Source organism: Actinopolymorpha alba DSM 45243, assembly GCF_000373925.1.
GTDB lineage: Bacteria > Actinomycetota > Actinomycetes > Propionibacteriales > Actinopolymorphaceae > Actinopolymorpha > Actinopolymorpha alba.
Genome location: NZ_KB892757.1, coordinates 173,015 through 228,206, shown reverse-complemented (window position 1 = coordinate 228,206; position 55,192 = coordinate 173,015). Strand labels below are relative to the sequence as shown.

64 protein-coding genes and 2 pseudogenes (2 of these 66 cut by a window edge) are annotated in these 55,192 nt (G+C 67.1%); 32 read left to right on the top strand and 34 right to left on the bottom strand.

Annotation, left to right across the window (positions count from 1 at the left end):
* Together B141_RS0118690 and B141_RS0118685 are read left to right on the top strand one after the other, a co-directional pair.
* A protein-coding gene (locus B141_RS0118690) for an ABC transporter permease (protein ID WP_020576713.1) crosses the window boundary here: on the top strand, positions 1–694 show its 3' portion. The gene continues 89 nt to the left of window position 1, outside the view; only the last 694 of its 783 coding nucleotides appear in the window; its start codon lies beyond the left edge, outside the window; it ends in the stop codon at positions 692–694.
* Positions 694–1,464 carry an ABC transporter permease gene (locus B141_RS0118685; protein ID WP_020576712.1) on the top strand — a complete coding sequence of 257 codons (771 nt, stop codon included), beginning with the start codon at positions 694–696 and terminating at the stop codon, positions 1,462–1,464. The genes B141_RS0118690 and B141_RS0118685 overlap by 1 nt, the downstream gene beginning before the upstream one ends.
* Before the next feature lie 22 nt (positions 1,465–1,486).
* On the opposite strand, the gene uppS is transcribed toward B141_RS0118685, so the two are convergent.
* From uppS to B141_RS0118670, 4 genes and pseudogenes are all read right to left on the bottom strand, one after another.
* Positions 1,487–2,263, bottom strand: coding sequence for a polyprenyl diphosphate synthase (uppS, locus tag B141_RS0118680; protein WP_020576711.1), 777 nt, complete (start codon positions 2,261–2,263; stop codon positions 1,487–1,489).
* A gap of 17 nt (positions 2,264–2,280) precedes the next feature.
* Complete coding sequence (locus B141_RS52580) at positions 2,281–2,613, bottom strand: aromatic-ring hydroxylase C-terminal domain-containing protein (RefSeq protein ID WP_337587608.1); 333 nt, start codon at positions 2,611–2,613, stop codon at positions 2,281–2,283.
* A 150-nt stretch (positions 2,614–2,763) separates the two neighbouring features.
* Positions 2,764–3,825: pseudogene (locus tag B141_RS41430) on the bottom strand (FAD-dependent monooxygenase); the annotation flags it as partial.
* Between the two features lie 116 nt (positions 3,826–3,941).
* Entirely contained in the window at positions 3,942–4,565 is a 624-nt protein-coding gene (locus tag B141_RS0118670) for a TetR/AcrR family transcriptional regulator (RefSeq protein WP_020576708.1), read from the bottom strand.
* A gap of 184 nt (positions 4,566–4,749) precedes the next feature.
* Between B141_RS0118670 and B141_RS0118665 the strand changes: the two genes are divergently transcribed.
* Positions 4,750–5,679, top strand: coding sequence for an LLM class F420-dependent oxidoreductase (locus B141_RS0118665; RefSeq protein ID WP_020576707.1), 930 nt, complete (start codon positions 4,750–4,752; stop codon positions 5,677–5,679).
* Positions 5,680–5,989: 310 nt separating this feature from the next.
* On the opposite strand, the gene B141_RS0118660 is transcribed toward B141_RS0118665, so the two are convergent.
* On the bottom strand, positions 5,990–6,940 hold the full coding sequence (locus B141_RS0118660; RefSeq protein ID WP_157181105.1) for a hypothetical protein: 951 nt from the start codon (positions 6,938–6,940) through the stop codon (positions 5,990–5,992).
* Between the two features lie 660 nt (positions 6,941–7,600).
* Between B141_RS0118660 and B141_RS52860 the strand changes: the two genes are divergently transcribed.
* The gene (locus tag B141_RS52860; RefSeq protein WP_084678371.1) at positions 7,601–7,849 is read left to right on the top strand and encodes an ArsR/SmtB family transcription factor; all 249 of its coding nucleotides are present in this window, start codon (positions 7,601–7,603) and stop codon (positions 7,847–7,849) included.
* A complete protein-coding gene (locus tag B141_RS0118650; protein WP_020576704.1) occupies positions 7,815–8,756 on the top strand; it encodes an aminoglycoside phosphotransferase family protein in 942 nt (313 codons plus the stop codon). Before B141_RS52860 ends, B141_RS0118650 begins: the two co-directional genes overlap by 35 nt.
* Positions 8,757–8,851: 95 nt before the next feature.
* On the opposite strand, the gene B141_RS49415 is transcribed toward B141_RS0118650, so the two are convergent.
* Complete coding sequence (locus B141_RS49415) at positions 8,852–8,989, bottom strand: hypothetical protein (RefSeq protein WP_020576703.1); 138 nt, start codon at positions 8,987–8,989, stop codon at positions 8,852–8,854.
* A gap of 380 nt (positions 8,990–9,369) precedes the next feature.
* Here B141_RS49415 and B141_RS0118640 point away from each other — a divergent pair, with 380 nt between their 5' ends.
* On the top strand, positions 9,370–9,972 hold the full coding sequence (locus tag B141_RS0118640; RefSeq protein ID WP_020576702.1) for a VanZ family protein: 603 nt from the start codon (positions 9,370–9,372) through the stop codon (positions 9,970–9,972).
* A gap of 178 nt (positions 9,973–10,150) precedes the next feature.
* On the opposite strand, the gene B141_RS41425 is transcribed toward B141_RS0118640, so the two are convergent.
* Together B141_RS41425 and B141_RS51500 are read right to left on the bottom strand one after the other, a co-directional pair.
* Positions 10,151–11,029, bottom strand: a complete 879-nt coding sequence (locus B141_RS41425; protein WP_157181104.1) for a saccharopine dehydrogenase family protein — start codon at positions 11,027–11,029, stop codon at positions 10,151–10,153.
* A 5-nt stretch (positions 11,030–11,034) separates the two neighbouring features.
* Positions 11,035–11,211, bottom strand: a complete 177-nt coding sequence (locus B141_RS51500; protein WP_237742729.1) for an SDR family oxidoreductase — start codon at positions 11,209–11,211, stop codon at positions 11,035–11,037.
* A 17-nt stretch (positions 11,212–11,228) separates the two neighbouring features.
* Here B141_RS51500 and B141_RS51495 point away from each other — a divergent pair, with 17 nt between their 5' ends.
* Positions 11,229–11,408, top strand: a complete 180-nt coding sequence (locus B141_RS51495) for a helix-turn-helix domain-containing protein (RefSeq protein WP_272944088.1) — start codon at positions 11,229–11,231, stop codon at positions 11,406–11,408.
* Between the two features lie 77 nt (positions 11,409–11,485).
* Positions 11,486–11,761: an acyl-CoA-like ligand-binding transcription factor gene (locus B141_RS50770; RefSeq protein WP_202805828.1), complete on the top strand. Its 276-nt coding sequence runs from the start codon at positions 11,486–11,488 to the stop codon at positions 11,759–11,761.
* A 29-nt stretch (positions 11,762–11,790) separates the two neighbouring features.
* Here the strand turns inward: B141_RS50770 and B141_RS0118625 are convergent, their stop codons facing one another.
* Entirely contained in the window at positions 11,791–12,705 is a 915-nt protein-coding gene (locus tag B141_RS0118625) for an NAD(P)-dependent oxidoreductase (RefSeq protein WP_026257351.1), read from the bottom strand.
* A 59-nt stretch (positions 12,706–12,764) separates the two neighbouring features.
* Here B141_RS0118625 and B141_RS0118620 point away from each other — a divergent pair, with 59 nt between their 5' ends.
* From B141_RS0118620 to B141_RS0118590, 7 genes are all read left to right on the top strand, one after another.
* Positions 12,765–13,187, top strand: coding sequence for a MerR family transcriptional regulator (locus B141_RS0118620; RefSeq protein ID WP_020576699.1), 423 nt, complete (start codon positions 12,765–12,767; stop codon positions 13,185–13,187).
* A gap of 325 nt (positions 13,188–13,512) precedes the next feature.
* Positions 13,513–13,953: a VOC family protein gene (locus tag B141_RS0118615; RefSeq protein ID WP_020576698.1), complete on the top strand. Its 441-nt coding sequence runs from the start codon at positions 13,513–13,515 to the stop codon at positions 13,951–13,953.
* A 75-nt stretch (positions 13,954–14,028) separates the two neighbouring features.
* On the top strand, positions 14,029–14,529 hold the full coding sequence (locus tag B141_RS0118610; protein ID WP_020576697.1) for a pyridoxamine 5'-phosphate oxidase family protein: 501 nt from the start codon (positions 14,029–14,031) through the stop codon (positions 14,527–14,529).
* A gap of 170 nt (positions 14,530–14,699) precedes the next feature.
* The gene (locus tag B141_RS0118605) at positions 14,700–15,113 is read left to right on the top strand and encodes a YciI family protein (RefSeq protein WP_237742727.1); all 414 of its coding nucleotides are present in this window, start codon (positions 14,700–14,702) and stop codon (positions 15,111–15,113) included.
* Positions 15,110–15,694, top strand: coding sequence for a sigma factor (locus tag B141_RS41415; protein ID WP_020576695.1), 585 nt, complete (start codon positions 15,110–15,112; stop codon positions 15,692–15,694). The genes B141_RS0118605 and B141_RS41415 overlap by 4 nt, the downstream gene beginning before the upstream one ends.
* Before the next feature lie 238 nt (positions 15,695–15,932).
* Complete coding sequence (locus tag B141_RS47575) at positions 15,933–16,574, top strand: GNAT family N-acetyltransferase (RefSeq protein WP_157181103.1); 642 nt, start codon at positions 15,933–15,935, stop codon at positions 16,572–16,574.
* A gap of 9 nt (positions 16,575–16,583) precedes the next feature.
* Positions 16,584–17,006 carry a phosphotransferase gene (locus B141_RS0118590; protein ID WP_272944087.1) on the top strand — a complete coding sequence of 141 codons (423 nt, stop codon included), beginning with the start codon at positions 16,584–16,586 and terminating at the stop codon, positions 17,004–17,006.
* Here B141_RS0118590 and B141_RS0118585 read toward each other — a convergent pair.
* Positions 16,992–17,597: a P-loop nucleotide/nucleoside kinase family protein gene (locus tag B141_RS0118585; RefSeq protein ID WP_020576693.1), complete on the bottom strand. Its 606-nt coding sequence runs from the start codon at positions 17,595–17,597 to the stop codon at positions 16,992–16,994. The genes B141_RS0118590 and B141_RS0118585 overlap by 15 nt on opposite strands.
* 149 nt (positions 17,598–17,746) lie before the next feature.
* Between B141_RS0118585 and B141_RS0118580 the strand changes: the two genes are divergently transcribed.
* Complete coding sequence (locus tag B141_RS0118580; RefSeq protein WP_020576692.1) at positions 17,747–18,307, top strand: GrpB family protein; 561 nt, start codon at positions 17,747–17,749, stop codon at positions 18,305–18,307.
* A gap of 29 nt (positions 18,308–18,336) precedes the next feature.
* On the opposite strand, the gene B141_RS0118575 is transcribed toward B141_RS0118580, so the two are convergent.
* Positions 18,337–18,711 carry a hypothetical protein gene (locus B141_RS0118575; protein WP_157181102.1) on the bottom strand — a complete coding sequence of 125 codons (375 nt, stop codon included), beginning with the start codon at positions 18,709–18,711 and terminating at the stop codon, positions 18,337–18,339.
* 412 nt (positions 18,712–19,123) lie between these two features.
* Here B141_RS0118575 and B141_RS0118570 point away from each other — a divergent pair, with 412 nt between their 5' ends.
* Positions 19,124–19,939: a phosphotransferase enzyme family protein gene (locus B141_RS0118570; RefSeq protein ID WP_020576690.1), complete on the top strand. Its 816-nt coding sequence runs from the start codon at positions 19,124–19,126 to the stop codon at positions 19,937–19,939.
* A 292-nt stretch (positions 19,940–20,231) separates the two neighbouring features.
* On the opposite strand, the gene B141_RS0118565 is transcribed toward B141_RS0118570, so the two are convergent.
* Positions 20,232–21,293 (bottom strand): tyrosine-type recombinase/integrase, encoded by a 1,062-nt coding sequence (locus B141_RS0118565; RefSeq protein ID WP_020576689.1) that lies wholly within the window; start codon positions 21,291–21,293, stop codon positions 20,232–20,234.
* A 538-nt stretch (positions 21,294–21,831) separates the two neighbouring features.
* Between B141_RS0118565 and B141_RS49410 the strand changes: the two genes are divergently transcribed.
* From B141_RS49410 to B141_RS52855, 3 genes are read left to right on the top strand one after another with little or no spacing between them, the layout of a single operon-like run.
* Positions 21,832–21,978 (top strand): hypothetical protein, encoded by a 147-nt coding sequence (locus tag B141_RS49410; protein WP_157181101.1) that lies wholly within the window; start codon positions 21,832–21,834, stop codon positions 21,976–21,978.
* Between the two features lie 40 nt (positions 21,979–22,018).
* Complete coding sequence (locus B141_RS45815; protein WP_020576687.1) at positions 22,019–22,525, top strand: NUDIX domain-containing protein; 507 nt, start codon at positions 22,019–22,021, stop codon at positions 22,523–22,525.
* Positions 22,482–22,802, top strand: a complete 321-nt coding sequence (locus B141_RS52855; protein ID WP_157181100.1) for a phosphopantothenoylcysteine decarboxylase domain-containing protein — start codon at positions 22,482–22,484, stop codon at positions 22,800–22,802. Before B141_RS45815 ends, B141_RS52855 begins: the two co-directional genes overlap by 44 nt.
* Here B141_RS52855 and B141_RS0118550 read toward each other — a convergent pair.
* On the bottom strand, positions 22,719–23,387 hold the full coding sequence (locus B141_RS0118550) for a class I SAM-dependent methyltransferase (protein WP_020576686.1): 669 nt from the start codon (positions 23,385–23,387) through the stop codon (positions 22,719–22,721). The two genes, B141_RS52855 and B141_RS0118550, sit on opposite strands and share 84 nt — an antisense overlap.
* A 260-nt stretch (positions 23,388–23,647) precedes the next feature.
* Positions 23,648–24,412 carry an inositol monophosphatase family protein gene (locus B141_RS0118540; protein ID WP_020576684.1) on the bottom strand — a complete coding sequence of 255 codons (765 nt, stop codon included), beginning with the start codon at positions 24,410–24,412 and terminating at the stop codon, positions 23,648–23,650.
* 176 nt (positions 24,413–24,588) lie between these two features.
* Here B141_RS0118540 and B141_RS0118530 point away from each other — a divergent pair, with 176 nt between their 5' ends.
* On the top strand, positions 24,589–25,458 hold the full coding sequence (locus tag B141_RS0118530) for a metalloregulator ArsR/SmtB family transcription factor (protein ID WP_020576682.1): 870 nt from the start codon (positions 24,589–24,591) through the stop codon (positions 25,456–25,458).
* On the top strand, positions 25,455–26,057 hold the full coding sequence (locus tag B141_RS0118525; RefSeq protein ID WP_020576681.1) for a dihydrofolate reductase family protein: 603 nt from the start codon (positions 25,455–25,457) through the stop codon (positions 26,055–26,057). The genes B141_RS0118530 and B141_RS0118525 overlap by 4 nt, the downstream gene beginning before the upstream one ends.
* 43 nt (positions 26,058–26,100) lie before the next feature.
* On the opposite strand, the gene B141_RS0118520 is transcribed toward B141_RS0118525, so the two are convergent.
* The 8 genes and pseudogenes from B141_RS0118520 to B141_RS0118485 all read right to left on the bottom strand — a co-directional run bounded on the left by B141_RS0118520 (position 26,101) and on the right by B141_RS0118485 (position 33,378).
* Positions 26,101–28,497, bottom strand: a complete 2,397-nt coding sequence (locus B141_RS0118520; protein WP_020576680.1) for an ATP-binding cassette domain-containing protein — start codon at positions 28,495–28,497, stop codon at positions 26,101–26,103.
* Between the two features lie 179 nt (positions 28,498–28,676).
* Positions 28,677–29,144: a pyridoxamine 5'-phosphate oxidase family protein gene (locus B141_RS0118515; protein WP_020576679.1), complete on the bottom strand. Its 468-nt coding sequence runs from the start codon at positions 29,142–29,144 to the stop codon at positions 28,677–28,679.
* Entirely contained in the window at positions 29,141–29,497 is a 357-nt protein-coding gene (locus B141_RS0118510; protein WP_020576678.1) for a VOC family protein, read from the bottom strand. Before B141_RS0118510 ends, B141_RS0118515 begins: the two co-directional genes overlap by 4 nt.
* Positions 29,498–29,597: 100 nt before the next feature.
* On the bottom strand, positions 29,598–30,011 hold the full coding sequence (locus tag B141_RS0118505; RefSeq protein WP_026257347.1) for a VOC family protein: 414 nt from the start codon (positions 30,009–30,011) through the stop codon (positions 29,598–29,600).
* A 5-nt stretch (positions 30,012–30,016) separates the two neighbouring features.
* Positions 30,017–30,466 (bottom strand): helix-turn-helix transcriptional regulator, encoded by a 450-nt coding sequence (locus tag B141_RS0118500; RefSeq protein WP_020576676.1) that lies wholly within the window; start codon positions 30,464–30,466, stop codon positions 30,017–30,019.
* Between the two features lie 187 nt (positions 30,467–30,653).
* Positions 30,654–31,451 (bottom strand): annotated as a pseudogene (locus B141_RS0118495) (phosphotransferase family protein); the annotation flags it as partial.
* Positions 31,452–32,419: 968 nt separating this feature from the next.
* Positions 32,420–32,593 carry a hypothetical protein gene (locus tag B141_RS49400; protein ID WP_020576674.1) on the bottom strand — a complete coding sequence of 58 codons (174 nt, stop codon included), beginning with the start codon at positions 32,591–32,593 and terminating at the stop codon, positions 32,420–32,422.
* A 326-nt stretch (positions 32,594–32,919) separates the two neighbouring features.
* Positions 32,920–33,378, bottom strand: coding sequence for a GNAT family N-acetyltransferase (locus B141_RS0118485; protein WP_026257346.1), 459 nt, complete (start codon positions 33,376–33,378; stop codon positions 32,920–32,922).
* 119 nt (positions 33,379–33,497) lie between these two features.
* Between B141_RS0118485 and B141_RS0118480 the strand changes: the two genes are divergently transcribed.
* From B141_RS0118480 to B141_RS0118465, 4 genes are all read left to right on the top strand, one after another.
* Entirely contained in the window at positions 33,498–34,046 is a 549-nt protein-coding gene (locus B141_RS0118480; RefSeq protein ID WP_020576672.1) for a TetR/AcrR family transcriptional regulator, read from the top strand.
* Positions 34,043–34,735 carry an SGNH/GDSL hydrolase family protein gene (locus tag B141_RS0118475; protein WP_020576671.1) on the top strand — a complete coding sequence of 231 codons (693 nt, stop codon included), beginning with the start codon at positions 34,043–34,045 and terminating at the stop codon, positions 34,733–34,735. Before B141_RS0118480 ends, B141_RS0118475 begins: the two co-directional genes overlap by 4 nt.
* A gap of 106 nt (positions 34,736–34,841) precedes the next feature.
* Positions 34,842–35,477, top strand: coding sequence for an NUDIX domain-containing protein (locus B141_RS0118470; RefSeq protein ID WP_202805826.1), 636 nt, complete (start codon positions 34,842–34,844; stop codon positions 35,475–35,477).
* A gap of 27 nt (positions 35,478–35,504) precedes the next feature.
* A complete protein-coding gene (locus tag B141_RS0118465) occupies positions 35,505–35,957 on the top strand; it encodes a 2'-5' RNA ligase family protein (RefSeq protein WP_157181099.1) in 453 nt (150 codons plus the stop codon).
* A 15-nt stretch (positions 35,958–35,972) separates the two neighbouring features.
* Here B141_RS0118465 and B141_RS0118460 read toward each other — a convergent pair whose 3' ends face one another.
* The 4 genes from B141_RS0118460 to B141_RS0118445 all read right to left on the bottom strand — a co-directional run bounded on the left by B141_RS0118460 (position 35,973) and on the right by B141_RS0118445 (position 39,727).
* Positions 35,973–37,463 (bottom strand): ArnT family glycosyltransferase, encoded by a 1,491-nt coding sequence (locus B141_RS0118460; RefSeq protein ID WP_020576668.1) that lies wholly within the window; start codon positions 37,461–37,463, stop codon positions 35,973–35,975.
* A gap of 184 nt (positions 37,464–37,647) precedes the next feature.
* Positions 37,648–38,358, bottom strand: coding sequence for a sulfotransferase family protein (locus tag B141_RS0118455; RefSeq protein WP_020576667.1), 711 nt, complete (start codon positions 38,356–38,358; stop codon positions 37,648–37,650).
* Positions 38,359–38,518: 160 nt separating this feature from the next.
* A complete protein-coding gene (locus B141_RS0118450; protein WP_020576666.1) occupies positions 38,519–38,914 on the bottom strand; it encodes a VOC family protein in 396 nt (131 codons plus the stop codon).
* A gap of 213 nt (positions 38,915–39,127) precedes the next feature.
* Positions 39,128–39,727, bottom strand: a complete 600-nt coding sequence (locus B141_RS0118445) for a CGNR zinc finger domain-containing protein (RefSeq protein ID WP_020576665.1) — start codon at positions 39,725–39,727, stop codon at positions 39,128–39,130.
* A 164-nt stretch (positions 39,728–39,891) separates the two neighbouring features.
* On the opposite strand from B141_RS0118445, the gene B141_RS0118440 reads away from it, so the two are divergent.
* Positions 39,892–40,629 carry a metallophosphoesterase gene (locus B141_RS0118440; RefSeq protein ID WP_020576664.1) on the top strand — a complete coding sequence of 246 codons (738 nt, stop codon included), beginning with the start codon at positions 39,892–39,894 and terminating at the stop codon, positions 40,627–40,629.
* Between the two features lie 23 nt (positions 40,630–40,652).
* Positions 40,653–41,288, top strand: coding sequence for a LysE family translocator (locus tag B141_RS0118435; protein ID WP_020576663.1), 636 nt, complete (start codon positions 40,653–40,655; stop codon positions 41,286–41,288).
* Positions 41,289–41,331: 43 nt separating this feature from the next.
* Here the strand turns inward: B141_RS0118435 and B141_RS0118430 are convergent, their stop codons facing one another.
* The 3 genes from B141_RS0118430 to add form a co-directional block, all read right to left on the bottom strand.
* The gene (locus tag B141_RS0118430; RefSeq protein ID WP_063828630.1) at positions 41,332–42,198 is read right to left on the bottom strand and encodes a discoidin domain-containing protein; all 867 of its coding nucleotides are present in this window, start codon (positions 42,196–42,198) and stop codon (positions 41,332–41,334) included.
* 13 nt (positions 42,199–42,211) lie between these two features.
* Positions 42,212–43,849, bottom strand: coding sequence for an alkaline phosphatase D family protein (locus B141_RS0118425; protein WP_020576661.1), 1,638 nt, complete (start codon positions 43,847–43,849; stop codon positions 42,212–42,214).
* A 236-nt stretch (positions 43,850–44,085) separates the two neighbouring features.
* Positions 44,086–45,087, bottom strand: coding sequence for an adenosine deaminase (gene add / locus B141_RS0118420; RefSeq protein WP_020576660.1), 1,002 nt, complete (start codon positions 45,085–45,087; stop codon positions 44,086–44,088).
* 101 nt (positions 45,088–45,188) lie between these two features.
* Here add and B141_RS0118415 point away from each other — a divergent pair, with 101 nt between their 5' ends.
* Positions 45,189–47,225, top strand: a complete 2,037-nt coding sequence (locus B141_RS0118415; RefSeq protein WP_020576659.1) for a S9 family peptidase — start codon at positions 45,189–45,191, stop codon at positions 47,223–47,225.
* Here the strand turns inward: B141_RS0118415 and B141_RS0118410 are convergent.
* The 3 genes from B141_RS0118410 to B141_RS0118400 form a co-directional block, all read right to left on the bottom strand.
* Positions 47,210–48,421, bottom strand: a complete 1,212-nt coding sequence (locus tag B141_RS0118410) for an RNA polymerase sigma factor (protein ID WP_020576658.1) — start codon at positions 48,419–48,421, stop codon at positions 47,210–47,212. The genes B141_RS0118415 and B141_RS0118410 overlap by 16 nt on opposite strands.
* 83 nt (positions 48,422–48,504) lie before the next feature.
* Positions 48,505–48,840, bottom strand: coding sequence for a YciI family protein (locus B141_RS0118405; RefSeq protein WP_020576657.1), 336 nt, complete (start codon positions 48,838–48,840; stop codon positions 48,505–48,507).
* Positions 48,841–48,874: 34 nt separating this feature from the next.
* On the bottom strand, positions 48,875–49,489 hold the full coding sequence (locus B141_RS0118400; protein WP_020576656.1) for a dihydrofolate reductase family protein: 615 nt from the start codon (positions 49,487–49,489) through the stop codon (positions 48,875–48,877).
* A gap of 220 nt (positions 49,490–49,709) precedes the next feature.
* Between B141_RS0118400 and B141_RS0118395 the strand changes: the two genes are divergently transcribed.
* Together B141_RS0118395 and B141_RS0118390 are read left to right on the top strand one after the other, a co-directional pair.
* Positions 49,710–50,309 (top strand): putative glycolipid-binding domain-containing protein, encoded by a 600-nt coding sequence (locus tag B141_RS0118395; RefSeq protein ID WP_040421728.1) that lies wholly within the window; start codon positions 49,710–49,712, stop codon positions 50,307–50,309.
* Positions 50,310–50,316: 7 nt separating this feature from the next.
* Positions 50,317–51,555, top strand: a complete 1,239-nt coding sequence (locus B141_RS0118390) for a hypothetical protein (protein WP_020576654.1) — start codon at positions 50,317–50,319, stop codon at positions 51,553–51,555.
* Positions 51,556–51,557: 2 nt separating this feature from the next.
* On the opposite strand, the gene B141_RS0118385 is transcribed toward B141_RS0118390, so the two are convergent.
* Together B141_RS0118385 and B141_RS0118380 are read right to left on the bottom strand one after the other, a co-directional pair.
* Complete coding sequence (locus tag B141_RS0118385; RefSeq protein ID WP_020576653.1) at positions 51,558–52,571, bottom strand: aldo/keto reductase; 1,014 nt, start codon at positions 52,569–52,571, stop codon at positions 51,558–51,560.
* A 129-nt stretch (positions 52,572–52,700) separates the two neighbouring features.
* A complete protein-coding gene (locus B141_RS0118380) occupies positions 52,701–53,705 on the bottom strand; it encodes a class I SAM-dependent methyltransferase (protein ID WP_020576652.1) in 1,005 nt (334 codons plus the stop codon).
* Between the two features lie 144 nt (positions 53,706–53,849).
* Between B141_RS0118380 and B141_RS0118375 the strand changes: the two genes are divergently transcribed.
* A protein-coding gene (locus tag B141_RS0118375) for an N-acetylmuramoyl-L-alanine amidase (RefSeq protein WP_237742726.1) crosses the window boundary here: on the top strand, positions 53,850–55,192 show its 5' portion. 673 nt of this gene lie beyond the right edge of the window; only the first 1,343 of its 2,016 coding nucleotides appear in the window; the start codon lies at positions 53,850–53,852; its stop codon lies beyond the right edge, outside the window.

Genomic DNA, 55,192 nt, shown 5'->3' with positions numbered 1-55,192 from the left:
CCTTGCCTGCCTGCTCGCGTGGTACGCGGTAGTCACCTGGGACGGCCTGTCCGCGGAGCGGCGTGGGGAGTTCGGTCTTGCTCCGCTGCCAGCCATCACCGTGGAGCTCACCTCGATGTGCCTGGCGGTGCTCGGTGTCCTCGCCGTGACGTCGGAGTACTCCAGCGGCCTGATCCGGACGACGCTCACCGTGGTGCCGAAACGGCGTTCGGTGCTGTTCGCCAAGGCCTGCGTCGTCACCGTGGTCGCGTTCCTCATCGGGCTGGTGGCAGTGTGCGCCACGTCGCTGGTCGGCCGACTGATCATCGACGGGCGGCCCATCCGGGGGCAGTGGTCAACGACGTTTTCCGAGGAACTCCCGCTGCTGCTCGCGATGAGTCTGGTGGTGACGGTGTTCGCGCTGGTGGGACTCGGACTGGGCACGCTCATGCGGTCCGCCGCCGGGGCGATCGCCACCGTGGTGGCCCTGTGGTACGTCGTGCCGATGATCGCGGTCAACCTCCCCGCGCCGTGGAACGCCCGGATCGGATCGTTGATGCTCGGCTCCCTCGCGGGCCAGCTCGCGGGCACCGGCAACGACAACTCCGTCTACGGCGCCGAGCTGTCCCCGCTCGGAGCGCTAAGCGTCATGCTCGGCTACGTCGTCCTCGCCCTCGGAGCCGGCGCGATCCGGCTGAGCCGGAAGGACGTGTAATGCTCGGCGTGCTCTCGTCGGAGTGGACGAAGCTCCGCGCGGTCCGGTCGACGTACTACGTTTTCGCGCTGGTCGCGGCGGCCGTGCTCCTCGGCGCCCTGGTGACGTGGCAGGGCGTGCAGGGGTGGGACAGCCTCACGCCCGAACGCCGCGTCAGGTTCCAGGGCCCGCCCACCGAGCAGATGATCCTGCCCCTCGTCCAGCTGTGCCTCGCGGTGCTCGGAGCCCTCGCGATCACGTCGGAGTACGCCACCGGCCTGATCCGTAGCAGCCTCGTGAGCGTGCCGAGGCGAGCCGGCCTGCTGGCAGGCAAGGCGATCGTGGTCGGAGTGGCCGCACTGATCGTCGGGCTCGGCATGGTGTTCGCGACGTTCGTGATCTGCCGCGGGATCGTCGGTGACCGGCCCATCCCGCCGGGCTACACGACGCCGGCGGCGGACGAGATCCCGATGCTGCTGACCTCCGGCCTGTCGGTGATGGTGATCGCCCTTGTCGGGCTTGGTGTGGGCACCATCCTGCGGTCAACCGCTGGTGCGATCGCGGCTGTCTGCGGGTTGCTGTTCGTGGTTCCGCTCCTCGTGCGTTTCCTGCCCGCACCGTGGAACGACCGGGTGGGTTCGGTTCTCCTGCCCAACCTTGCCGGACAAATCGCGGACTACCCGTCCGCTCAGGGAGTCCTGTCGCCATCGACCGCGCTGGCGGTGACCGTGGCGTACCTCCTGGTGGGGCTGGGCGCCGGCGCGCTGCTGCTGAGCGGGAGGGACGCGTAAACCTCCTGCGGGCATTGCGTTCCTACTGTCTGGCCCGCTGCCGGTCGGCGTAGGAACGCAGCGCCCGCAGGAAGTCGAGGTATCGGAAGCCCGGCCAGTAGACGTCGCAGAAGTGGAGTTCGGAGAACGCCGCCTGCCAGAGCAGGAATCCCGACATCCGGACTTCGCCGCTGGTACGAATGACGAGGTCAGGATCGGGCTGGTCCCCGGTGTAGAGGTGCCGGCCAATCTGCTCGGGGCTGAGCGCCTCTGCCAGTTGCTCGATCGCCACGCCCGCTCGGGCTTCCTGGTCGAGTAACGAACGCACTGCCGCCACGATCTCCTCCCGCCCGTCGTACCCGATCGCGATCGTGAGCAGCTGGTCAGTGTCGTTGTCGCGGGTGGAATCCTGGGCCAGCTTGAGCGCGTGTGCGGTGGAGTCGGGAAGGAGATCGAGGCGGCCAGCGATCTGGATTCGCCAGTCTCCTGAGGGATGAGCCAGGCGTTCGGTGACCGCACGTTCGATCACCTCCATGAGGAACGCGATCTCCGGTGAGGCGCGTTTCCTGAGGTTGTCCGTGGAGGCCGCGAAGATCGTCACCTGGCGGATGCCGACAGTCGAACACCACGCGAGCACCTCCTCGATGTGCTCGGCGCCGTACCTATGCCCGATGCTGACATTGTCGAAGCCCATCTGGCGGGCCCAACGCCGGTTGCCGTCCATGACCATGGCGACGTGTCGCGGAATCGGCGCGCCGCGTAGCTGCCTGAGCAGCCTCCGCGTGTAGAGAGCGTAGATCGCATCTTTGACCAGCCTCATCGCGCCCACTTTAACCCTCAGACAGGCGGGCCGAACCACGTTGTCAACGCGTGCCGGAGCCCGTCGGTCGCGTCGGAGGTCTCCGGCCCGGCAGCCCACGCGACATAACCATCGGGGCGGATCAACACGACGTCAGCGAGCTGCTCGACGCTGTCAGCGGCCACTACGTCCACCCGGTCTGTCCAGTCGGCCACAACCTTCCTCAGGTCGGCGCGATTAGCCAGATCCAGAAGCAATGGCCGCGCCGAACGCATCAGTTCGGCGATCCTGGTGGGTCCACCCTCGCTCTCCAGCGCCAGATCGGGCATCCAGCGCCCCGTGAGCGGATGCGCCTCGCCTTCGGTGCGCATGTCGTAGTGAACGTCCGCGCCCGACAGGAGGTCTGAGAGGTGTTGAACGTTGTTCTTCTCGTGCAGGAGCTCACCTAGGAGCTGCCGTAACGCGGTGATGTACGCGCCCGGCGACAGCAGTGCGGTTTGCGCCCGGGTATGCATGATGACCCGCTCGCCCACCGGACGACGTTCGATTTCGTACGTATCGAGGAGGCCTTCTGGCGCATGTCCCGCGAGTTCGGCGGCGAGCTTCCACGCCAGGTTCATCACGTCTTGCATTCCCAGGTTCAGTCCTGGGCCACCGACGCCGGAATGAACATGCGCGGCGTCGCCCACGAGGAAGACGCGACCAGCCCGATAACGGTCAGCCTGCCTGGAGTTACTGCTGGTCGAGCGGCTCATGACCACCGGAATGCCAGCCGGGAGTTCGGCAATCGGAATATCACTCCCAAGCACCCGGCGTACCGCCTCCCGGAGTTCATCGATCGTGATCGAATCACTGTCGTCGAGTTTCGGCTGGTCCCATTCGAAGACAGCGACCCGATAGACACCGGGCTGGAACATGCCATACGCGAAGAGGCCGTTCTCTGTCCGGGTGAAGCTCGCCGGCCGCAGTCGCCCCAGGCCGGGAACGTCAAGTTCGCCGGTCTCGGGATCACTCACCGGGGGCGGAATGGCAACCTGCCCAGTCCGGCCGACGAAGCTGTCGTCCGTGATGCCGGGGAACCCGATGCCGGACAGCTTGCGGACCGCACTCGAGCCACCGTCGGCGCCGACAAGGAACCTGCTGGTCAACTGGTAGCTTCCAGCCGGCGAGGCGACGTCGACGATCACGGCATCGGCGTCCTGGCGGAGCGCAACCATCTCGTGCCCACGCCGGATATCCACTCCGAGTTCGTGGGCTCGTTGTTCGAGTATCTCCTCCATCCGGCATTGCGGAATGGGTAACGCGTACAGCGAATGCGTTTCCAGGCCCGACATGTCGAGAGTGAGAGCACCGAAGGGAAAGTGGGGGACCGGTGCGGGAGGCCTCTTCTGACCGCTGAAGCGTTCGTGGAAACCTCGATAGTCCAGTGCTTAGACCACCCGGCCGACCAGCCCATTCGCTTTCGGCCGGGTGGCGGGCTCAGGTAGCTGTTCGAGGACAACGGCGCGCGCGCCAGCCAAAGAGAGCTCGCAGGCCATCAGCAGGCCGTTGGGTCCTCCGCCGATGATGACGACGTCTTTCATCGAATTCTCCTCCACAATTCTGAACGGCAAGGAAGAAGGCATGGCAAGGCGAACCCACAAATGGGCTCAGGCCAGGTGTGTGTCAGGAATGTGAATGCGCCAGATAACGCCGGTCGTCAACCGGTGGGCGGTTGAGGCAATCCCGCCGCGATCTGGTCGAGTGCGTCACGGAGCAGTGGCGTGAGCGGAACGGGTGGATCTGACCGTAGCCAGTGCTGGATCGCGACTTGGGTGGCGGCGCCAACGGCGGCGGCGACGAGTCCCGGATACATGTCCCGCTCAGCGTCGGCGCCGATTCGCTCGGCGATGGCCACAGCCAACTCCGACTCGGCTGCCGCGCTGGCCTTCATGAACTCACCTTGGACGGAGGGTTCGCTGGTCATGAGCCGCACGCCGGCGGTCCACTCGGGATCAGGACGCTGGTCATCCGGGCCCGCGTGCGAGACAGCGACGTGGGTGATGGCCTCCCACAAGGACTCGTCAGCTGGTCGAGCCCGTAGCGCCGCGGCGATCTGCCGCCCCCTATCCAGGTGCCGCGCGCTGATCGCCTCGGCCTTGCTGGAGAAATAGTTGTTGAAGGTACGTGGTGATACGCCAACCTCGGCGGCGATGTCCTCGACCAGGACGTTGTTCAGGCCACGCTCGACTGCGAGCCGGACCGCTGCCCAACTCAGAGCCTGCCGAGTCTCCCATTTCTTCCGCTCCCGCAAGCCCATGCTGGAGGTCTCCGTCGTTTCCACACCAGAACCTTAGGCCAAACGTGCGTGACAGGCAATATTGCGTGACCAGCAATTTTCATCAGGCCGGGCGAACGGGCGGCGGCGGGCCCGCCCCGCGGGTGGAGTTGAAGCGCTACCAAAACTCCCGACAGCCGGCTAGTGTTAGGCGGACAACGTTAGCCAGCTAATTTCAATGAGAGGTCATATGCGGCTCAGCATTGCGGTGACGAACTTCTCCTGGCCCGACGGATCACGGACGCTCGGACCGCGGGTGTCCAGGATCGCCAGGATCGCCGACCAGGCGGGATTCCACACGCTCTGGACGATGGACCATCTGTTCCAGATCTCGATCAACGGTCCGGCCGAGGCGGACATGCTCGAGTGCTACACCACGCTGGCGTACGTCGCGGGGCAGACCGAACGGATCCGGCTCGGCGTGCTCGTGACGGCGACGCCGTACCGGCATCCGGGCGTCCTCGTCAAGACCGTCACCACCCTCGACGTACTCTCCGGCGGTCGCGCGTGGCTCGGGCTCGGCGCGGCGTGGAACGACTTCGAGTCGAAAGGCCTCGGCATACCATTTCCGCCGACGGCTGAGCGTTATGAGCGGCTCGAAGAGACGCTACGGATCGCACGGCAGATGTGGGCGGGCGACACCACACAGTTCCAGGGTCAGCATTACCTCCTGGAAAATCCGATCAACAATCCCAACACTCTGCAGGATCCTCGCCCGCCGATCCTGATTGGCGGACAGGGGGAACGCAAGACCCTGCGGCTGGTGGCGGAGTACGCCGATGCCTGCAACCTTTTCGATGCTCCGCCAGGGACCGCCCATATTCCTACCGGTCCGGATGTCCTCAAACACAAGCTCGACGTCCTCGCGCGTCACTGCGAGAATGTTGGCCGACCGTACGCCGAGATCGAGAAGACCGTCACAAGTCATGTTTCGCCCTCGCGTGACGGCCGAGGGGGTACGAATACACCGGCAGAAATCGTCGAGCACTTCGCCGAACTCGCCGCGTTGGGTATCGATCACGCGATCGTCGAGACGCCCTATCCGTGGGACGAGGAGTCCCTGGATCTCATCGCCGGCATCGTTCCCGAGCTGAAACGCATCGTGCCCGCGGGTCGCTGAGGGAGGCTCAGAGTTCCTTAACTCCGCGCCTACCAACTGCGCGCCGGCGAATGCCAGCGGTGACAGCACGGGCGCCCGGCGACGAGCAGCCAACTCGCTCGATCTGTTTCGTCGCCTCGTACACGACGATCCCCTGCGGCGTGGGGGTCGCGAGGATGAACAGGGTCTCCGTGTCGCTGCGACACGTTAGACCGACCAGGTGTGTCACGGCGCTCGGCTGTGGGTGCAACGCCGCCTGGCCCACGGCCGTTTCGCGCGCGTTACGTGAGGTGACTTGACCTGGCTGCCCGCGCGAAGATCATGTCACGTTTCACTTCATGAGGCCGACGGCTTCTCCGTTGTCGGAAAACCGGACACCGAAGCGATGGATGTGGACAGCGCGGCGCAGCGTCTCCAGCGACGGCGCCAGGGTGCAGTTCGGATCGTGCGCCCACAGCCATCCGCATGCCTTGAGGTGGGACCGGACCATTCCTCGAGGCTTCAACGGCATGCCCGGGGGAACGTCGGGTCGGTTGGTGACCGCCGACAGCCACAGCGCCTTCGGGTCACTGCCGTCGAGCCGTTCGACCAACTTCGTGCGCAGCTGGAGCCATGCAGTCAGTGCCGGCACACCCCAATCGGGGATCTTGGCCTCCGCCCAGTCGGCACCATCAGGCTGCGACCACGTCTCCGGGAGTGGGTCGAGCGGATCGACCCGGATGTGCCAGTGGCCGTGGCTGGAGCCCAGGTCGTCGACCGCCGTGGCGCACAGATTGGTGGTCGACCAGCCTGTTGCGTACAGCGCGACCAGCACTGATGCGGACCGGACTCGGTACAGGTCGGTGCGGTCCGCGGCGAGCTCGTCGACCGCGAGGCGGATCTGGGCCAGCTGATCACGTTCGGCCGGGCGAAGCGGCACCTCGGCCGTCAGGTTGCGCGGCAGACGGATCCCGACTTGTTTGGCCAGCCACCGGAACGAGGCGATACGGGCATTCCGTGCTGCCAGAGATTCGCCGGGTCGGCTGGGGACCGGTGCGGCGCGGGCCCGCAGCTTGCCGGCCTCTGCGGCCGCCAGAACCTGGCTGATCGCCTCGGGGGAGATGAGATCACGGATCTTGACCCGTGCCATCTGCAGCGGGTTCTTCCCGCCGGCGTGGAACTCCAACGCGCTCATCAACGCCCACTCGCGCTGCGCCACCGTTGACCTGGAGCTCTGTTGGCTGAGCTCAGCCAACAGATCCGGCAGCACGGCCAACACGCGATCGTCTGGAGAGGTGCTCACAGCACAAATGATAACAGTCGCACGCGGCCCTGATTGTCGTTGCCGGTCTTGCCGTGTTGCAGGGTCGGCGCGCGGGGCAAGGAGGAGAGGACCTGCATGCGACTGTTATCAGGGAACTTGTAAGCGTGCGACGGGCATGATGGGCCCTGCCTGACGGGCGCGCCAGCCAGCCACTGTCAAAGGCCTGAAGCCTGAGGGGACCGTGCGTAGGTTGCTGTTCCCGGTGGTCGGGGAGAAGGCGCCGCGCGACCTGGTCGCGGAGGAGGCCAACGCGTCGTGCTGCCGCTGAGTCTTCTGCTGCTGACGCGGACGAGCCCGATGAGGGCCAAGTCGCCCACCTCCCGTCGTTCGACGAACGCGCGGGCGCCTGCGCCGATCCACTCCGTGGTGCTCTTCCGCCGTCTTCCGGCCGCCACTCGGTGGCTAACCCTCCTCGTAGGCCGACCCTGGCGCCAGAGCACCACGGCTGATGCTGCCTCCAGCCTTCTGATGGTCGGTTGCTGCTGGCCGTTCGATCCTCCTTACGTGCCTTTTCGGTTGCTCGGGCGAAAATCAGTTGGTGGGCTTGCCGAACCAGTGGGAGAGGTGGTCGTCCGGGTCCTGCTGAGCTGCGTCGTGGGGGAGAGGGTGGGCAAAGGAGTGCCGTGAGCATTCCGCACACTGACGTGCTGGACGGCTCGCCGACCAAGACATGGTTGTCCATCAGCATGCCGATCTCTTGGCGTCTCCCTTGGTACGGTCAGCGCCCACCTGGCTGTGCTCCGCGACTCCGGCGTCGTCACCGGTGCCAGGACCGGCCGTAGTGTGTTCTACCGCCGCACCGAACGCGGCGACGCTCTTGCCATGCTGCTCGGCGCGGGACTGACGGAGGATCATGAGCCCTCGTACTCAAGTCGACGTCCCTACTGAGCTGGCCGCCTCGCACCGCAAGTACTTCGGTGACCGTGGCCGAGGCTGGGTCGCCGCGCTGCCGGAGCTGGCCGCCGACTGCCTGGATCGCTGGGGGTTGCGTCCTGATGGGCCACCGATGTGTGGGGCGGTCGCGCTCGTGCTTCCAGTTCTGCGTACGGATGGATCTCCGGCCGTCCTCAAACTCCAACCCGTTGATGAGGAGACCTGCGGCGAGCCGATCGCCCTGCGTACGTGGGACGGCAACGGAGCTGTACGCCTGCTGGAACACGACCCCGACTCTGGCGCGATGCTGCTGGAACGCCTGAACGCCGATCGCTCGCTCGCAGCAGTCGGCGACGACCTGGCGGCCGTTCAGATCCTGTCCGAGCTCCTGGCCCGCTTGTGCACGGTCCCCGCGCCGGCGGAGCTGCGCCACCTGGCCGACATCGCTGCAGACATGCTCGACCGCGTTCCGTCCGCGCTGACACTCTTGACTGATCCGTCCGGTCGGCGACTGGTCGAGGACTGCGCGGGCGCGGTCAGGGAACTCCTCACCGAACCCGGAGACCGGCTCCTGCACTGGGACCTCCACTTCTACAACGTGCTGGCCCCGCACCCTTCCGATCAGCGCGAGCCTTGGCTCGCCATCGATCCCAAACCGCTCGCCGGTGATCCGGGGTTCGAACTCCTGCCGGCGCTGCACAACCGGTGGGACGAGGTCGTCGCCTCCGGTGACGTGTCGAGGGCGGTACGCCGCCGCTTCGACCTGATGACCGAGGTGCTCGGCCTTGAACGGCAACGTGCACTGGGCTGGACCCTTGGCCGGGTCCTGCAAAACGTCCTTTGGGATATCGAGAACGGCGATGTCACCGTGCACAGCGGCCCGGACGGAACCATCGTGCGGGCGCTGCTCGGCAGCTCCTGACGCTCCGCGGTCCCAACGTCACGCACCAGCACTCCACGCCCCAGATCCCTTACCCACAAGGGGACTAGCCAAGAGCGCGATCTACGGCTGTAGTACTAGGCGTTCACGGGTCCAGGCAAATGTGCGGGCGTGACGGCGAGCTCGTCCTGGATGCTCGGCTGTGCGATGTTCACGGACGAGTCGTCCAGCACCTGCAGTAGCTGGGCTGTCGCGATCACCAGCGGCAGGACCATCTCACCGCCAGCTTGCGCCAGTTCCTTGATGCCGGGGACTCCGTGTATCGCGGGCGTATTGAAAATCGCATACGCCGCCGCAACAGTCTTCCGTCTTCCATGGAGGCGTGGGCATTCGGTTGCCGATAGGCGGTCGCCGGTAGACCCGCAACTGTCGGTTTGTCGATTGGGAAAGGTCCGTGAAAATGGACAGTGCCGGGCACGCGCAGGGCACCATCGGCTGGCGCTTACACCGCCCCGGCGCCGGTTGGCCTTCAGGAACTCCACCGCATCCAACACTGTGCGGGGTACAGATGGACAACCGTCACATCTGTTGGGACATCGAAGAAATCGTTCTGACCTGCGGGTAGATTTCGCGGTCGGGCGGAAGCGGAGGTAGCGTGATCATCAAGGGGTGGCACGGCTGGGTGGGTACGTTCACTGGCGTGGCACTCATCGCGGTGGCCGTTCTGCCGTTGGCCGCGCTGGCGGTGTGGGCTCTGGCACGCCGTCGGAGTGTCACCGGCACCACGCCGGTGTGGGCGTGGCGTACGTCGCTGGCCGAGGTCGGCATCGTCTACGGGACAGTGCCGTGGGTATGGATGATCATGTTGCCGGGCGGCCGGGCCGGCGCCGTCCCCGGTCGGGTGAACCTGGTACCGCTGCGGGACCTGCTCACGATCCTCGCAGGCGACCCGGTGACCGCGACGGGCCAGGTCGTCGGCAACCTGCTGGTGTTCGCGGCGCTGGGGTTCTTCGCTCCGATCCGGTTCACGGCACTGGCGTCCATGCCGCGGATCCTGGCGCTCGCGGCGGGCTGCTCGGCCCTGGTCGAAACCGCGCAGTACGTCCTGCGGCTGGACCGGGTGTCCTCTGTGGACGACGTACTGCTCAACACTGCTGGCGCCGGCCTGGCCGCGCTGGCGTCGCGCCGCTGGTGGCGCGCCACGGCCAGAGCGTCGTCAAGTGGCGCACGGGGTGCCCGTCCACGACCCGCTCGTTGACAAGGTTGGTCAGGTCCACCGTGGTGTTGTAGATCATGCGGTTGGCCCGGAGCTCGTTGAACGGTCACTGTGCCCGGGGCCGTGTCCGGTTTGCATTGGTCGGCGATATGCCGTGCTGCTTAGGCGTCAGGTATGCGCGTGCTGATCGTGAGCGGGCCGCCGCGAAGATCGGCGCTGCTCAGTCCAGTATGAAGGTGCTGCCTGCGGTTGTCGCCAGGTCCGTTCCGAGGGCGGCTGCCGGTGTCCAGGACCCGGGCCTGCCGACGCCACGGGCCAGCAGTTCGGTGACGGTGGCGGTGATGTCGGCCGTGAAGTCCATGCCGTCGCCGGCGCGGAGCCATCCCTCGTGCCGGGTGCCGTCCGCCCACTCGACGACGGCGTGCCCCAGGAGTGCTTGCGCGGACGGGGTGCGGCCTTCACCGGGACCCGGCCGAGCCGGTCGACGGCGAGGCGTCGCAGCGCCGGAACGGACAGCAGGCGGCCGAGCAGCGGGAGCAGGCCACGTATCAGCGGAGCGGTCGGCACGAGAGCGGAAGTGGCGGTGACGAACGGCGCTCCGCTCACCGCATGCGCCGCGACGAGCTCGCCGGACGCGACACCTGCCGACTTCGCCGACTCCCCGTCCGGGAAGGTGAGTTGCTGCGGGTCCGCCCCGAGGCGCGACGTCATCAGCCGCCCGTTCTCGTACCGCCGCCCGGGGCCGTGTCCGGTTTGCATTGGTCGGCGATATGCGCCGTCCGCCGGCGGTGAGCACGTCCACGATGCTGGCCGCCAAGGCGGTACCGAGCACGCCCGCCTCGACGGCCACCGAGGCCACGGCGTCGACCCGCACCCGGTGCGGCGTGGGCCGGCCTTCGCACAGCTTCGCTACCACCGCCTCCGTCGCCAGCACGCCGAATCCGGCGCCGGTGACCAGGGTGCTGCCCGCCCGCACCGCTTCGTCGTGCAGGGCGAGCAGCCCCTCCACGGCGACCACGTCGTTGGCCCGGTCGACGTAGTGGCCGCCGGGCATGCAGGCTCGGGCGATCACCGGTGCCGTGGCGGCGAAGGCGCCCATCGTGTTCACCACAACCGCGGGCGCTCCCGGACGATCTCGTCCGCGATCCGCTCAGCCGAGTCGGCGACGACGACCTTCGCGTCCCCAGGCAGACCGGCTTCGGCCCCGGCGGCGACCATCCGCTCCCGGCTGCGCCCGACCGGCACGACCTTCAGTCCCCGCGCGGCCAGTCGCGCGGTCACCGGGTGCCGAGGAGCGCCTGAAGCGGGCGGCTCTGGAGCTGTATCTGGAGCGCGGCTACGACAACGTGACGGTGACCCATATCGCCGAGCGGGCCGGACTCACCCGGCGCTCCTACTTCCGCTACTTCCCGGACAAGCGCGAGGTCCTGTTCGCCGGCTCAGAGCGCCTGCCCCGGCGCTGGCGGAGGCAGTCCTGACGGCAGACCCGAACGCGGCCCCGCTCGCCGCCGTCCTCGACGCGCTGGCGCGAGTCGGTGCCGAGCTCGTCGAGCGCGTGGACGGCGCGACGGAGCGCCGGGCGGTGATCGACGCCAGCCCCGAGTTGCAGGAGCGCGAACGGACCAAGACCGCCGCGATCACCGCCGCGATCCGCGACGCCCTGAAGCAACGTCAGGTGAACGCCGGGACGGCCGAACTGGTCGCGCAGCTCGCCACGGTGGCCTTTCAGAACGCCTTCCGGCACTGGCTCGAGGCCGAAGGGCGTGCGAGTTTCGGCAGCTGCCTGCACACGGTGACCGACGAACTGCGAGCCGCCCTCGCCGGGACGTGAGGAGGACGTCTCGTCGACACTGTGCGTGCTTACGAACTCGGCATCGAGACCGTCTCCTGAGCCGAGCCGAACATCTCAACGACCCGCGCGAAGCTGTCGTCGCCGTGGCCCGCCTCGATCGCCCGCAGTACGGCCACCCTCGCGGCCGACAGCACACCGGCGTCAAGCCCGCTCGCCTTCGTGGCGTCGATGATGTGGTCGATGCCAGCCGCCGCGGAGACGAGGTTCGAACCATCACCGGGATAGCGACGACTCTCCACCTGGTCGGCGAGCACCGGGATGAGGTCCCGCACGAGTCCCACGATTCCCTGGGCGTCGACGGTGAGGTCCTTCGCCGCGATGCCTTGCGCGTCCGCCAACGCGAGAGCGTGCAGATAGCCAGTCGCCGCGGTCCAGAAGAGATCGAGCAGCGATACGTCGTACGCCGCCGCGCGGGCGGCATCGGTGCCGAGGTGGGTGTGGGTTCCGCCGAGGCTGGCCAGGGTCGACCGGTGCGCCTCGTAGAGATCCTCGGGGCCGCTGTAGAAGAGCCTGGCGGCCGGCGTTCCGATCGCCGGCGTCACGATCGCACCATCGAGGTAGTCGACGCCCCGCTCGGCCGCCCAGGTGGCCATCGCACGGGCCTGTTCCGGCGTTCCTGTCGTGAGATTGACCAGTGTCCGACCCTTCAGGCTCTCGGCCGCCTGCTCGACGATCGTGCGTACGGCGTCCTGGTCGAGCACGCAGACGATCACCAGGTCGCTCGCTGCGACAGCCTCGGCGGCCGTCGCGGCGCGGATGGCGCTTTTCGCGACGAGGGCGTCCGCCTTGCTTGCGGTGCGGTTCCACACAGTCGTGCGGTGTCCGTTCGTAAGGAACGCGCCGGCCAAAGCTCGGCCCATCGGTCCCAGGCCCAGAACCGTCACGGGCGCCCGGTCATCACGCGTAGCTTGCTGAGGTGTCATGCTGGCTAAGCTAAAGCTTCACGTTGACGTGAGAGTCAAGCCGCGACGAGAGGAACTCAGTGCGGATCGGGGAGCTGTCCCGCCGGACGGGAGTCAGCCAGCGGGCGTTGCGTTACTACGAGGAGCAGGGGCTCCTCCGCCCATCGCGCCGTGCGAGCGGTTATCGGGAGTACGCCGACACAGACGTCGAGACGGTCCGGCGTATCCGGATCCTGCTCGCGGCTGGTCTGGGCACATCCACCATCGCCGAGATCCTTCCGTGCATACTCGACAGCGACGACGGACTGGCGCCCGGCTGCCCGGAGCTGCGCACCGGCCTCGCGCAGGAGCGCGATCGGCTCAGCGCCGCCATCGACCAGCTCCAGTCCGCACGTACGGCCCTCGAGGGCATCATCACCACACCGACGCCGCCCAGCGACACGAGCGACCCAGCATGGACGTACACGGCCCACCGGGAACAACCGAACGCTCATTGGCGATAGCGAGCCGCGGGGCGGGGAGACAACGCCAACCACGGTTCGGATGCCCCTGCCAGGGTGAGCGTTCATGAGCACACCACCGGGTACCGGCCGCTGCGCGTCCGCGACACCCTCTTCTGATCGTCCCGCCTGGCAGGGCCGGAGCGCGTCCGATAGCGGATCGGCTTGCGTGCGTGCGGGTTCTCGTTCGGCGGTGTGGCGCCCCAGGGTGACGGTCAGAAGCAGGTTCTAAAACTCAGCACTTCCGGCTGTCGAGAATGTGGCGCTGGCTCCGTCCTAGGTACATCAGTGGCCGCGACGGGCCGCGCGACGAAGAAGGAGAACCACCATGACGATTCAACGGATGGACAACGTCGGCATTGTCGTCGACGACCTTGAGGCTGCCATTGCGTTCTTCGGAGAACTCGGCATGGAGCTGGAGGGCAAAGCGCAGATCGAGGGTCCCTGGGCGGACCGCACCGTCGGACTCGACGGCGTCCGCTGCGACATCGCGATGATGCGGACCCCAGACGGCCACGGCCGGCTCGAGCTGGCGAAATACCACACCCCCGCGGCGATCGGCGCCAGACCGCATAACCCGCCGCACAACACGCTGGGCATGCATCGCGTCATGTTCGCCGTCGACGACATCGACGCCACTGTCGCCGGCCTGCGAGCCCACGGCGCGGAACTCGTCGGAGAGGTGGCGCAGTACCAGGACAGCTACCGGCTCTGTTACGTCCGCGGCCCCGAGGGGATCATCGTCGCGCTGGCCGAGCAGCTCAGCTGACGGCCCATCCCGGCCGGCCTACGACCAACCAGAACGATCCGCTAGGCGGACCAAGGAACGACAACGGGAGGCACCGTGCAACCGAACGAGATCACCGAGGTTCTGAACCGACCGATCAGCCAGGAAATGTTGGCCCGCGACCTGACCCGCTTGGCCTACATCGCCAAGGACGGCACACCCCGCAATGTCCCGATCGCGTTCGCCTGGAACGGCTCGGAGATCGTCATGTGCACTTCGAAGAACGCCCCGAAGCTCCCGGCCCTACGCAACAACCCGACGGTTGCCCTGACGATCGACACCGAGGTGCACCCACCCAAGATCTTGCTCATCCGCGGCCGGGCAGAGCTGGACTTCGTCGGTGGCATCCCCGACGAGTATCTCCAGGCGACCAGCACCTACGAGATGACGCCCGAGCAACGGGTCGGCTGGGAGGCGGAGGTACGTTCGCTCTACCACGACGGCATGGTCCGGATCGTCGTGACCCCGACGTGGGTGAAGCTGATCGACTTCGAGACGACTCTGCCGAGCGCGGTCGAGGAGCTGGTCCGGCAGCGGGAGGAACGTCATCACAGCTGAGCGGCGCGGGGTCGCTCGCGTTGGGTGGATCACCCACGCCTCAACCCCACCGCGGCACACGGAGTCTGTGAAGTCCGCCAGAAAATGTCCCGGTGGGATGTCGAGAACCCGCTCGCGGCTCCGTCCCCGGAGTGAACACGGCCAGAATGGGCCGTACGCGTAAGGAGAACATGATGGCCAAGTATCTGCTGCTCAAGCACTACCGGGGTGGCCCGGCCCCCGCCGTGGACTGGGCGCCGATGGACCAGTGGACGCCGGACGAGGTAGACGCGCACGTGCAGTTCATGCGCGACTTCGCGACCCGGCTGGAGGAGACGGGCGAGTTCGTCGACACCCAGGCGCTGGCGCCGGACGGTGCGTTCGTGCGGTACGACGGCGAGGGGCGGCCACCGGTGACCGACGGGCCGTTCGTCGAGGCCAAGGACCTGATCGCCGGGTGGTACGTCATCGACGTGGAGTCGTGGGACCGCGCGGTACAGCTGGCGGGAGAGCTGTCGGCGGCCCCGGGGGCCGGTGGCAAGCCGATCTACGAATGGCTGGAGGTTCGGCCGTTTTGGGCCGACTCGCCCACGGTCACCGAGTGAACGAGCCGCTGCTGCGGGACCTCGTACCCGCGGTGATCGGTGTCCTCGGCCGCCGCGGAGCCGACTTCGCGGCGGCCGAGGATGCCGTGCAGGACGCCCTGGTCGAGGCCGTGCGCGTGTGGCCGGACGACCCACCGCGGGACCCCACGGGCTGGCTGGTCACCGTGGCCTGGCGCAAGTTTCTCGACGCCGACCGCGCCGATACCTCTCGACGGCACCGCGAGGTACGCGTCGAGGGCGAACCCATGCCCGGCCCGGTCGAGGCGGTGGACGACACGCTCCAGCTGTACTTCCTGTGCGCGCACCCGTCCCTGCGCGCGGCCGGCGGCCTGACCACGCGTGAGATCGCGCAGGCCTACCTCGTGCCGGAGGCGACCATGGCCCAGCGGATCAGCAGGGCCAAGCGGACCGTCTCGGGCGTCCGGTTCAACACCCCGACGGTGAAGCTAACGCATCTCCCTGACACCTCTTGTCAGGGAGATGGTTCCCAGCTGAGGAAACACGCAACGAGGGCACTCATCTCGACTACGACTTCCGGCCGGCGGAGGGACTGGCCGCCGTCGACGGGCCCCGTCCGTTGAGGGATCCCTTGCGTACACCCGCATGGTCGCAGTCGTGCCCGCCCAGGTTTCGACGGTTGACGTTCCTCTTACGGAACGCCGCGGCGCAAGACGCGGGCGCCTGGATCGGCACTTCCGGGGCAGACCGGCGAGGCCCGATCCAGGTTGCCGAGGCCAGCTTCAAGAGGCCGGCAGCCCGTGGTCAACCGATCATGGGCACCCCGGGACACCGGGTCCGGCGCGGTGGCAAGATGGTCACATGCCTGGCGAAAGTCCAGTCGTAACGCTCTCCGACGGCCTGGTCACCCTGCGGCCTTGGTCGAGAGATGACGCCTGGTTCATGGCAGAAGCAAACGCCGACCCAGCGATCCGGCGCTATAACGGTAGCCACGACCGGCAAGGACACCCGACTCCGCCGCTCTCGATCCCGGACGCTGAGGCCGTCATCGACCAATTCGCGTTGAACTGGCGTGCGTTTGCTGCGACTGGGACACCCTCTGGTGTTGCGTTCGCAATCCTGGACACGAGATCCGGCGAACTGGTCGGCTGCTGTGGCGTCGACGACTGGACCAAAGAGGACGTAGCACAGTTCGGTTACTGGATCGCACCAAATGCGAGAGGGCGCGGCTGTGCGACTCGAGCGGCGATCCTGCTCACGCGCTGGCTGTTCGACGTAGGAGCAGCTCGCGTCTTCCTGACGATCGTCGCGGGGAATGAGGATTCAGTCGCTGTGGCTCGCCGAGCCGGGTTTGAGTATGAGGGAACGATGCGCGCACACGGCGTTTGGCAGGGCAAGCGCTGCGACGTGATGTGGTTCGCTGCGCTGCCGCTTGAGTGGGCAATGCGCCGGCCGGACGAAGAAACACAACGCGCGACAAGGCGTCGCCCCTGCCGGCGATAGGGGCGCCTTCTGACGCAGCACGTCCAACGTTGGGCGTACGACGAGCGCATGCTGGTAGGGCTCCAGCTCTTCCCGGCCACCTTGCTACACGGCGATGTCTACGGTCTCAATGTGCTCGTTCCCAGCGACGGCCAAGCGCCCCGGCTGGTCGACTGGGGGAGCGCACGGATCGGCCCGGCGATGCTCGACGTCGCGCTGGGCGCTGGCTCTGCAGGCTTCGCGGCGTACGTTCGTACGCGGGAAGGCCTCGCCGGCAAGCCGCTCGAACCCTCCCTCGTCGAGGCGGAGCATGCCTGGGCGACGCGTTCAGCTATGCGATGTTCGTCGGCGCGGTGGCCGAGAGATTCTGGTCCGGAGGCCGCGGTGGACCAACTCGACCAGGCCGAGGTCGCGTGGGAGCGCTTCACGTCCCTGCTCTCACGACTCACCTAGGCGCAGCACCTGGGTCGGTGCCGAGCGACGTGGCTCACCTGCCGGGCGCTGTTTGTTGATGAACGCCACGATGTCGGCAAGCCCAGGTTGATAGCCGTCGGTCGCTTCGACCCGCATCGTAGGGACGGGAAGCGAGAGGTGAACGAAGGCGTTGTGGCGCTCGACCCGGCCCGCGAGCTTCAGACCCTCGTCAACGTGCGCTTTGCGGACGGGATTGTCCTCGATCCGCCGGGTGATCCGCGCGTACGCCACCTCGGCGTCAACCACGCACTGGATGATGCGAACCTCGGCGAGGCCGGTGAGGGGTTCGAGGCCCTGCCGCCACACCCGGTCCTGGAACGCCGCCTCCGCGACCACGGTGGCACCCGCGCTGAGCAGCAACCGGAGAACGTCGAAGAACGTGCTCAGCGTCCGCATCGTCAGGGGATCGCCCGGGCACGGCGTAAACCCAGGGTTGGCATGCACCATGCCTTCCTTGATCTCGTCGCGGCAGATCGCGGGGCAGCCGACGGCACGGGCGATCTCGTGCGCCAACGTGGTCTTGCCGGAGCCCGGCGGCCCGCTGACGACGATGAGGGTGGGCAAGGGCACGCCGCATCCTAATCAAACTTCCGGGCGGCCGGTTGGTTTGGTCCGCAGGTCCCTCGCCTTGACGAGGTTCAGCAGTCTCCGCGCTCTCGTCGAACGTACGCTGCCTTCCGCGGTGCTGGTGAGCGCCGGCCCGGCACTAGGCTGCCGGCGTGATCAGAGTCGTCGAATATGACCCTGTCTGGCCCCAGCGTTTCGAGGCGTTGCGGCAGGAGTACGCAGAAGCGATGGCCGCGGCCGACGTCCCTGTCGTGACGATCGAGCACGTGGGGAGTACGTCCGTACCCGGCCTGGCGGCCAAACCGGTGATCGACTGCGACATCGTGGTCTCATCGCGTGACGTCGACGCCGCCTCGCGGGTGTTGGTGAGCTTGGGATTCAGGCCACTGGGGGAGTTGGGAATTCCGCAGCGCTGGGCGTTCAAGGAGCCCGAGCGGCTGGCGGGCACCAACACCTATGTGGTGGTCGAGGGGTGCCTGTCGCTGTGGAATCACCTTTGTGTCCGCGACATCCTGCGCGTCAATGCTGAGTTGCGGGACGAGTACGCCGCGGTCAAGAAGCGGGTCGGTGCGGAAGCGGCGAACATCGACGAGTACGGCCGCGGCAAGAATGCCATGGTCCAGAAGATTCTCGCGGCGGCGGGCTTGAGCGCGGCCGAACGAGCGTCCATTGATGACAATCAGGTGCCGTCACACGACGAGCTTCCGCGGTAGGTGAGCTGGCGCCGAACGCACGCTCGGCATCACCGCTGGGTCATCGAGTACACCGCCAGGGCGGCGGCCACGGTGAGCAGGCCAGCCAGCGCCGCGATCGAGCCGGCGGCGAGGCCGGACCTGGGCAGGCGCCTGCGCAGCACGGCGAGTACGCCACCAGCGATCGCGAGACTGAGACACAGGCCCGGAACCACCGCGGCGGCAGCGAGGAGAAAAGCCAGCACCCACCGAGACATCGTGAAGTTGACATCACCGCCGGTGTTGACGTCATCGGGCAAGGTCAGCACCCAGCCGAGGAAGGCCGCGGCGGCCAGGACATGCCACCCAAGGATCGTGGCGATCGCCCGACCGTACTGACCCTTTCTGCCAGAAGGAGGCGTGGCGGCTGGGGAGTCGTACGGCATCGGAGCGTGAATGCGAATCGCCTCCTCGGGACTGGGCGAAGCCTGCGGATCACCAGAGATCATGCCGCATGAACGACGCCCCCGCTCCTGCGCCTGCACCTGATGCGCGAGTGCGGTGTCCTGTGTCGCGGGTTGTCAGAGGTGCCTTGGGTTGTCAGAGGTATTTCGGTCTCTTAGCCGAGAAACCTCTGACAACCGTGCGCGTCGAGCGCCGCTGTGAACGTGAAGCGTCGAGGTCGAACTCGGCGTTGGGCCCGATGCGTACGACACCGCACGGCCGCTGCCACGGCCACATGGAGCCCAGTCCCCAGACCGAGAAGTCCTCGTAGGCAGCCCCTGCCGGACGGCAAGGGGCGGAACGCGGACGACAAAGGGATTGCCGTGGCTGCCGCCATCTGCCTATTGTTCGCGCGTGATCCAGTGCCTGCGTTCCCTGCCGACACCTGGCGCGGTGGGGGAGTTGGTCGGCAACCTGTACGGAATCGAGGTCAAGGATTGCGTTCTGGTGCGGACGTTCGTCAACGACGTGTACGAAGTGATCGCTGACGATGGCCGACGCTATGTACTAAAAATCTACCAGCAGGGTGGATGGTCCACGGATGAGGTGGCGTGGGAACAGGACCTGGTGTCTCACGTCGCGGAATGCGGCGTTGCCGTCGCTGCCTCTGTTCCGCTGATTGATGGGAGACCAGCGGGCGAACTCCTCGCGCCGGAAGGGAATCGTCCGTTCGCGATGTCGATCCGTGTCGACGGTGACAAGCCGCAACCTCCGTGGAGTGATGGTCTCTACCTCGAATTTGGGCGGCTGATCGCGGGATTCCACAAAGCCGCAGACAGCTTTCGCAGCACACGCCCACGCAGAGATTTCGATCTACAGATAACCCTGGAAAAGCCACTAATGGATAATGTCCATCTCACCGAAAAAGGAATGGTGCTGCACGACTTCGACCGTGCTGGCAACGGCTGGCGTGCTGCCGACCTGACCGGCGTATTCACGGACCCGCGTTCCTCCGCGCACTGGGATGCGTTCCTAGCTGGGTACACCGCCGTCAGGGAGCTGAAGGCGGACGACGTGCGTGCGATCCCCTTGCTCGCCATCGTCGAGCTAATCTCCAACCTGGCGTTCCTCATCGTCGAACAACCCGCCTTCCGCGGGAGTGAGACCGTCGCCGGCGAACTCATCGAGCGAGAGCTCAACAGTCTCAAAGATCTGGCAGACAAAGTATGACTGCATGCACAAGACATAACAGCCGAGGTGTCGGAATCGCGCTGGGGGAGCGGGCGGTGTCGGTCTGCCTTACGCGTCGAGCGAAGCGAGCAGCTGTGGTAGCAGAATTCGCAAAGTGCGTCCTCTCGCGCCCGGATTCGCACGGGCAACAAGAGAGCGCGACAAACTCCGCTCTACCCAATCGCTCAGTGGGGTGACTCCCAGCCTTCCGCCGAGTCTCGACGCGGCCCCTGCCCACGTCCGCGTGACGATCCATGAACGCCGACAATCCGGTCAACGGTGCTGTCGCGGGTCAGTCCCGGGCCAGCGGGGAACTGTCGATGGCCTCGGCCGCGGCGCTCATGGAGTCATCCATGTATACGGAGGTCGTGGCCAGGCTCGAATGTCCAGCGATCTGCGCGACGGTCGCGATATCTACGCCGGCCCGGGCAAGGATGGTCAGCGCCGTGTGCCGGAGGGAGTGCGGCGTGGCGCGACGGCCGAGAAACTCCTTGGTGTAGCGCTCGACCATCCGTTGCACATCACGCGGCGAGAGTCTCTTCCCACGGATGGACACGAACAACGCGTTGGTCGCGTCCCCGATTCTGATGCGTTCCGCGCGGTCGGTGGAACTCGGCTGCGGCGGTGCGGCACGCTCCTCGGCGAGGTAACGTTCGATGGTCGCCAGGGTTGCTTTCGACAGTGGCAGGTCGCGGTTCTTTCCGCCCTTGCCGCGGACGTGCAGGACAGGTGTACGGGTCTCCTCGTGCAACCGGATGTCGCTACGGTTGGCGCCGCACATCTCCGAGACGCGTGGCCCGGACTCCACCAGAAGGCGCAGGATCGCTTCATCGCGCAGGGTCAGCGACTGGTCCGCACGCAAGGTCTCCGGCACGCGAGTGGACGGCGAAGCCCGCAGCGTCAGCGCCTCGTCCAGCTGGAGCCCGATCCGTGCACCCGTTGCTCGCTTCGGCGTTCGGGGCGGGCTTACTCGCGTTGTGGGGTCGATCTGGATATAGCCGCGATCCGCGGCCCACCGGAACAACCCCCGCACTGCCGCGAACCACCGGGCCAGCGAATGCGCGCCGCGGCCCGGGGGAGTGGAACCGTCCTCGGCAATTTTCAAACCCTTTGTATAGCGGCGATCCGGAGCTTTCGCGATAGATGTCATCGCGATTTCCAGGTGATCCGCCTCGATCGCGTCGAGCACCGTGTTTGGACCCAGGAGAGTGGTGAACTCACTGAGGTCACGGCGATAGGCGTGCAGGGTAGTGGGACTGAGTTGGGAACGCATAGCACGGCGTTCGAGAACATCGAGATACTCATCGATGGCGTCCTTGACGCTCACATTCGACAGTGATTTCGGCTCAGCCACGACGTCACCATACCATGTCGTGGATTGCCTATTACACGACATGAATCGCGTGGCAGTGTTGTGCTCCTACCTCCGTGGGCCGCGGCCAGCAGCCCTTCCCGTGCCCGGCCTTGCCGTTCGAAACTGCGTTCGTACGACTGATGTACCGGCGTTGACCTGCGATGATGCCTGGCTGAGATCCTGCGACCCGGGGGCGGGCGGGTCCTGTCGTGAGTCTCGCTCGCCGTGATCAGCTCAGCGCCCGCCGCACCGAGGTCCATCGACGCTGATGTTGTTGATATGCCGTCGCGAATCGCGACGCTTTGCGTGTGTAGCCAGTCAGCCATCAGGGTCGACGCCCGAGATCTGCAGCGAGCAGGTGGCGTGGGGAGTCTGGCACTGACGGAGGAGTACAGCGAGCCCGCCACGACCTGGAGACCCCTCTCAAACCGTTTACTTGACATAATGTTCCTTATCGGCGCTCCATCGGGACGGGTCGAAACAGATTCACCAGTTGTGGCTCAGCCAAGGCGTCAGTGAGCCCAGGGATCAAGCCGACGTGGCCGACCTGCCTGAGATTGCTCAAGCTCAGGTACGCCACCGCAAGCTCGTTCACCGCCACGGACATCACCTCGTACGGGACGCCTACTGGACCGCCCAGGAGATCATCGACTGCGGATGGAGCAGGGATCTTCACTCCCCCTAGGTCAGGTGCTCCGGCGGATGCTCTCCGCTAGTCTCGGCCGATGTCTGATTTCCCTCCCCGCCACGTCCTCTGCGCTGGCGCAGCGGTGGTGAAGGATGGTCACTACCTTCTTGTCCGCGAGGCACGAGGTCGTCATGCCGGTCGATGGACGATTCCATGGGGCTTCGTCGACAGCGGTGAGCTACCTGACGCCGCCGCCGAACGTGAGTGCCGGGAGGAGGCGGGCATCTCTGTGACGGTCAACGGCCTGCTTGCGGTCCAAGCCCTGCCAGGAGACAACGGGGGTCTCGGCTTCGTGTTCGGTGCTCACCCGATGTCTGATGAGGAACCACGACCTGACGGAGATGAGACAGACGCAGCGGCCTACGTCTCTCTCGCCGAGATGAGCCAGCTGCCGGTCGACCGCTGGTGCCAATGGCTGACCGAAACTGCTCTCACCGCCCGTACACCGATCAGCCGATCGATAGACAACCCGTACTCGATGTCGGCATGGCTGGCGCCAAGTGAGTCCTCGACCCGCGGCCCCAGCAGCCAGATTGGCACTTAGCCTCGATCCGTGGAGCGGTAGCTCGCGTACTGCGGGCGGCACGGCTGAGCCGATCGATCCAGTGCGGGTAATCACCAACCGCCACCAATTCTCAATCCATCTGAGCCACGCAGGTCAGAAGCGATCGCGTGGGGCAGAATCAATGAGAAAGGACAGTCCTGACGGTGTTCGCGCAGTTCAAGCGGCCCACCGGTCAGGTATCGCGTCGGGCTTCGAGCACGACGACGGGACCCTGTTGGCCGTCGGCTGGGAGCCGCAGCTCCGCCACAACGCGTAGCGCGGCATCCTCGAGAAGAACGGTCAGCTGCTCGGGTCGCCATTGGTATGTCGTCCAGGTCACCGCGACGCCGCCGTAGGCCTCGGTCCGCGCTATATCGTCATCGCCGACATGCGTCGCGATGATCAGATGCCCACCGGGCATGAGGGCGTCGTGGAAGGCGGCAAGGACGTTCGGCAGGATCTCGCGTGGCAGGTTGAACAGCGACCACCATCCGAGAATGCCCCCTAAGGACCTCGGCTCGAGGTCGAGTTCGGTGGACGAGCCGACGGCGAAGCTGCACTCGGGGTGAAGGCGTTGGGCATGTTCGATCATGCGAGGCGACAGGTCGACGCCCGAGACCTCGATACCAGCCTCGTGGAGGTACGCCGTGACGGTCCCGGGGCCGCAGCCGACATCGAGCACGGGGCCACGGCCGCGGACCGAGCCAGCGAACGCGTCGATGGCTGCCTTCAGCCACGGCTGGGTGCGAATGTCGCCCATTCCCGTGGTGGCGAGCAGGTGCACGTAGTTGTCGGCTACTCGGTCGTACGAGTCGCGGACGACATCAAGATCCGTCGGCTGAACACTCGATGACAAGGCCACCGGGCTCACCCTATCGACGCAACCCCGTCATGCCTGAGCGCCCCGCCTCGTCAGCGGCGACCTGACGATCCGAACCGAGCACTCCCCCGGGCATCACGTCGACCCAGGGCATCTGCGACAGCGGCTGCGCGACGTCTTCAGCACCCGCGCAGCCAGACTGGGCACCCGTCGCAATCATCGCCGAAGCGCTCGGCTACTCCCCCGCCGCGATCGAGCGCCATGCCATCGACTCCGCCAAGGCATACAGCGCCTACATGCGGTCAGGGACGCACCGGGTAGTGCAGCGAATCGAGTAGCTGACTGTGCAGGATGGCGTTCGAGTAAAGGCCGCCGCCCTGATCGCTCGCACGTCCACCGGTTCGATCGGTGAAGCGGCCGCCGGCTTCCTCGACAAGGAGAACCCACGGCGCGTGATCCCATTTGTGGTAGCGCTCGGCCAAGAAGGCATCGATCTCGCCACGAACGAGCTCGACCAGCGGTAGCGGGCTCGCCGGTGCGCGAGTTGCACTCGCTGGGAGACGAGCTCTGGACTCGTTGTCCAGAGCATCGAGCACGGCGTCAGCGAGCGTCGACGTCGTACTGACCTTGAGGCGCCGCGTCTCGCTCTCCTCGCGTGGCCAGGACGACTCGAAGGAACCGCCACCTCGGGTCGCCCACCAACAGCGCCGAAGCGCAGGAGAGGTGACGAGCGCGACCTCCGTGGTCCCTTGAACCTCCAGAGCAATGTGGATTCGCCAGTTCGGATCACCCCGACTGAAGAACCCGGTGCCATCGATCGGGTCGAGGATCCAGACCCGATCGGACTCACCGAACTGACCAAGTTCCTCGCCGAGGAACGCATCTTCGGGCCGTGCCTCCGACAACGTCTCCCGAAGCAAGCGCTCGACTGCCCGGTCGGCTTCGGTGACGGGTGTGCCGTCGGCCTTCAGCGTTGCCGAAACGCCGGACTCGAAGTGAGCGAGCGCGAGCTCCGCCGCCAGGTCCGAGGTGTCGAACGCGAGTTGGAGGTCATCAACGCTGTCCATCGCAGCTGACGCTAGCAGCTCTGCGGCGGCACGCCGCTGTCGTCATGAACTCGGCGGCGCCGATCGCGATGCCGCGCACGGCGAGCAGTACTACTGCGGCGCCGATCCCGATGCCGCCCGACTGGTCCACGGCTATTCCTTGACAAGAATATTCGTTGTCGCGAATACTCCTCCCCGTGGACGCACTCCTCACCGCACTGGCCGACCCGGCCCGCTGGCGGCTCGTGAGCCTGCTGGCCGAGCGGCCCCGCTCGGTCGGAGTCCTCGCCCAGCTCGCCGAGGCGCGCCAGCCGCAGACGACCAAGCACCTGCAGACTCTTGAGCGCGCCGGAGTCGTCACCTCCCAGCGCACCGGCCAGCGCCGCATCTACGCGCTCCGTCCCGCTCCCCTGCGAGATCTGGCGGCTGCGCTCAGCCAGCTCGCCGACACCGCGGACCAGACCCGTGGCCCGCGCGAGACCTACGACCGCTACGGGCTCAGCCTCCACGCAGAGCGGCTCGCGGCGGAGGAGTCGGGGTGGGCCGACGGCCGCTCGTTCAGGTTCCGCCGGTCGCTGACGGGGCGCCCCGAGCTGGTCTGGCGCCAGCTGACCGAGGCCTCCCTGCTCCGCAGATGGTGGACGCCCGACGACCTCCGCGTCTCCGAGCTCGTCTTCGAGGCGCGACCGGGTGGGCGGATCGTCCAGGAGTACCGCGATGCCGAGGACGCCGACGGCTCCGACCTGGTCGTCGGGCGTGCGGAGGGAGTCGTCGGCGACGTACGCCCCGGTGAGCGCCTCGCCTACCGGCTCTCTCCACTGCTTCCCGACGGCGGTCTCGCCTTCACGGCCCACGTCGACCTCGGCCTCCGGCCCACCAACACCGGCACGGACCTCGACGTCCACTACCGGATCACCGACAGCACAGTCGACTCCGCGGACTTCATTGCAGGCATCGAGATCGGCTTCGGCCAGAGCCTCGACAAGCTTGCGGCGACCCTCGCCGCGGATCCCTCCTACAGCACCGACGACACCGAGCGCGACACCGACACAAGGAGCACGAAGTGACACAGCAGAGCGGCGGCCGCAGAGTCGTCACCAACATGAGCCTCTCCCTCGACGGCCACTACGCCGCGCCGAGCAACCCGGAGGACATGAGCTGGGTGATGCCGTACGCCGTTACTGACGTCGCCCGCGACCACCTGACCAGCCTCTGGGGGTCGGCGACGACGGCCCTGCTCGGACGGGTCAACGCCGAGGGGTTCCTCGGTTTCTGGCCCACCGTCATCGGCATGGAGGGCGCCGACCCGCGCGACGAGGGCTTCGCGAAGTGGCTCGTCGACACCGACAAGGTGGTCCTCTCCTCCACCCTCGGCGAGGCGCCGTGGGAGCGGACGACGATCGTCGACAAGCCGACCGCCGAGGTGGTCACGGACCTCAAGGCGACCGCGGGCAGCGACATTCTCGTGCTCTCCAGCGCGAGCGTCATCAAGGCGCTGCTGGCGGCCGACCACGTTGATCGGCTGGCGCTCACGATCTTTCCGGTCTTCCTCGGCGGCGGGCCTCGCCTCTTCGACGACGGCCTGCCCGCGGGGCAGTGGGCGCTCGTCAGTCAGGCGGCGGGCGAGCATGGCACCTTGGCTCTCGTCTACGACCGAGTCCGCTGAGCCGAGGACCGCACTCGCCTCACGATTTCCGTGAGCGCCTCGGTCAGGTGCCCACGTAGGCCGCGAGGTGCTCGCCGGTGAGGGTGGAGCGGCCGGCAATGAGATCTGCCGGCGTGCCCTCGAAGACGATCCGGCCGCCGTCGTGACCGGCGCCGGGGCCGAGGTCGATGATCCAGTCGGCGTGCGCCATCACCGCTTGGTGGTGCTCGATGACGATGACCGACTTGCCGCCGTCGACCAGCCGGTCGAGCAGGCCGAGCAGCTGCTCGACGTCGGCGAGGTGGAGCCCGGTGGTCGGCTCGTCGAGGATGTAGACGTCACCCTTCTCGCCCATCTGGGTTGCCAGCTTGAGCCGCTGCCGCTCACCGCCGGACAGCGTGGTGAGCGGCTGGCCGAGGCTGAGGTAGCCGAGCCCGACGTCGGCGAGCCGGTCGAGGATCTTGTGCGCGGCCGGAGTGCGGGCCTCGCCGTCGACGTCGCCGAAGAACTCTTCGGCCTCGGTCACCGACATCGCGAGCACCTCCGCGATGTTCTGACCGCCGAGGGTGTACTCCAGCACCGAGGCTTGGAACCGCCTCCCTTCGCACTCCTCGCAGGTCGACTCGACGGTGGCCATGACGCCCAGGTCGGTGTAGATCACGCCGGCGCCGTTGCAAGCGGGGCAGGCGCCCTCGGAGTTGGAGCTGAAGAGCGCCGGCTTCACGCCGTTCGCCTTCGCGAACGCCTTGCGGATCGGATCCAGCAGTCCGGTGTACGTCGCCGGGTTACTCCGTCGCGAACCGCGGATCGCGCCCTGGTCGATCAACACCACGCCATCGCGACCGGCCACCGAGCCGTTGATCAGCGAGCTCTTGCCGGAGCCGGCGACACCCGTGAGCACGCAGAGCACCCCGAGCGGGATGTCGACGTCCACGCCCTGGAGGTTGTGCGTTGACGCGCCACGGATCTCCAGCGCGCCCGACGACGAACGCACCGCTTCCTTGAGGGTCGCCCGGTCGTCGAGATGGCGGCCGGTGGTGGTGTCGCTCCCCCGCAGCCCTTCGACGGTGCCCTCGAAGCAGACGGTGCCGCCCTCCGTGCCAGCCCCGGGGCCGAGGTCGACGACGTGGTCGGCGATCACGATGGCCTCGGGCTTGTGCTCCACGACGAGCACGGTGTTGCCCTTGTCGCGCAGCTGGAGCAGCAGCTGGTTCATCCGCTCGATGTCGTGGGGGTGCAGGCCGATCGTGGGCTCGTCGAAGACGTAGGTGACGTCGGTGAGCGACGAGCCGAGGTGCCGGATCATCTTGGTCCGTTGTGCCTCTCCCCCGGACAGGGTGCCCGCCGGTCGGTCGAGCGAGAGGTAGCCCAGCCCGATCTCCGCGAACGAGTCGAGGAGATGTTGCAGCCCGGTGAGCAGCGGGGCCACCGATGGCTCCTTCAGGTCGCGGAGCCACTCGGCCAGGTCGCTGATCTGCATCGAGCAGAGGTCGGCGATGTTCTTGCCCTTGATCTTCGAGGACAGCGCCTCCTTGCTGAGGCGGGTGCCGTCGCAGTCCGGGCAGGTGCTGAACGTCACCGCCCGCTCGACGAACCTGCGGACGTGGGGCTGCATCGCCTCGACGTCCTTGGACAGCATCGACTTCTGCACCTTGGTGAGCACGCCCTCGTACGTGAGGTTGACGCCTTCGACCTTGATCTTCGTCGGCTCGCCGTAGAGGAGCGTCTGCAGCTCCTTCTTGGTGAACTTCGCGATCGGCTTGTCCATGGGCAGGCCCGCTCCGCTGAAGATCCGGCCGTACCAGCCGTCCATGCTGTAGCCCGGGACCAGGAGCGCGCCCTCGGCGAGCGACTTGGACCCGTCGTAGATGGCAGTGAGGTCGAAGTCGTTGATCGCGCCCATGCCCTCGCAGCGCGGGCACATGCCGCCTTGGTAGACGGCGTTGCGGACGACGGACTTCTCCTCCTTGCCGCCCTTCTCGGTCCTCATCACGCCGCTCGCGATCCGGGTGGGGACGTTGAAGGCGAAGGCCGTGGGCGGCCCGATGTGCGGCTTACCGACCCGGCTGAAGAGGATCCGCAGCATCGCGTTGGCATCGGTGGCGGTGCCGACGGTCGAGCGCGGGTTGGCGCCCATCCGCTCCTGGTCCACGATGATCGCCGTCGTCAGGCCTTCCAGGAAGTCGACCTCCGGCCGCGCCAGCGTCGGCATGAATCCCTGCACGAAGGCGCTGTAGGTCTCGTTGATCATCCGCTGCGACTCCGCGGCGATCGTGCTGAACACCAGTGAGCTCTTGCCCGAGCCGGAGACGCCGGTGAACACCGTCAGTCGCCGCTTCGGGATCTCGATGCTGACGTCCTTGAGGTTGTTCTCGCGCGCGCCCTGCACGCGGATCAGGTCGTGGCTGTCGGCAGCGTGCAGCGCAGGCGACTGCGTGCCCTTCCTCGTGGCCTTGCTCATCGTGTCTCCATCTGTTACGCGGGGCCGCCTTCGCGGTTCCCGTCGGCGTAGCCTGGCTCGATTCAACCAGCTTCGAGCAGTACGTCTGGTTCTCCTTCGTTGCCGCGGTCGCGGCAACGGTCGCAGTCCACCTGGATCGGGGTTTCGAGTGAGGCCCCGCGGCGCGCCCGGGCGCGGCGTCAGACCAACCAGCGGCCGTCGCGCATCAGCTCGCGGTCGGGTAGTTCGTTCTCCTCGCGCCACGCCTGGATGCGGCGCGGGGAGATACGGAACCAGCGGTACGGCGTGGCCAGCGCACGCGGATCGAAGCCGGTGCGCGCGACGAACCGGTCACCCCGCTCCTGCGGCAGCGCGTCGATCTCGAGGACTTCGACTTCGCCCTCGATCATGGATACGTCGCGGGTGTGGCCCAGCCCCAGCCGAGCGACCCGGGTAGCGGCAAGGTTCCTGCCGGTCGGGCTGTCCGTCGGCGTGGCCATCAGCAGCGCCTCGCCGTCCCAGTCGAAGGACAGCGGCACGAGGTACGGCGCACCGTCCGCCGAGGCACTGGCCACCCAGGCATCGATGTCGTGGGTGAGCCGATGCTCGGTGTCGCGACGACGCTGGGCGCGGGAGCGGGGGTCGGCAATCAGAGTGTCTGCGCTCATCGGTCCTGCAGCAGCCCGAGGACGTTGCCATCGGGGTCGGTGACGGTGGCCACCAGGCGGCCGCCACCGACGTCATGCGCGGGCTGCTTCACGGTGGCACCCGCGGCGGTCACCTCGGCGAGCTTCGCCTCGATGTCCGGCACGTGCCAGTAAGCCACCGGTGAGGTCATGCCCTGCGGCCCACCACCCGGCACCAGCCCGATGTGCTGGCCCGCGGCCTCGAAGCCGACGTAGTAGGACTCGTCGGTCTGCGGCGGCACGCCGAGCAGGGCGGTGTACACCGCCTTTGCCGTCGCCAGGTCGGACACGGGATGCAGCACGGTTCTGATTCCCTGGGTGGAAGAGCCGGTCATGGTCACTCCTGCAGTTGTGGGTCACAATCGGCCCGGTGTGTCTCGTCGCTTGGGCCTCAGCCCAGGTCGGTGGATTCGGGCTGAGTGGGAGCGGGTCGGCTCAGCGCACCTCGAAGATACGGATCATGTTGCCCGCGGGATCACGGAAGGCGCAGTCGCGTACGCCCCACGGCTGGTCGGTCGGCTCCTGGACGACTTCGGCGTTGCTGGCCCGCTGTAGCTGGTCGAAGGTGCCGTCCAGGTCCTTGGTGGCCAGGTTGATGCTGGCAAAGGTGCCCTTGGCCATCATCTCCGCGATGGTGCGGCGCTCGTCGTCGGTGATGCCGGGGTCCGCGGCCGGCGGGTGCAGGACGATAGCGGTGCCGGGCTGGTCGACTGGGCCGACCGTGATCCAGTGCATTCCCTGGTACTCGACATCGTTGCGGACTTCGAAGCCGAGGGTGTCGCGGTAGAAGGCCAGGGAGGCTGCCGGATCGTCGTGCGGGAGGAAGGCCTGGTAAATCGTGATGTCCATGACGGTCACGCTAGCTGCGGCTCAGAGACCCGCGCTTCTCGATTCCTGATCGGTCTGGTCACCTGTTTCGCCACGCACGGCGGCATCCCCGCTGGCGCCTGCGCCTCCTCGCGGCGATAGACGCTGGGCGGCACACCGACCAACTCGGTGAAGCGCGTGCTGAAAGTGCCCAGCGACTGGCAGCCCACAGCGAAGCAGACGTCGGTGACGCTGAGGTCGCCACGACTCAGCAGCGCCATCGCGCGCTCGATACGCCGCGTCATCAGGTAAGAGTACGGTGACTCGCCGTAGGCGAGCCGGAACTGGCGGCTGAGGTGCCCGGCTGACATGTTCACGCCTCGGGCGAGCGCCTCCACGTCCAGTGGCTGCGCGTACTCCCGGTCGATCCGATCACGAACCCGACGCAGCAACGCAAGATCGCGCAGACGCTGCTCCGCGACGGACCTGCTTCTCACCCGCGAAATCCTGCCATGTGGCGCCGGAGTTGCCTAACACCGCTGGCGTCCCAGCCACTCCCGCGTCCGCTCTGCCCCGGTCTCCTCCGGCCTGGTCCGCTTTCGTCCCGCCGGCGCCGAAGCGCCCGTGGTACGCCGAGATGCCGAGACCGAACTGACGGCAGCCGCCCTCGGGAGACGCGGCGTGTCAGGCGAGCGGAACAGGGAGGTCGAGCCAGGCTGCCAGCTGGTCAGGGCGCTTGACATAACCGTCGTTCCCTTCAAGGAACGCCTCGATCCCGAGGACCAGCCCGATGCCACGGTAGAGCCAGTGCCGCAACGGAAACGAGGCAGGCAATACTCCTGCGACGTCCTGATAGCTCTTCATAAACGGTTCTCTGCAACCGTCGAACCGCACGTACGTCTCGAAGAGTCCGGCAAGCCGGTTGAAGTCGTACACAAAGTCCCACTCTTTGACCAGTTCGAAATCAATCAACCCGCCGAACCGGCCACCCATCAGCAAGGTATTACCAAGATGCAGGTCCCGATGGACGAGTCTGGGCTCGACCGGAGGTAGCGCCGCAAGACCACGCTCGATCCGGCGTTCCACTTCGCGGAGTAACTCCTGCGGGAAGACAGTGCCCTGGTCGTGGATCGTTCGGAACGCATCGGTCGGCCTGATAGTGTCCGCCCATGTCGGCCCGGGTCGTCCGCGATAGTCCACCCAGCCGTCGAAGTACGGAAGCCGTACGCTGTGCAGCGTGCCCACGGCCGCGCCGAGATCTGTGACGAACCGCGTATAGCTTGACTCGTCCAGCTCGTCGACCAAATCGTCGGGCTCCGACTCGACAAAACGCTGGACCGCGAATCGCCTGCCGTTGACTTCGGGGCACGCGTCCACCAGACACAACAGATCAGGCGTCGGGAAGCCGCACTCCGCCAGCAGCCGCTGGGCACGGATCTGCCGTGCCGCCTGTGTCGGCTCCATCGGAAACCGCCCGACCTTGACGAAGAGCTGCCGCTACCTGGTCCGCGGTGGCGAGCAGTTCGGTCTCCATCGCGCGAGCATGTCAACCCGCCTCGAACACGGCAAACCGTTTTCACCGTTGACCGAAAGCTGGCGACGCCCACTTTCAACAAGGCTCAGGCTAGTACTGCAGTCCTAGATCGTTACCTTGGCTGAGTTCCCTTGTGGCTAAGGGTTCTAGGGCGTGTCGGGTTGGGGGAGAGGGTGTTGGACGCGCTGATGGGTCGCGCGAGGTGCATGATGTGGCGGCCTGGGACCAGTGGCACATCGAACGCTGGAGCCGATGTCGTGATCTCCATAGCCAGAACACTATCGGCGACCACCGACAAAACCCCGGCCCAAGAAGCCCAATCGAAGGCTCCCCGGAATGTAATTTTGGGGGAGCTGTGAATCGCTTTCCGTAAACCTCTTGAAGGTTCACTAAACGATCCGCGGTCCCATTGAATAGACCGCCGCCCAGGTTGGCTGATACCCAAATCGACAACTGGGTAGGCAGTGGAGACTTTTCCGGGTCAGGGAGCCTGTTGCTTAATGCGCGCCCTTTTGTAAAGAGTGGGGAAAGCCCGCGGATTCCAGCGTTGGACGAGCACTCAGTGGAACCCTGCGCTCAGAGCAGCTCGCCTGCTGAGCGTGGGGCTGCGGCCTCCGGTAGACCTCAGGGATGAACATCGTTCTCATCTATCAAAAAGCAACAGGCTCCAGGACACGGAAAAGTCTCCACTGCTTCGCCGGATAAGCAGGTGGCCCCGGCGAGCCGGTCCGGGTCGGGTGTCCAGGATCGCGAGAGGTGCAGCCGCGTCTGCGGCCGCGCGAACCAGCGACCAACCCGACACATCAGCGCGTCCACTTCCCCTCCCACCCACCCCTGCGCCGAGCGCCAAACATCACGCACCAGCACTCCACGCCCCAGAGCCCTTACCCACAAGGGGATAACCCAAGATCACGATCTACGGCTGTAGTACTAGGCGGGAGTCCGCGACATCAAGGTGTAGCTCCACGTCGGCGGGTCGGTGATTTCGGATCGTCCAGTTGACCCAGCGAAGGCTCCATTCCGCCCAGTACAGGCGCAGGGTGTCGGGTTCGATCATGGCATCGAGCAGCTCGTCCAGACGCGCCAGCACGGCCGGGTCCGGACCTGGCGTAAACGAGGTTCCCCAGGCAAGGCGCCGCAGGTCTCCCCCTGCGTCGCGACACCGACAACCCGGCGCCGGTACCAGCATTCAGCTCCCGCACGATCACCTCAGCATCCACCTTTACTGGCATGCCGACATCCCTACCGCACCACGCCGACACCTCGATCGGCGGAGATATCGGGTCGCGCTGTCGGCCGTGGGGATGCAAACGTGCTGTGCTGTGATGACGGTCAGGAAGTTTCGTGAGACGGATGCGCCGACGCTGTGGGCGTTGAGTGACCTCATCAAGATCGGGGTTACTGTCGAGCGAAGTGTCAGTCCGAAAGCGGATGCATCATCAAGCGCTCGGAGTGCTCGAAGCCTGCTCGTTCGTAGACCGGGACCGCCCGACCGCTCGAGTGGACGGTGATGCGGATACAGCCAGCTTTCCTGCCATGGTCGACAAGTGCTCGCACGAGCATCGATCCGACGCCGTGGTTCCGGTAGTCGGGTAGGACGTAGACGGACTGGATGTCACCGTGGCGGCGGTCCAGAGCGCCCGGAGCTGGCACGCGGCTCGCCAGCGCGAGGAACCCCATGGCGACGATCCTCTTTCCGTCTCTCGCGACGAGAGCCACGAAGTCGCTGCGACGTTCCCACCATTCCGAGAAGCCGCGGATGTGGTCGTGCACATCCCCATCGACCGGGGACCGCCCCCCAAGGCCGCAGGCCCAACGGAGCCTCGCAAGATCGGCGGCGTCGGACTGAACTGCCTCTCGGATCTCGATGGACACGGCAGGAACCTACCCGATAAGTGGGGGAACGTGAGAGCCGCAGTCGATGCCATAACGAATTCGTCACGCCGGCCACTCAGGGCTTGTAAGTAAGTAGTTACTAAGCCATGGTATCCGCTATGGGAGTCAGCCGTTCTACGGCCGCGCAGCGACGTGAGCAGGCGATCTCGTCCGGCATGCGGGTGATCGCCGACCAGGGGTTGACGACGGCGGCGATGCAGCAGGTCGCCGACGAGATCGGCGTGTCGCAGCCCTACGTGTTCCGGTTGTTCGGGAGCAAACAGGCGTTCTTCCTGGCCTGCCTGGATGAGCTCGAACGCCGCGTACGCGAGGTCTTCGGTCAGGCCGCGGCGACGCATCCACGAGACCCGCTGAAGGCGATGGGCGGCAGTTTCCGGGAGCTGGTCGCCGACGGTGTCATCACCGGCCTGTGGTTGCAGGCATGCGCCACCGCACGCAGGGACGAGCGGGTGGCCGCGCGCTGCCGCTCCCTCGTCTCAGATGTGCTGGACGAAGCCGAGCGGTTGACCGGAACGACCTCGGACGACCTGGCGCGGTTCCTCGCCAACGGCGCCCTCGTGATGCTGCTGCAAGCGCTCGGTGTGGACCTGACGGGTGGGAGCCGTGCGGCCGTCGATTCCCTACGCGCCAAGGAGGCAACGGAATGAACCCGCTCCTGCTACCCATCGTCGCCGTACAAGGGACGTGGGCACGCGCTTTCACCAAGCTGGCTCCACCAGCGAATGGCCCGACCAACGGGACCGCGGGCGACGCGTCCGTCCCGCCCATGCAGATCGCTGTTGTGGGCGAGTCAACCGCGGCCGGCTGCGGAGTCGACACTCACGACGAAGGCTTCCCCGGGAGCCTGGCGCGTGAGCTCGTCACCCGGACCCGCCGGTCGGTCACCTGGGAGGTGGTGGGGCAGCACGCCGCCACCGCCCGCCGAATCCGTTACCGACTTCTCCCCCGGCTTGGCGAGGGCCTGGACGTCGCGGTGCTCCTCGCGGGCAGCAACGACGTACTCGCCCGTCGTACCGCGGAGGAGTGGGGTAATGACCTCGCCGCGATCGTCGACGACCTCGCTCGCCGCGCCAAACACGTCGCGGTGACCGGCATCCCGCCCTTTGACGTCTTCCCCTCGCTCCCGACCACGTTGGGTCGCTACCTGGCCGAGCGCGCCAGCGCGCTCGACGAGGTGTCCCGACAGGTGTGTGCCGAGCAACCGCGGGCGACCTGGATCAGCTCCAGCGACATGCTGCCCGCGCCTCCTGGGTTCTTCGGTCGAGACCGCTTCCACCCCTCAGCGCTTGGTTACCGCCTCTGGGCTCAGGCGGTGGCGGCCGACCTTCCACTGTGAGGAGCTCAGACACCTGCTCTGAGCATGCGCCCTCTGCACACCGCGGCCCCGCTCGTGCTCGTCATTGATGTCGCCGGCCACGGCGATGTCGGTGGAGGTTGGCATCATGACGGCCGTGACCGCTGCCGCCAGCCCTCGCCCAGTCATGCCTGGTCCAGCTCGACCTGATCGGGTCCACCTGGCCACCTTGCTCGAGGGAATCGCCCCGTGGGACGAGCTCGAGCGCACCCATCTCGCCACCGCGGCACAGTGGATCGCTGGTGGCGCTCCGCTCTATCGCACCAGGAAGCCCGATGTCCCGGCCATCCATCTGGTCAGCTATTTCGTGGTGCTCGACGAGCCTCTCGGGCGGCTCCTGCTCGTCGCGCATCGCGAGGCTGGCCTGTGGCTCCCCAGTGGTGGTCACGTCGAGCCGATGGAGGACCCCTGGCACACCGTCGTACGCGAGTGTCGCGAAGAGCTCCGCATCCCGGCTGTTCCGTGGGCGGTGTCTGGACAACGCCCGTTCTTCCTGACCGTCACACAGACCCGCGGGTCTGGCCAACACACGGACGTGTCGTTGTGGTACGTCTTATCCGCGGGCGTTGGCGAAATCTCGTCCTTTGATGCGGAGGAGTTCGACGCGATCAGGTGGCTGTCCATCCAGGAGGTTCTCGCCCAACCCGCGGAGACGCTCGATCCGCACATGCACAGATTCACCCGCAAGCTCATCCTTGCCGCGAGCCACCCTGGGACGTCATAGACCATGCGTAGATTCGTTCTCGTGAAGATGCTGGAAGAGCTGCGGGATGGCGACGAATTCTTGGGTACGCACTGGCCCCTGCATCTGACCCTCGTTCCCAACTTCTCCATCGAACTTGCCCAGGACAGGCTCCGGGACCTGCTCCAACGGGCGCTCGTCCGTCAGGAGTCCATCTCCGTCACCGCAGCAGGCGACGATCTCTTTGGTCCACGCAGGACGGTTCAAGTCACCCTTCTGCAAGCCAGGCAAGAGCTCCTTCTCCTCCACACGAGCATCGTCGCTGCCCTGTTCGATGCTGGAGCGATCTTCGACAACCCCGAATACGTCAACGCTGGTTATCGGCCACACGTCACCGTGTGCCCATGGCGACGACTGCGGTCCGGTGACGAGGTGGTTGTTGACTCCTTGGCGATTGTCGACATGGAGCCTGCGGAAGACTCATCCCGCCGGAAGGTGTTGAGCACCCTGAAATTCCGCTGAGTTGGAGGGAGGACGTCAGTAGAAGTGGCGCAGGTCGGGCCAGAGCTCTGACCAGGGAGCAACCGCGCCGGCACACAGCACGATGGCGGCGTTCTGTTCCTCGTTCTCCACGCCCACACCGTTGTCGACCGTGGCGACCTGCTGGCAGTCCGTGAAGAAGCGCTCGGCGGCGCGGTTGTCCTTCTGGCGTACGAACAGCACCGGGCCATCGGCGGAGTCCGGCGGCGGCCCCCAGTCCGCATAACTCATGTGGCTGGAGTACGGCGCGGGCAGACCGTGGTCGGGACCATACAGCTCGATCGCACCTGCCTGGCCGTAGTTCTGGGTGAACACCACTGACCGGTCGCGCTGCCCTTCGGGAATCCGCGACCACCCCTCGGCGGCCGCACGAACCAGCGAAGGCCACCCGACCTGCTCGCCCTGCTCCTTGTTGATGGCGTTCACCACCGCGAGCGCCTGCGGCGGCAACACCGGCAGCGCCACGACGATGGACGTGGCCACCGCTGCGACCAGGCCCACGCCGGCGATGGACGTACGGACGGCGGCCCGGCCACGTCGCAGCCAGGCCGCGACTGATTCGCCGCCCGCGGCCATGAGGACCACCGCGACCGGCAGGGCGTAGTAGGCCTTACCCCCGAGCACCAATACCAGCGCGCAAAGGAACGGATAGGCCAACGCCATCGAACGCGCCCAGCGGAGTTCAGGCGTACGCCACAGACGGACGAAGCCCGCGACCCAGACCGGCACGAGCAGCGGCGAGAGCTGGAGGATCTGCAATGGAACGAACATGATGCGGTTCTCAACCCCATCGTCGGCGCTGATCCCGCCGGCCACGGTGAGTTGGGGCCAGCCGTTCGAAGCCTGCCACCAGAGGTTCGGCAGGGCCAGGACGAAGGCGACCGCGGCGCCGGCAGGCAGCCACCACGTCCGCAGCACCCGCCGAGGCCCGGTCACCAGCAACGCGACGAACAGCGCGAGGAGAAGGAGCACCACGAGGTACTTGTTGAGGATGGCGATCCCCACAGCGGCGCCGATCGCGAGCCACCAGCGACCGTCGCTGGTCCGCAGCAGGCGGAGTACGAGCCAGCAGATCACCAGCCAGGCAAGGAGATCGACCGTCGTGGTCGACACCATGTGTCCCAGGACCAGCAGCAACCCCGAGGCCGCGGCCGAGCAGGCGGCGATCACCTGGCCGATACGGCTGGCGTTGAGTTCGCGGGCGAGCAGCGACACGACGACGGCAGACGCCACCGCCGCGAGGGTCGAGGCGACCCGGAGCCCGGCCGGGCTTTCCCCGAAGAGCGTGGTGGCCGCACGGGCGATCAGCGGGGTGAGCGGTGGCTGGTCGACGTACCCCCAACCTGGACGGTCACCGGCGGCGAGGAAATACAGCTCGTCACGATGGAAGCCGTAGCGGCCGGAAAGCGCCGTGAGCAGTCCGGCAAGGACAAGTCCCACTCCAGCGACCGGGGCGGCGGCGAACGCCGGCAACGGGGGTTTGATCACCGGCCTATCCTGCCAGCTTCAACCCCGCCCGAAGTCGTTACATCCCACGTTCCGAACCGCTCGGAGAGGCGGACATGAAGACCACCTGAGCGCCGTGCTCTGAGAGCCAACGGCGGGAGCCCATCGAGGGCGAGCCGGACTGACGACCTCGCCCTCGATGAGGCTACTGAACATCACGGTTTGGCTACTTGCCGAAGAACGGCGATGCCAGCTCGCCACCGGACATCAGTCGTTCGAAATTTTCCTGCATGGCCTGGGTGTCGTTCAGCCGCGGGAAGGGTTCGTCCGCTGGCGGCTCGACACCGAGGAACTCACACAGCGGGCCCCACCCTTCACGAACGTCGAAAACCAGCAGACGTTCGGCTGGAAGGGATTCCTTCACCGTCGACACGTGCCGGTTGAACGCCTCGATGGCGGTTTGTTCGTCAACCTCGTCGACGCCGATACGCCAGTCGCTGCCGAACAGCGAGCGACCCATCATGTCGAGCACGGGAAGCATCCCCCGCATGGCGCCGACGACTGCGGCGGCCTGCTCGGGCAGCTTGGTGAGGTCCAACTCTTCCAGGTCACCGTTGCGGGAGGTCAGCATGCGGAAGCTGACGAACCAACGCTCGGGATCGCGCACAGTGAGGAGCACCTTCGCCTCGGGATAGGCCTCGGCCTGCTCACGCCAGAAGTAGCTCGCCGGCCAGTCCAGCGTGGCCCGATATCCAGCCAGGACCCGATCCCAGTCGAGGGTCTTCCCCTCGACTGCCGGCAACCACCGGTCCACATGATCGGGGTGCGTGAATACCTCGTACATGTGGTAGCAGGGGTCGAACCCGAGCTTCTCGAGCGCGGCCTTCGTCGACGTGGTGCCGGTACGCGGTAGCCCGGCCCCAATCACCTTTACCATAAAGTTTCCTTCCCTGAGCAAGAGATGTTTGGCAGTGCTCGAGGTGAGGCACGGTTGCCGCACCTCATCCCTCAGCGTGCTTCCCGCGTCATGCCGCGGCGGCCACATGAGCGTCCGGCCGCCCAGGCCCGCGATGGCCGGACGTCGTACCTTCGTGTGGTCAGCTTTCTCTGCCTCGGCTTGGTTTCAGCTGACGGAGCTCGATCCGGTTCCCGTCAGGGTCCAGCGCCGTGACACGGACGCCGAACGCATAGTCCTCGGGCTCTGGTTGCACGAACTCGACGCCGCGCGACCGGAGCACTTCAAACTCCTTGCGCAAATCGTCCGACGCGAGGAAGACCGGCCCCGGCGCCGCATCGGCCGCCGGGCCATGCCCGGGGTTGCCCGGCCACAGGAGGATCTGGACCGACTTATCGTTTGGCGCAACTGTCAAGAAGCGCCCCTCAGGACCGGGATTATCCGCACCTTTCTCCAGTCCGAGGCTCTTTGTGTAGAACGCCAGAGCCCGATCCTGGTCGCTCACATAGAGCGTCACAATAATCAGGTTCGTCAACACCACGTCCTCCTCATTTGTTCGTTCGCTGGATGGTGTCCTTTCAGTAGTACGACAAGTCAAGGCCTCTGAATGTGAGGCGGTCGCCGAAGGTGCCATCGACACCGCGACCGAATCCAAGCCCTCTGTCGGCGTAGGAGCTCACGTTCAGAACCGCGTGAGTTGGCGCGGCTACCTCGTGGTCCCAAGGCCCGGCCGATGGGGCACCTCGTCCGACTACTGCCGGTGGCGCTGGTAGTGGCGCGCGGCGCGGGCACGGTTACCGCATGATGGCTTACACCATTCCTGCCGGCCGTGGTCCTTGAGGAAATAGCGCACGCAGCGGGGTGCCGTACAGGCGCGCAGCCGCTCGCGCTCGGGCCCAGCGAGGAAGTTGATCGCGGCGCGGGCCAGCCTGGCGGAGAGCTCAACGGCCGCCTCGCCCTGGAGAGCCGGCAGCAGCCGAACCGATGGAGCCGCACTCGACGGCCAGTCGAGGCGCGGCACCACCGGTTGGCCGGATGCCGCCGCGTTGACGCGGGCGAGCGCCTCATCGACAGGCAGCAGTCGACGGGCGTCGGCTGGGCTCGGCGGGCCGGGCCGCACGGCGCGGGCGAAGAGGGCACGGACCGCGGCGCGTACCGCGACGACCTCAGCCCAGCAGGCCTCATCCGCGGCGAAGTCCCGGGCGCCGCCCCATCCGTCGAGCAGATCGAGGCGGTCTCGTACCCAGGAGGTGAGCCCGGCTACGTCCGCCAGGTCGTCGGCGACACCTCCGTGTCCGTCGTGGCGGATGGTGCTCGCCAACTCCAACGCGAGGTACCGGTCCAACTCCACACCCCCTCTCCCTGCTGGATTTCACGCTTGCTCGCCAACCGCCACGTCGTCTACCGTTCTAACGGTTTCACCGGAGTTTAGCGTTAGATACCTCGAGTCGTGCCCGCCCGGTCGTTCCGATGACGAAGGGCGGGCGGACTCTGCGTACAGGAAGGAAGTGGCCCGTGCTTTTGCTCGCCCACATCAGCGACCTCCATCTCGATGGCACCGACCGCGCGACCGAGCGCGCCACCCGCGTCATGCGCTACCTCACTGGTCTGCCCACGCCCGTGGACGCGCTCCTCGTCACCGGCGACATCGCTGACAACGGCGACCTGAGTGAGTACGACGAGGCCGCGGCTCTCCTCGCGGCGCCGTTCCCCGTCCTCGCCTGCCCTGGCAACCACGACATCCGCCCGGCGTACCGCAAGGGTCTGCTTGGGGAGCCGGCAGACGGTGGTCCGATCAACCGGGTCCACCACGTCGGCGGAACGGCGATCCTCATGTGCGACTCGAGCATTCCGGGACGCCACGACGGGCTCCTCGACAACGAGACACTCCACTGGATCTCCACCACGCTCGGGGAGCACCACGACGCTCCGGCACTGCTCGCCTTCCACCACCCGCCGATCGCTCTGCACCATCCGCTTCCCGACTCCCTGCAGCTAGGAGAGCCTCAGGAACTCCACGACCTGCTGTCCCGACACTCCAACGTGGTGGGGGTTCTGGTGGGCCACGCCCACACCGCCGCGGCGTCGACCTTCGCTGGACTCCCCCTGCTCGTCGCGCCGGCCGTGACCTGGACCCTGCGGATGCCGTGGGAGGGCGAGGACGCGGCCGATCGTTCGCAGCCGCCGGGCGTCGCCTTCCATGTGCTCGACGACGAACGCCGACTCACCACGCACTACCGCGTCGTCCTCTGACCCACTTTCAAGGAAGGAGACGGATGCGCCCGCATGCTGTCGTGGGGTTTCTCATCGCCGTGTTTCCGGTGATCGCCACGCCCGGGGCAAGTTTCACGCTGCTCACTCAGCGGGTCAGCACCGCCGGCCGCCGTCAGAGCGTGCCGGTGATCCTGGGCACGTGCACAGGGTTGTACGCCCATGCGCTGCTGGCCGGAGTCGGCTTGTCCGCCCTGGTCATGCGGTCCAGCCAACTCTTCACCGTCGTCAAGATCTGCGGGGCGGTGTATCTCATCGCCCTGGGTATCTGGTCCTGGCGCTCTGCCACGCGGGCGGGCGCGCCGGCGGAGACGACGGATGCGGCCAGCCGCCGGAGCCTGCCGTGGCAGGGCCACTCGGCGTACGTCCAGGCGCTCCTCGGCAACGTGCTCAATCCCAAGGCTGCCTCGATCTTCCTCACGCTGGTCCCGCAGTTCATCGACCCTCAGGAGTCGGTGATGACCCAGATGCTGGTGCTTGGCACGGCACTGGTGCTGCTCCTCACCGTCTGGCTCCTGCTCTGGACCGTCGTGATCGGACGGGCCGCCGACACCCTCAGGTCGCCGCGATTCCGGGTGGTCCTGCAGAGAATCACCGGCTGCGTTCTTATCGCCCTGGGCCTCCGAACCGCCGTGACCTGACCTGCGGTTGGCCGCCACCGGGCGGCCAACCGCTTCGGCGACCTCAGGATGCGTAGGCCTCCAGCTCGATGATCCGGGAGTAGTCGTTCGCGCCGTTTCCAGCGAGCGTCACCACCCGGACCGCCGTGGTCGCGACCGGTGCGAACGTCGTACTCACCAGGCCCTGTGTATTGCCGCGCACTGACGCCACGGTCTGCCACTCACCACCAGAGAGGACCTGGACGTCCCAGTCCTTCAGTCCATAGGTCGATGCGGGGTTGCGGGCGGTGTTCAAGGTGTAGAGATCGACCCGGCCAACCGTCTGGGGGGTGTCCCACTGCAACTGGAACCAGTCGGGCCACACCCGGGACGACGCGTCGTTCCAGCCGGTCGAGGTGGACCAGTGGTTGGAGTCTCGGTCGCCGTCCACGGCACCGCACACGCGGAACCGCTGGTGCGTGGAGGAAGCCGAGGCCTTCGACACCGACAAGGCGAGGTTGCCGTTCGGGTCGGGTGCGCTGGGCGTGACCGTCACCGGCAGGACGGCCTCGCTACGGCCGCTGACAATGGTCACCTGATAAACGCCCTCGGGTGTGCCGAGCGGCGACGTCACTGGAATGGCCACGTCGCGCGTGTAGCCGGCGGGAAGGTACGTCGAGATGACGGTGCGCTGGAGTTGGAGTTCACTCGGCGCGGTCAGTGTGGCATCGGCGTAGAGGTCCTTGTCCCCGGTGTTCGTGAGCTTCACGACGAACGTCGCGCCCTTGCACTGCCCGGTCTGGATGCCGAGTTGTGTGGGGTCGGTCGCCACGCTCACCGTGGGACCGGGGCGCGCGGCGTAGGCGGGCTGGCCGGTACCAGCCGGCAGAAGCCACAGGAAAAGCGTCATCGTCACTGTCATTGCCGCGAAGAATCGCGCGGAAACGGCCATCGTTACCTCCGCACTATCGGGGATCGGCGGCCTGGAAACCGGGGTTGTCGCGTACAGAAAGATAGGTCGCCCGGGTGGAGATCGGCGCTCCGCGACTGGTGACGTACGGCACCACGCGGAAGTCGGTGCGCAGGTGGTCTCGGTCAAGCTCGCAGCGGACATAGCCGCGCTGGAAGTTGTTGAACTTGAAGTGCGGGTTCGCCTGCATCTCGACGCCGAGCCAGTCGGTGGTGTCCGAGCCGTTGCCCACGCTGCTGATCGACGTACCCATGATCTCGACGCCGATCGTCGGTGATCCTTCGTCGTCGAAGTTCTGCTTGAGGTCGCAGGCGTAGTTGGTGTGTGTGTCGCCGGTGATGACGACGAGGCCTTTGACATCGCGTTCGACGATCGTGTCGAAGAGCCGCTGCCGGTCGGCCGTGTAGCCGTCCCAGGCGTCCATGGCCAGCAGCGGCGGATTGGTCAGGCTGGTCGCCCGTCTCGCCATGAACACCTGCTGGGCAAGGAGGTTCCACCGCGCCGTCGACGTACCAAGTGAGTCGAGCAACCAGGACCGCTGCGCCTCGCCCAGGATGGTGCGGGCCGGATCACCCGCGGCCGTACACCCGGCCTTCGCACCGTCGCCGCAGGCCTGATCCGAGCGGTACTGCCGGGTGTCGAGGACGTTCACCTGGAGCAGGTCACCGAAACGGAACTCGCGATAGAGCCGCGCGTCCGGGCCTGCCGGCTCCTGCAACGGGCGGAGAGGCATGTGTTCCCAGTACGCGCGGTAAGCGTTGGCCCGCTGTACGAGGAAGTCGTCGACCGGCTTGTTGCCACTGGAGAATCGGTCGGCGTAGTTGTCCTCGACCTCGTGGTCGTCCCAGGTGACGACCCACGGGAACGCCGCGTGCGCCGCCTGAAGATCGGGATCGGCCTTGTAGAGCGAGTACCTCAGCCGGTAGAGGTCAAGGGTGTCCGGGGCGATCTGGAAGATGTCGGGAACGACGAACGACGTGTCATTGCGGTTTCCGCCGACAGAATTCACCGCGTTCTCGTAGATGTAGTCGCCGAGGAAGAACACCACGTCGACGTCCTCGTCCGCCAGATGACGGAGCGCCGTGTAATAGCCATCGGAATAGGCCTGGCAGGAGGCGACGGCGAATCGCAGGCTGGAGCGGGACGCGGACGGCTGCGGCGCTGTTCTGGTACGCCCGACCGGACTCAGATAACGGCCAGCCCGGAACCGATAGAAGTACTGCCGGTCCGGCTCGAGCCCGCGGACGTCCACATGCACCGAGTGGAGGTATTCCGGCCGCGCGGTCGCGGCGCCTTCGCGTACGACCTTCGCGAACCTCTCGTCCTTGGCGACCTGCCAGCTCACCGCGAACCGTTTGTCGGGCATGCCGCCCACCGGATCGAAGACCTGCGGCGCCAGGCGGGTCCACAACACCACACTGTCCGGCAGCGGATCCCCGGAGGCGATGCCGAGCGTGAACGGATCCGATCGCAGGCTGGCCTCGTCAGCCAGCGCCTTCGACGTACCCGGAAGGTTGGTGCCGAACGCCGCCGCGACGGCTGCCCCGGTGAACGTGAGGAAACGCCGTCGGCTTCCGCTCACCGCCTGGCGTACCTCATCATCGGCGTTGGTCAGTTTCGGCGACAATGACATCGAGCCACCCCCAGAATTCGTTCGCCCAGATGACAGCAGATCGGCGCGACATGACGGGCAGGAAACGCGGGACTGACGACAAACTGACGTTATGACTTACAAAATCTGGCCGGCCGAAATCGGGCGCAACGCGCCTGCTCGCCCTTCATCCCTCCCCTGATGGCCGGTCTCACTCGGGAGTCGGAAACCGATTACCGGCGCGCTATCGACGAAGGTAGGAATGCGACAGGGGCGTGTCAATGGCCGGGCGCCGCGGCCAGCCAGGCATCTGCCTGCTCATGCAGCCGGGCCTTGGTTTCCGCGGGCGCGAAGGAGGCGTCGAAGGACGCCCTCGCGAGGTCGGCCAGCAGGTGGTCGTCGTAGCCGAACGCGTCCCGCACCTGTTCGTACTCCCCCGCCAGCGATGTGCCGACGATGGCCGGAATGTCGGTGTTGAGGGTGACCACCAGGCCCGCCTTGAGAAGCAGCGGCAACGGGTGCTCACTGAAGGAGGAGGCGAAACCGAGGCCGACGTTCGAGGTCGGACAAACCTCCAGCGGGATCGCCCGGTCGCGAACCTCCGCGACAAGCTCGTCGTCATCGAGGACGCGGATACCGTGCCCGAGCCGCTGCGTACGCCCGGTCGTGATCGCTTCCCGGATGCTCTCGGGGCCGCAGGCCTCGCCGGCGTGGTGGACGAGGTGGACACCGGCGTCACTCGCGGCGTCCATGACGGCGGCGAACGGCGCGAGCGGGTACGTCTCCTCCCCCGCGAGCCCGATGGCGACGACACCGTGGGAGGCGTACCTCCTCGCCAGGTCGAGGGTGCGCCAGGCCCGATCCACCGAACGCCGCCGGGAGTGGTCGAGGATCACCCGGCATTCGATGTCGTACGCCGCCTGCCCCTCGGCCAGCCCTTCGAGGACGGCTTCCAGGGGCATTTCTGGATGCTTCAACCGATCCCCGTGCGAGGCGGCGGTGAAGGTGACCTCGGCGTAGCGGGTGCCCTGGGCCGCCTCGTCCGCACAGAACTCCCGGGCGATCCGCCGGAAGTCCTCCGGCCGGAGCAGGCACGCGCGGACGAGTGCGTTGTGGTCGGCGAACGCGCGGAAGCCGGCGAAGGTGGGCGGCGTGTCGCCGTCATCCATCGGTAGGTCGACACCGTTGGCGGCGGCGATCTCGCGGAGGGTCTCCGGCCGGACGGTGCTCTCCAGGTGTACGTGGAGATGGGCTTTCGGCAGGGTCGCGAGGTCACGCATGCCCGGCAGGATAACCAGCCGGTGGCACGCTCCCACGCCGGCACGCGCCGGCCGCGGGCGTCCGGGCTTCGCCGGGGGTACGCGGGGGTAGGGTCGGCGGCATGTCGAGTGCACCCCGTCCCGAGCAGCGCCCGTTCGTCCACCGCCACCACGGTGATGAGCGGATCGACGAGTACGCCTGGCTGCGTGATCGCGAGGATCCGGCCGTCCGTGCCCATCTGGAGGCCGAGAACGCTCACACAGAGGAGGCGCTGGGGCACCTGGCAGACCTGCGCGAGGAGCTGTTCCAGGAGTACCGCTCGCGGATCCAGGAGACCGACGAGGACGTGCCGGCGCGCGACGGCGCGTGGGAGTACTACACGCGCACCGAGGAGGGGCTGCAGTATCCGATCTTCGCCCGTCAGCCGGTGGGTGGTGGCGAGGAGCAGGTGCTGCTCGACTGCAACCAGGCGGCGGAGGGCACCGAATACTTCGCCCTGGGCGCCTTCGCCGTCTCACCGAGTGGTCGGCTGCTGGCCTACTCCAGCGACACCAACGGCAGCGAGGAGTTCCGCCTCCAGATCAAGGATCTCCAGACGGGTGAGCTCCTGCCCGACGTGCTCACGCCCACCGGCTACGGCGCCGTCTGGTCGGCCGACGAGGACTACCTCTTCTACACCACGCTCGACCTCGCCCACCGCCCGTACAAACTCTGGCGGCACCGGCTCGGCACCGCCCAGAGCGAGGACGTCTGCGTGTTCACCGAGGACGACGAAGCGTTCTTCCTCGGCATCGGCCGTACCCGCTCGCGCGAGTGGCTCGTCCTGGGCTTGCACGCCACCGAGTCCAGCGAGGTCCACGTCCTCCGCGCCGACGACCCCGAAGGCGACTGGAGGGTGATCGTGCCGCGCCGGGCCGGTGTTGAGTATCACCTCGAACACCACGGCGACCGGTTCCTCTTCGTGACGAACGACGAAGGCGCCGATTTCCGGCTCGCGCAAGCGTCGGTTGACGACGCCGCTCCCGAGCGCTGGGAGAGCCTCATCCCGCACCAGGAAGGTGTGCGGATCGTGTCCGTGGACGCGTTCACGCGCCATCTGGTCGTGTCGCTGCGCGCCGAGGGCCGCACCGAACTCGACGTGATCGAGATCGGCTCTGGTGAGCGGCGCCGGCTGGCCTTCGAGGAGCCGATCTACGCGGTCGATCTGGGGGTCAACCGCGAGTTCGACACGAGCACCCTCCGCATCGAGTACACCTCGCTGACGACGCCCACCTCTGTCATCGACGTCGACCTCGAGACGGACACCCGTAAGCTCCGCAAGCGCCAACCCGTGCTCAACGTCGACCTCGACCGCTACCAGTCGGCTCGGGAGTGGGCGACCGCGCCGGACGGCACCAAGGTGCCGGTCTCCCTGGTGTGGCGCGACGACCGGCCCGCCGGTGGGCCGGTCCTGCTCTACGGCTACGGCTCCTATGAGCACTCGCTCGACCCGTGGTTCTCCACCCTGCGGCTGTCCCTGCTGGATCGAGGGGTCGCGTTCGCCATCGCGCACATCCGGGGCGGCGGTGAGCTCGGTCGGTCGTGGTACGACAACGGCAAGAAGCTCACGAAACCCAACACGTTCACCGACTTCGTCGCCTGCGCCGACCACCTGGTCCAAACCGGCTGGACGACCCGGTCGGGGCTGGCGATTCGCGGCGGCTCGGCCGGCGGACTCCTGATCGGCGCCGTGCTCAACCTTCGCCCCGATCTCGCCGCGGCGGCGGTGGCGGAGGTGCCGTTCGTCGACGCGCTCACCACGATCCTCGACCCGTCGCTCCCGTTGACGGTCCGGGAGTGGGACGAATGGGGCAACCCCGTGGAGGACCCTGAGGTCTATGCCGTCATGAAGTCGTACGCGCCGTACGACAACGTAGCCAAGGCCGACTATCCCGCCATCTACGCGACGGCCGGGCTCAACGATCCTCGGGTGAGCTACTGGGAGCCGGCGAAGTGGGTGGCCCGCCTGCGCGACCGGATGACCGGCGGTGGACCCGTCCTGCTCAAGACCGAGCTTGGTGCCGGCCACGGCGGGCCCTCAGGTCGCTACGACGCCTGGCGGGACGAGGCCCAGGTGCACGCGTTCATCCTTGACGCGGTGGGCTATCGCCGCGCCTGATTCGAGAGGTCGAGGTCCGCGAGGCGGCTGGTGAGGAAGGCGCGTTCGGCTGCGTTGTCGGCCAGGGTGAGCGCGCGTTCGTACTCCACGGCGGCGTCAGCGGGGCGACCCAGCCGGCGTAGCAGGTCGGCCTTGATCGCGGGCAGGTAGTGATAGCCGGTAAGTCGCTCGTCCGGCTCGAGCGCCTCCACCTCGGCCAGGCCGGTTGCCGGCCCGTGCACCATCGCGACCGCGACAGCCCGGTTGAGCGCGACCACCGGTGACGGCCACGTTCGCACCAGCCGATCGTAGAGCTCCAGGATCTGTGCCCAGTCGGTGTCGTCGTACGTCGGCGCCGTCGCGTGCAGCGCGGCGATCGCGGCCTGCAGGGCGAACCGGCCCGGACTCCCACCGCCGAGTGCCTCCAGGACCCGCTCATGCGCCTCGGCGATCGCGTCGGAGTCCCAGGCCGACCGGTCCTGCTCCTCCAGCAGCAACAGCTGCCCGTCAGCGGCGGTGCGCGTTGCCCGGCGGGCGTGGTTGGCCAGCAGCAGCGCGAGGAGCCCACTCACCTCGCGCTCCTCCGGCAACAGCGTGCGAAGCAGGCGGGCCAGGTCCAGCGCGCGCTCGGTGAGGTCGTTCCTGGTCAGCTCAGGCCCGGCCGGCGCGAGGTGACCGGTGGTGAAGAGCAGGTGGATCGCGGTGAGGGCGGCGTCCAACCTGTCCGGCAACTCGCTCCGCACGGGCATCCGGAACGGAATCCGCGCCGCGGTGATCTTCTTCTTCGCCCGGGTGATCCGGGCCGCCATGGTCGGCTCGGACACCAGGAACGCGGTCGCGATGTCGCGGGTCGTCACCCCGCAGACCAGCCGCAGCGTGAGCGCGACCTGAGCCTGGATCGCCAGCGCGGGATGGCAACACAGGAACACCAGCCGAAGCCGGTCATCGGGAACGACGAGGTCCCCCTCTCCGACGGTCATGGGTTCTGTCGGCTCGACCTCGTCGGGCTCGACCAGCAGGTGCAGCTTCGACCGCAGGGTCCTGGCCCGACGGAGGGCATCGAGTGCGTTGTGCCGGGCGGCGGTGGTCAGCCAGGCACCTGGCCTGGATGGTACGCCGCGCTCTCGCCAGTCGTGGAGCGCGGCGACGTACGCATCCTGAACGCATTCCTCGGCGAGGTCGAGGTCGCGGGTGACACGCACCGTCGCGGCGAGCACCGAGGCCCACTCACGACGATGCGCGTCCGCGACCGCCTGCTCGACGGAGGTCAGGTTCCTGATCGCTTCCTCGCGTCGCCTGGTCAGACCTCGAGCAACGGACGGACCTCGACGGCACCGTCCATGATCGGGAGCAACTTGCCAACGGCGATCGCCTGGTCGAGGTCGGACGCCTCCACCACGAAGAACCCCGCGAGCACTTCCTTGCTCTCCAGGAACGGTCCGTCGGTCACCAGGCCGTTCTTGTGGATCGTGCGGGTGGCGGCGCTGGGCTGCAGTGCCGGCTCGCTGACGATCCGCACGCCCATCGCGGCGATCTTGTCCCCGGCGCTCAGGTTGGCCTCCATCACCTCGGGTGGGATGTCGGCGACGCCGCCGGGGAGTTCCTTTTCGTAGATCAGAATCGCGTACTGCGGCATGGCTTGTCCTGTCCTGTCTGGTCCGTACGCCCGATCACCAGTTGCCGGTCTCTGGACCCATCGCACCGTACTCGACCCCGCCTGCCCGGACGTATCTGCTGACGACGACACCCCGGTCCGAGGTCGTTGAGTCAAGCAGCTTGAGGCCGGACGGGATGGTGCCGTCGCCGAACAGCCGCTTGCCCGAGCCGATGAGCACCGGGAACACCAGCAGGTGGAACTCGTCAACGAGGTCATGCCTGACGAGCGTCTGGATCAGGTTGCCGCTGCCGTGGACCTGGATCTCACCGCCCTCGCCCTGCTTGAGCCTCTCGACCGCCTCGACGACATCGCCGGTGAGCAGCGTGGAGTTCTGCCACGAGACGGCGTCGAGGGTCCGCGACGCGACGTACTTCGGCAGGGTGTTCATCTGGTCATCCTCGCCGGCCAGCGGCCAGGTGGTGGAGAAGATGTCGTACGTCCTGCGCCCGATCAGGAGCGCGCCGGCGCGGCTGGTGAATTCGGTCATCCCCTTGATGAGCTCCTGATCGAAGTGGGGTACGGCCCAGCCGCCGTGCTCGAACCCGCCCTCGCGGTCCTCGTCGGGCCCGCCTGGCGCCTGCACGACGCCGTCCAGGGACATGAACATCGTGACCATGAGCTTTCGCATGTCGTTTCCTTCGCTTCGTACCTGCTGCTCAGGCGCCGGGAGTGACGCCCTCATCCAGGACGGCGAACGGGATCCGGCCGAATCGACAGCTCGCCCGACAGAAATCTGAGCAACCACCACCGGTCCGAGTTTTCCCGCCTCGGCCGATCACGGTCGCGACCGCAGCACTATGTCGGTGCGGCGTCGTACCTTCGTCGCTGAGGACGGAAAGGAACCGCCGATGATCGCCGATGTACACCACTCACTGGTCTGGCTCAAGGACGCTGGTGCCGAGTTGGTCGAGGTCAAGCTGGCCCGGGGACGCCTGTCGGCCACGGGGTCGGCGATCGGTGCTGACCCGGTGCCCTACCGCCTGGAGTACATCCTCACCACCGGCGACTTCTACGTCACCTCGTCGTTGCGGGTCCACACCTCCGGCCACGGGTGGCGTCGTTCGCTCGAGCTGCACCGCGACGGCGACGGCAGCTGGCGCATCGTCACCGACCAGGAGGGCCACCTCGACGCTCCTCCGCCAGGCGGTGACCCCGCGCTCTGGCAGGGCGCGCTTGACTGTGACCTCGGACTCTGTCCCCTCACCAACACCATGCCGGTCCTCCGCCATGGGCTTCTGGACAAAGGCGATCCGGTCGACCTGGTGATGGCATGGGTGTCGGTGCCCGACCTCACGGTGACGCCGAGCGCCCAGCGCTACAGCCCGCTCAGCCGCACGGACGAGTCGAGCGTCGTCCGGTTCGAGAGCGACGGTTTCTGCGCCGACATCCTCTTCGACCGCGACGGCCTCGTCCTCGACTACCCCAGCATCGCCCGGCGCGCATGCTGATCCCCGCATGCTGATCCCCGGCTGGTCGCCCGCGGCGGCGTCGACCTGGCGGCGGGCCCGACCGCCCCGTTGGGCCGACCCGAGATTCTCCGCGGTTGGCTGGGCACTGATCCTGGTGCTCCTCGTCGCGACCGACGTCACCCCTCCCTGCAGTGACGCCGCACCGTGCCCCAGACCGGGGGCTGACGTGCTCGTCGAGTCGCTCATCTTTGCGCTGGCGTTCGCGCACATCGCCTGGGTCGGCTGGCTGCCCGCCATGACGTGGGTGACGACACCGCTCATCCTGGTGAGTGCCGTGCTCTGGCCGGACGAGTTCGTGGGCAACTCCGCGCGCTGGGTCCTCGCCCTCGTCCCGCTCGCGGCGGTGTGGACGCTGGGCACGTTGTTCGTCCGTCACGTCGGGCGACGCCGCCAGCTGGAGGCCGCGGCCACGGTCGCCACCGCGGTGCCGGCACTACCGAAACCCCTTCCGCCCCGGGCGAGGTGGCCCCTTCGGCTGGTCGCTGGATGCGCGGCGGTGCTGGCGTCGCTCGCGGTCCTGGCGTATGCCGTTCAGCAGCACCAGTCCGATGCGGACCACGCACGCCGTGCTCGGCCGGTGACGGCCACTGTGGTGGCCCATAAGGACGACGGGTTCGTGGTCCGGGTCCGGTGGCCGCAACCGGGACCTGACGGACGTGACCTCGAGGCCTGGGACGCCACGGGTTACCCGGTCGGCTCGACGACGACGGTGCTGGTCGATGAAACGTGGGCGCGGTTGGCCGCCGAACCCTACGACGCGTCGGGCTGGGGAGCTCTGAGTACGGGCCTGGCGCTGCTGGGCTTCACGCTGATCGGCGACGAGGTCGCGTGGCGACGACAGCTTGCCGCGTTTGTTCGGGGATCTGTCCCGGCTCTGCGGGTGTGGATCTGTCCCAGCGACGACGGCGACGTACTCGTCTTTCCGTCCGCGGATCGCGCTGAGCCCGCGTTACTTCGCGTTTCCCTCGATGCCGTGAACCCGGACGAGGAGGACGACGAGAACGCCGGGGACGAGTGGGATGACGACGAGGACGACCCTGAGGAGGACGAGGAAAGCGAGGAGTACTTCAACCAGCGCGACTCCGCGGTGTTGTACGGCTTGCCCTACGACGGAGCGGTTCTGGCGGCGCAGATCGACGACGACGAGGACGAACTCTTCCTCGTGCCTCACGGCCGGGCTCGGCCCCCCAAAGCGCGCGACCGCCGAGCCCGGTCGGAGCGATGACGTCACACGGCGGGGCGACGGCGGAAGCGGACCCCGAGGTCGTAGGGGTACGGCAGGCGCCGGTCGCTCACCTCGGTGAGACGCGCCATCTCCTCCTCGCCCAGCGTCCAGCCAGCGGCGCCGAGGTTGTCCTCGAAGTGCGCCATCGAACGCGCTCCCACGATCGGCGCAGTCACGCCGGGACGCTGCAGCAACCAACGCAGGGCCACCTGTGCGGGTGACCTGCCGAGTTCCTTCGCCACCGCCGTGAGGGTGTCGATGACCTGCCAGGTCCGCTCGTTGTCGTACGCGTACCACGCCTCGCCCAGGTCCTCGCGGGTCGCGTCGTCGATCCGGGTGCCCGGGATCGGGCCGGTCATGCCCCGTTGGTACTTACCTGACAGCCAGCCGCCACGGAGCGGACTCCACAAGATGAGCCCGAGCCCTTCGTTCTGGCAGATCGGGATCAGCTCCCACTCGGCCTCGCGGTCGAGCAGGTTGTAGAGGGGCTGCAGGCAGACGTACGCCTCCAACCCGTGCTGACGGGACAGGTCAACGGCCTTCTGCAGTTGCCATCCCGAATAGTTGCTCGCCCCGATGTAACGGACCTTGCCGCTCCTGACGAGCGTGTCGAGCGTCGACAGGGTTTCTTCCAGCGGCGTTCCGTCGTCGAAGACGTGCATCTGGTAGAGGTCGATGTAGTCGGTGCCGAGCCGGCGCAGGCTCGCCTCCACCGCTGTCAAGACGTGCTTGCGGCCGTTCCCGCTGTCGTTCGGGCCGGGGCCCATCCCGCCGTATGCCTTCGTGGCGATGACGAGGTCGTCGCGGTTGCGGGTCTTCAGCCAGCGGCCGAGAACCTCCTCGGAGATGCCCTGGCTGTAGACGTCGGCGGTGTCGATGAAGGTGCCGCCGGCTTCGACGAAGCGGTCCAGCATCTGGTGGCTGGTCTCCTCGTCGGTCTGTCCGCCGAACGTCATGGCACCAAGGCACAGTTCGCTGACCTTGAGTCCAGTCCTGCCCAGAAAGCGGTACTTCATGGTTCTCCTCACTCTGCCAGGACGGCCCGGTAGGCGCCGCCAGCAGGAACCATAGGACGCCAGCGGTGTGGGACGATGGTCCGCCTTACGGCCGAGAAACCAGACCAATAAGGAGCGGCGGAGCGCGCCTCAGTGCCCGGCTCCGGCTGGCGCCGGGACGTCAGTCCAGGCAGTGCGGTGGGACTCCCCCGCCATCGCCAGGCCGGATCGCTGGAGGTACTCCCTGCCCGGGGTGCCGCCGTAGTGGCTTACGAGCAGCCGCCCGCCTGGCTCCACAAGGTGCTCGATCGCGTGCCGGATCAGATCGCGTCGCCGCCGCTCCGGCACGCAGTCCACCAGCGCGTGGACGAACGTGAACCGCCGCCCGTCACTGGGCACGTAGTCAATCGCGTTACCGACCTCGATGCGGTCGGCCCACTGCGGCAGGCGCCGGCGGGCCAGGTCGACCAGGCCGGCGCCGATGTCGACGCCGTACGGCTCGATCAAGAGACCCCGCTCCCCCGCCCACTGGCGTACCGACTCCATCAGGAGACCGATGGCACAGCCGAGGTCGAGAAAGGTGCCGTCCTTGTGGATGCCGTCGACGATTGACTCGCGCTCCTCCCGCCACCGTTGCGGGCCGCCGCCGAAGCCGGATCCTTCCTGGGCAGTGGAGCCCCGCAGGTACGCGGGTTCGAGCAGGCGGAGGTTGTTGGCGTAGTAACGCTCGTCGTCCTCGGTGCCGTAGGACCGCGCGGCATCGGTGACCACGCGGGCGGTGAAGGTGTCCCCGGCAGCGGCGAACCAACCACCGAGCTCGTCGGCCATCATCGTGCGAAGCTCGACCGCGCGATGTGGGCGCGCGCCGCGATACCGATCACCTTCGATCCAGGCGTACACGTGCAGGTCCCCCGCCTTGCCATCCACCGCGAACGGCGTGACCCGCTGGAAGCGGAAGCCAGCGGTCATCAGGGGGATCCGAAGGCTCGAATCGATCAGATAGTGCTCGCCGGGCTCCACCACACCAGCCGGCAACGTGAGCTTGCCGCTCTCGGTGGGCACCGCGACGCAGGACCCATCAGCGCGAAAGGGAACGAAGGTCAGGTGACGTACGTCCGCGGGATCGGGATCACCGTCGATCAGTCTGTAGGCCATTCCACGCATCATGCCGCGTCGACCACCCACCCGGCGCGGGAGTTTACATTCGCGTGAACGTGCCGGAACGCAAGCTATTGACGAGCCCTGAATTGGGGATCACCCTTGTCGCGTCCAGCCGAACCCGCCGCGAGGAGGCCGGCCATGCCACAAAGACCTTCCCACGTGCGCATGCTCCGGCGCGGTCTCATCGTGGGCGCCGCCCTCGCCGTCGCGTCCGGCGTACTCCCACCAGTCTCCGGGGCGAACGCCGCACCATCCCCACCGCCACTGCCGAGTCAGACGTCTCAGGCGTCGACACGGCAGCAGGCCTACGTGCAGGCCGCGCGGGAGTACGCCGTTCCGCGGGACATTCTCCTGGCGGTCTCTTATCTGGAGTCGCGCTGGGAATCCCATGCCGGCCAGCCATCGCGGGCTGGCGGCTACGGTCCGATGCATCTCACCGACGTGGCCGCCGCGAACGCTGGAACGAACAAGAACACCGGAACCACCACGAACCCCAATGCGCCAACGAACGCCAGTGAGCTCCGCGGCGATCCGTCCCGTCCCGGCGCTCTCATGATGCCGCGTCGCATGCCCAACCTGCAGACCATCGATCTCGCCGCGAAGCTGACCGGGATTGACAAGGCCACCTTGCGCACCGACGCGGTGGCCAACATCCGCGGCGGCGCGGCCATTCTCGCCGACTATCACCGGCAGGTGCTGCGTACCAGCGTCACGGACGGTGCGGCGTGGTACGCCGCGGTGGCCCGCTACAGCGGCGCGCCCGACCGGGCGACCGCACAGGCCTTCGCCGACGAGGCGTACTCCATCATGCGGGATGGCCTACGCCGGACCACCAGCGAAGGGCACGTCGTCTCCCTGCCCGCCGGCACTCGCCGGATCGAACGCGCCGGCCTTGCCAAGCTTGGCTTGACCGAAGCCAGTGCGGGCGACGTCGAATGCCCCGAACGCCTCGGGTGTGAATGGATTCCCGCGCCCTACCAGGACCTCGGCAACGGCGACTACGGTAACCATGACCTCGCCAACCGGCCCACGAGCCAGCGGATCCGCTACATCATCATCCATGACACCGAAGGCAGCTACGCGGGCACCATCGCGTCCGTCCAGGATCCCACCTATGTCAGCTGGCAGTACACCCTCCGAGCCAGCGACGGCCACGTCGCCCAACACGTGAAGGCGAAGGACGTGGCCTGGCAGGCCGGCAACTGGTACGTCAACGCCAAGTCGATCGGCCTCGAGCACGAAGGTTATGCGGCCAGGGGGACGTGGTACACCGAGGCGATGTACCGCTCGTCGGCCAAGCTGGTCCGCTATCTCGCCGGCAAGTACGCCATCCCGCTGGACCGCCAGCACATCCTCGGCCACGACAACGTGCAGGCACCCACCCCAGGACTCGTCGAGGACATGCACTGGGATCCCGGCCCGTACTGGGACTGGGCGCACTACTTCGAACTCCTGGGCAAGCCCTTCGAGCGGACCGGCAC

Bases quoted from the DNA above. Each gene is read 5' to 3' on its own strand.
- B141_RS0118685 (WP_020576712.1), top strand. From the start codon at position 694: ATGCTCGGCGTGCTCTCGTCGGAGTGGACGAAGCTCCGCGCGGTCCGG.
- uppS (WP_020576711.1), bottom strand. From the start codon at position 2,263: ATGAGGCTGGTCAAAGATGCGATCTACGCTCTCTACACGCGGAGGCTG.
- B141_RS52580 (WP_337587608.1), bottom strand. From the start codon at position 2,613: ATGCGCACCGAAGGCGAGGCGCATCCGCTCACGGGGCGCTGGATGCCC.
- B141_RS0118665 (WP_020576707.1), top strand. From the start codon at position 4,750: ATGCGGCTCAGCATTGCGGTGACGAACTTCTCCTGGCCCGACGGATCA.
- B141_RS0118650 (WP_020576704.1), top strand. From the start codon at position 7,815: ATGAGCCCTCGTACTCAAGTCGACGTCCCTACTGAGCTGGCCGCCTCG.
- B141_RS49415 (WP_020576703.1), bottom strand. From the start codon at position 8,989: ATGGTCCTGCCGCTGGTGATCGCGACAGCCCAGCTACTGCAGGTGCTG.
- B141_RS41425 (WP_157181104.1), bottom strand. From the start codon at position 11,029: ATGGGCGCCTTCGCCGCCACGGCACCGGTGATCGCCCGAGCCTGCATG.
- B141_RS0118625 (WP_026257351.1), bottom strand. From the start codon at position 12,705: ATGACACCTCAGCAAGCTACGCGTGATGACCGGGCGCCCGTGACGGTT.
- B141_RS0118615 (WP_020576698.1), top strand. From the start codon at position 13,513: ATGACGATTCAACGGATGGACAACGTCGGCATTGTCGTCGACGACCTT.
- B141_RS0118605 (WP_237742727.1), top strand. From the start codon at position 14,700: ATGATGGCCAAGTATCTGCTGCTCAAGCACTACCGGGGTGGCCCGGCC.
- B141_RS47575 (WP_157181103.1), top strand. From the start codon at position 15,933: ATGCCTGGCGAAAGTCCAGTCGTAACGCTCTCCGACGGCCTGGTCACC.
- B141_RS0118575 (WP_157181102.1), bottom strand. From the start codon at position 18,711: ATGCCGTACGACTCCCCAGCCGCCACGCCTCCTTCTGGCAGAAAGGGT.
- B141_RS45815 (WP_020576687.1), top strand. From the start codon at position 22,019: ATGTCTGATTTCCCTCCCCGCCACGTCCTCTGCGCTGGCGCAGCGGTG.
- B141_RS0118540 (WP_020576684.1), bottom strand. From the start codon at position 24,412: ATGGACAGCGTTGATGACCTCCAACTCGCGTTCGACACCTCGGACCTG.
- B141_RS0118520 (WP_020576680.1), bottom strand. From the start codon at position 28,497: ATGAGCAAGGCCACGAGGAAGGGCACGCAGTCGCCTGCGCTGCACGCT.
- B141_RS0118515 (WP_020576679.1), bottom strand. From the start codon at position 29,144: ATGAGCGCAGACACTCTGATTGCCGACCCCCGCTCCCGCGCCCAGCGT.
- B141_RS0118510 (WP_020576678.1), bottom strand. From the start codon at position 29,497: ATGACCGGCTCTTCCACCCAGGGAATCAGAACCGTGCTGCATCCCGTG.
- B141_RS0118505 (WP_026257347.1), bottom strand. From the start codon at position 30,011: ATGGACATCACGATTTACCAGGCCTTCCTCCCGCACGACGATCCGGCA.
- B141_RS0118480 (WP_020576672.1), top strand. From the start codon at position 33,498: ATGGGAGTCAGCCGTTCTACGGCCGCGCAGCGACGTGAGCAGGCGATC.
- B141_RS0118475 (WP_020576671.1), top strand. From the start codon at position 34,043: ATGAACCCGCTCCTGCTACCCATCGTCGCCGTACAAGGGACGTGGGCA.
- B141_RS0118470 (WP_202805826.1), top strand. From the start codon at position 34,842: ATGACGGCCGTGACCGCTGCCGCCAGCCCTCGCCCAGTCATGCCTGGT.
- B141_RS0118465 (WP_157181099.1), top strand. From the start codon at position 35,505: ATGCTGGAAGAGCTGCGGGATGGCGACGAATTCTTGGGTACGCACTGG.
- B141_RS0118455 (WP_020576667.1), bottom strand. From the start codon at position 38,358: ATGGTAAAGGTGATTGGGGCCGGGCTACCGCGTACCGGCACCACGTCG.
- B141_RS0118435 (WP_020576663.1), top strand. From the start codon at position 40,653: ATGCGCCCGCATGCTGTCGTGGGGTTTCTCATCGCCGTGTTTCCGGTG.
- B141_RS0118430 (WP_063828630.1), bottom strand. From the start codon at position 42,198: ATGGCCGTTTCCGCGCGATTCTTCGCGGCAATGACAGTGACGATGACG.
- B141_RS0118425 (WP_020576661.1), bottom strand. From the start codon at position 43,849: ATGTCATTGTCGCCGAAACTGACCAACGCCGATGATGAGGTACGCCAG.
- add (WP_020576660.1), bottom strand. From the start codon at position 45,087: ATGCGTGACCTCGCGACCCTGCCGAAAGCCCATCTCCACGTACACCTG.
- B141_RS0118415 (WP_020576659.1), top strand. From the start codon at position 45,189: ATGTCGAGTGCACCCCGTCCCGAGCAGCGCCCGTTCGTCCACCGCCAC.
- B141_RS0118405 (WP_020576657.1), bottom strand. From the start codon at position 48,840: ATGCCGCAGTACGCGATTCTGATCTACGAAAAGGAACTCCCCGGCGGC.
- B141_RS0118400 (WP_020576656.1), bottom strand. From the start codon at position 49,489: ATGCGAAAGCTCATGGTCACGATGTTCATGTCCCTGGACGGCGTCGTG.
- B141_RS0118395 (WP_040421728.1), top strand. From the start codon at position 49,710: ATGATCGCCGATGTACACCACTCACTGGTCTGGCTCAAGGACGCTGGT.
- B141_RS0118390 (WP_020576654.1), top strand. From the start codon at position 50,317: ATGCTGATCCCCGGCTGGTCGCCCGCGGCGGCGTCGACCTGGCGGCGG.
- B141_RS0118385 (WP_020576653.1), bottom strand. From the start codon at position 52,571: ATGAAGTACCGCTTTCTGGGCAGGACTGGACTCAAGGTCAGCGAACTG.
- B141_RS0118380 (WP_020576652.1), bottom strand. From the start codon at position 53,705: ATGGCCTACAGACTGATCGACGGTGATCCCGATCCCGCGGACGTACGT.